Origin of the sequence: Blastochloris sulfoviridis (assembly GCF_008630065.1) — a bacterium.
Classification (GTDB): domain Bacteria; phylum Pseudomonadota; class Alphaproteobacteria; order Rhizobiales; family Xanthobacteraceae; genus Blastochloris; species Blastochloris sulfoviridis.
This window is the reverse complement of record NZ_VWPL01000002.1, coordinates 169,299-218,770: the sequence shown is the minus strand read 5'-3', so window position 1 is coordinate 218,770 and position 49,472 is coordinate 169,299. Positions and strand designations below refer to the sequence as shown.

46 protein-coding genes and 1 other RNA gene are annotated in these 49,472 nt (G+C 68.5%); 13 read left to right on the top strand and 34 right to left on the bottom strand.

The genetic code is table 11. The features are described from left to right. The first annotated feature begins 211 nt into the window (after positions 1-211). A complete protein-coding gene (locus F1193_RS02050; RefSeq protein WP_150095997.1) occupies positions 212-1,285 on the top strand; it encodes a quinone-dependent dihydroorotate dehydrogenase in 1,074 nt (357 codons plus the stop codon). Between the two features lie 7 nt (positions 1,286-1,292). Here the strand turns inward: F1193_RS02050 and F1193_RS02045 are convergent, their stop codons facing one another. Then, entirely contained in the window at positions 1,293-1,637 is a 345-nt protein-coding gene (locus tag F1193_RS02045; protein WP_246164067.1) for a DUF6460 domain-containing protein, read from the bottom strand. 846 nt (positions 1,638-2,483) lie between these two features. On the opposite strand from F1193_RS02045, the gene F1193_RS02040 reads away from it, so the two are divergent. After that, positions 2,484-3,404, top strand: coding sequence for a class I SAM-dependent DNA methyltransferase (locus F1193_RS02040; RefSeq protein ID WP_150095996.1), 921 nt, complete (start codon positions 2,484-2,486; stop codon positions 3,402-3,404). Between the two features lie 263 nt (positions 3,405-3,667). Here F1193_RS02040 and F1193_RS02035 read toward each other — a convergent pair whose 3' ends face one another. From F1193_RS02035 to F1193_RS02025, 3 genes are all read right to left on the bottom strand, one after another. Continuing rightward, positions 3,668-4,462, bottom strand: a complete 795-nt coding sequence (locus F1193_RS02035; RefSeq protein ID WP_150095995.1) for a TIGR02186 family protein — start codon at positions 4,460-4,462, stop codon at positions 3,668-3,670. Beyond that, a complete protein-coding gene (locus F1193_RS02030) occupies positions 4,459-5,385 on the bottom strand; it encodes a sulfite exporter TauE/SafE family protein (protein WP_246164066.1) in 927 nt (308 codons plus the stop codon). The genes F1193_RS02035 and F1193_RS02030 overlap by 4 nt, the downstream gene beginning before the upstream one ends. A 325-nt stretch (positions 5,386-5,710) precedes the next feature. Continuing rightward, positions 5,711-8,797 carry an SEL1-like repeat protein gene (locus F1193_RS02025; protein ID WP_150095994.1) on the bottom strand — a complete coding sequence of 1,029 codons (3,087 nt, stop codon included), beginning with the start codon at positions 8,795-8,797 and terminating at the stop codon, positions 5,711-5,713. Positions 8,798-9,310: 513 nt separating this feature from the next. On the opposite strand from F1193_RS02025, the gene F1193_RS02020 reads away from it, so the two are divergent. Beyond that, positions 9,311-9,766, top strand: a complete 456-nt coding sequence (locus F1193_RS02020; RefSeq protein WP_246164065.1) for a MerR family transcriptional regulator — start codon at positions 9,311-9,313, stop codon at positions 9,764-9,766. Between the two features lie 240 nt (positions 9,767-10,006). Here the strand turns inward: F1193_RS02020 and def are convergent, their stop codons facing one another. Next, positions 10,007-10,522 (bottom strand): peptide deformylase, encoded by a 516-nt coding sequence (def, locus tag F1193_RS02015; RefSeq protein WP_150095993.1) that lies wholly within the window; start codon positions 10,520-10,522, stop codon positions 10,007-10,009. Between the two features lie 663 nt (positions 10,523-11,185). Between def and F1193_RS02010 the strand changes: the two genes are divergently transcribed. Further along, positions 11,186-12,535 (top strand): AmpG family muropeptide MFS transporter, encoded by a 1,350-nt coding sequence (locus tag F1193_RS02010; protein WP_150095992.1) that lies wholly within the window; start codon positions 11,186-11,188, stop codon positions 12,533-12,535. Positions 12,536-12,674: 139 nt separating this feature from the next. Here F1193_RS02010 and recR read toward each other — a convergent pair whose 3' ends face one another. The 5 genes from recR to F1193_RS01985 all read right to left on the bottom strand — a co-directional run bounded on the left by recR (position 12,675) and on the right by F1193_RS01985 (position 16,688). Continuing rightward, positions 12,675-13,277, bottom strand: coding sequence for a recombination mediator RecR (recR, locus tag F1193_RS02005; protein ID WP_150095991.1), 603 nt, complete (start codon positions 13,275-13,277; stop codon positions 12,675-12,677). A 327-nt stretch (positions 13,278-13,604) separates the two neighbouring features. Then, positions 13,605-13,922 (bottom strand): YbaB/EbfC family nucleoid-associated protein, encoded by a 318-nt coding sequence (locus F1193_RS02000; protein ID WP_150095990.1) that lies wholly within the window; start codon positions 13,920-13,922, stop codon positions 13,605-13,607. Positions 13,923-13,959: 37 nt separating this feature from the next. Further along, the gene (locus tag F1193_RS01995; RefSeq protein ID WP_150095989.1) at positions 13,960-15,837 is read right to left on the bottom strand and encodes a DNA polymerase III subunit gamma/tau; all 1,878 of its coding nucleotides are present in this window, start codon (positions 15,835-15,837) and stop codon (positions 13,960-13,962) included. A gap of 122 nt (positions 15,838-15,959) precedes the next feature. Next, positions 15,960-16,056, bottom strand: an RNA gene (gene ffs, locus F1193_RS01990) — signal recognition particle sRNA small type. Between the two features lie 101 nt (positions 16,057-16,157). After that, the gene (locus F1193_RS01985) at positions 16,158-16,688 is read right to left on the bottom strand and encodes a hypothetical protein (protein ID WP_150095988.1); all 531 of its coding nucleotides are present in this window, start codon (positions 16,686-16,688) and stop codon (positions 16,158-16,160) included. Between the two features lie 138 nt (positions 16,689-16,826). Between F1193_RS01985 and F1193_RS01980 the strand changes: the two genes are divergently transcribed. Beyond that, positions 16,827-17,240 (top strand): HIT domain-containing protein, encoded by a 414-nt coding sequence (locus F1193_RS01980; protein WP_150095987.1) that lies wholly within the window; start codon positions 16,827-16,829, stop codon positions 17,238-17,240. A 61-nt stretch (positions 17,241-17,301) separates the two neighbouring features. On the opposite strand, the gene F1193_RS01975 is transcribed toward F1193_RS01980, so the two are convergent. The 7 genes from F1193_RS01975 to F1193_RS01945 all read right to left on the bottom strand — a co-directional run bounded on the left by F1193_RS01975 (position 17,302) and on the right by F1193_RS01945 (position 26,004). Next, positions 17,302-18,930: an ABC transporter ATP-binding protein gene (locus tag F1193_RS01975; RefSeq protein WP_150095986.1), complete on the bottom strand. Its 1,629-nt coding sequence runs from the start codon at positions 18,928-18,930 to the stop codon at positions 17,302-17,304. Then, positions 18,927-19,370, bottom strand: coding sequence for a type II toxin-antitoxin system VapC family toxin (locus F1193_RS01970; protein ID WP_150095985.1), 444 nt, complete (start codon positions 19,368-19,370; stop codon positions 18,927-18,929). Before F1193_RS01970 ends, F1193_RS01975 begins: the two co-directional genes overlap by 4 nt. Next, the gene (locus F1193_RS01965) at positions 19,371-19,592 is read right to left on the bottom strand and encodes a hypothetical protein (RefSeq protein ID WP_150095984.1); all 222 of its coding nucleotides are present in this window, start codon (positions 19,590-19,592) and stop codon (positions 19,371-19,373) included. It abuts the gene before it with no gap. Positions 19,593-19,656: 64 nt separating this feature from the next. After that, positions 19,657-20,826, bottom strand: coding sequence for an ABC transporter permease (locus F1193_RS01960; RefSeq protein WP_150095983.1), 1,170 nt, complete (start codon positions 20,824-20,826; stop codon positions 19,657-19,659). After that, a complete protein-coding gene (locus tag F1193_RS01955) occupies positions 20,826-21,941 on the bottom strand; it encodes a microcin C ABC transporter permease YejB (RefSeq protein WP_150095982.1) in 1,116 nt (371 codons plus the stop codon). Before F1193_RS01955 ends, F1193_RS01960 begins: the two co-directional genes overlap by 1 nt. 185 nt (positions 21,942-22,126) lie before the next feature. Continuing rightward, positions 22,127-24,046 carry an extracellular solute-binding protein gene (locus tag F1193_RS01950; protein ID WP_150095981.1) on the bottom strand — a complete coding sequence of 640 codons (1,920 nt, stop codon included), beginning with the start codon at positions 24,044-24,046 and terminating at the stop codon, positions 22,127-22,129. A gap of 35 nt (positions 24,047-24,081) precedes the next feature. Next, positions 24,082-26,004: an extracellular solute-binding protein gene (locus F1193_RS01945; protein ID WP_425457192.1), complete on the bottom strand. Its 1,923-nt coding sequence runs from the start codon at positions 26,002-26,004 to the stop codon at positions 24,082-24,084. Positions 26,005-26,403: 399 nt separating this feature from the next. Here F1193_RS01945 and F1193_RS01940 point away from each other — a divergent pair, with 399 nt between their 5' ends. Together F1193_RS01940 and F1193_RS01935 are read left to right on the top strand one after the other, a co-directional pair. Continuing rightward, positions 26,404-27,174, top strand: coding sequence for a 3-deoxy-manno-octulosonate cytidylyltransferase (locus F1193_RS01940; protein WP_150095980.1), 771 nt, complete (start codon positions 26,404-26,406; stop codon positions 27,172-27,174). Continuing rightward, entirely contained in the window at positions 27,174-28,031 is an 858-nt protein-coding gene (locus F1193_RS01935) for a prephenate dehydratase (RefSeq protein WP_150095979.1), read from the top strand. The genes F1193_RS01940 and F1193_RS01935 overlap by 1 nt, the downstream gene beginning before the upstream one ends. Before the next feature lie 108 nt (positions 28,032-28,139). Here the strand turns inward: F1193_RS01935 and F1193_RS01930 are convergent, their stop codons facing one another. The 3 genes from F1193_RS01930 to F1193_RS01920 are packed head-to-tail and all read right to left on the bottom strand — an operon-like array spanning position 28,140 to position 29,745. After that, complete coding sequence (locus F1193_RS01930; protein ID WP_150095978.1) at positions 28,140-28,481, bottom strand: HVO_A0114 family putative DNA-binding protein; 342 nt, start codon at positions 28,479-28,481, stop codon at positions 28,140-28,142. Between the two features lie 47 nt (positions 28,482-28,528). After that, positions 28,529-29,398 (bottom strand): C40 family peptidase, encoded by an 870-nt coding sequence (locus F1193_RS01925; protein ID WP_150095977.1) that lies wholly within the window; start codon positions 29,396-29,398, stop codon positions 28,529-28,531. Next, positions 29,395-29,745, bottom strand: a complete 351-nt coding sequence (locus tag F1193_RS01920) for a MarR family winged helix-turn-helix transcriptional regulator (protein WP_150095976.1) — start codon at positions 29,743-29,745, stop codon at positions 29,395-29,397. The genes F1193_RS01925 and F1193_RS01920 overlap by 4 nt, the downstream gene beginning before the upstream one ends. Positions 29,746-29,904: 159 nt before the next feature. On the opposite strand from F1193_RS01920, the gene F1193_RS01915 reads away from it, so the two are divergent. Then, positions 29,905-30,330, top strand: coding sequence for a HEPN domain-containing protein (locus F1193_RS01915; protein ID WP_150095975.1), 426 nt, complete (start codon positions 29,905-29,907; stop codon positions 30,328-30,330). Further along, entirely contained in the window at positions 30,309-30,683 is a 375-nt protein-coding gene (locus F1193_RS01910) for a hypothetical protein (RefSeq protein ID WP_150095974.1), read from the top strand. Before F1193_RS01915 ends, F1193_RS01910 begins: the two co-directional genes overlap by 22 nt. On the opposite strand, the gene F1193_RS01905 is transcribed toward F1193_RS01910, so the two are convergent. Next, positions 30,667-32,067: a leucyl aminopeptidase family protein gene (locus tag F1193_RS01905; protein ID WP_150095973.1), complete on the bottom strand. Its 1,401-nt coding sequence runs from the start codon at positions 32,065-32,067 to the stop codon at positions 30,667-30,669. The genes F1193_RS01910 and F1193_RS01905 overlap by 17 nt on opposite strands. Before the next feature lie 150 nt (positions 32,068-32,217). On the opposite strand from F1193_RS01905, the gene F1193_RS01900 reads away from it, so the two are divergent. Beyond that, the gene (locus F1193_RS01900; protein ID WP_246164064.1) at positions 32,218-33,144 is read left to right on the top strand and encodes a tetratricopeptide repeat protein; all 927 of its coding nucleotides are present in this window, start codon (positions 32,218-32,220) and stop codon (positions 33,142-33,144) included. Positions 33,145-33,328: 184 nt separating this feature from the next. Here F1193_RS01900 and F1193_RS01895 read toward each other — a convergent pair whose 3' ends face one another. From F1193_RS01895 to F1193_RS17625, 10 genes are all read right to left on the bottom strand, one after another. Then, positions 33,329-34,306 carry a type II secretion system F family protein gene (locus tag F1193_RS01895; RefSeq protein ID WP_150095972.1) on the bottom strand — a complete coding sequence of 326 codons (978 nt, stop codon included), beginning with the start codon at positions 34,304-34,306 and terminating at the stop codon, positions 33,329-33,331. Positions 34,307-34,578: 272 nt separating this feature from the next. Further along, positions 34,579-35,562 (bottom strand): type II secretion system F family protein, encoded by a 984-nt coding sequence (locus F1193_RS01890; protein WP_150095971.1) that lies wholly within the window; start codon positions 35,560-35,562, stop codon positions 34,579-34,581. A 3-nt stretch (positions 35,563-35,565) separates the two neighbouring features. After that, entirely contained in the window at positions 35,566-37,041 is a 1,476-nt protein-coding gene (locus F1193_RS01885) for a TadA family conjugal transfer-associated ATPase (RefSeq protein ID WP_150095970.1), read from the bottom strand. A 7-nt stretch (positions 37,042-37,048) separates the two neighbouring features. Continuing rightward, positions 37,049-38,326, bottom strand: coding sequence for a CpaE/TadZ family protein (locus F1193_RS01880; protein WP_150095969.1), 1,278 nt, complete (start codon positions 38,324-38,326; stop codon positions 37,049-37,051). Further along, entirely contained in the window at positions 38,323-39,039 is a 717-nt protein-coding gene (locus F1193_RS01875; RefSeq protein WP_150095968.1) for a CpaD family pilus assembly protein, read from the bottom strand. The genes F1193_RS01880 and F1193_RS01875 overlap by 4 nt, the downstream gene beginning before the upstream one ends. A gap of 17 nt (positions 39,040-39,056) precedes the next feature. Continuing rightward, positions 39,057-40,598 (bottom strand): type II and III secretion system protein family protein, encoded by a 1,542-nt coding sequence (locus F1193_RS01870; protein ID WP_150095967.1) that lies wholly within the window; start codon positions 40,596-40,598, stop codon positions 39,057-39,059. Between the two features lie 17 nt (positions 40,599-40,615). Then, on the bottom strand, positions 40,616-41,368 hold the full coding sequence (gene cpaB / locus F1193_RS01865; protein ID WP_150095966.1) for a Flp pilus assembly protein CpaB: 753 nt from the start codon (positions 41,366-41,368) through the stop codon (positions 40,616-40,618). A 236-nt stretch (positions 41,369-41,604) separates the two neighbouring features. Continuing rightward, complete coding sequence (locus F1193_RS01860; protein ID WP_210247277.1) at positions 41,605-42,111, bottom strand: A24 family peptidase; 507 nt, start codon at positions 42,109-42,111, stop codon at positions 41,605-41,607. Positions 42,112-42,318: 207 nt separating this feature from the next. Then, positions 42,319-42,489 carry a Flp family type IVb pilin gene (locus F1193_RS01855; protein ID WP_150095965.1) on the bottom strand — a complete coding sequence of 57 codons (171 nt, stop codon included), beginning with the start codon at positions 42,487-42,489 and terminating at the stop codon, positions 42,319-42,321. A 226-nt stretch (positions 42,490-42,715) separates the two neighbouring features. Continuing rightward, complete coding sequence (locus F1193_RS17625) at positions 42,716-42,850, bottom strand: Flp family type IVb pilin (protein ID WP_281287225.1); 135 nt, start codon at positions 42,848-42,850, stop codon at positions 42,716-42,718. A 287-nt stretch (positions 42,851-43,137) separates the two neighbouring features. Between F1193_RS17625 and F1193_RS01850 the strand changes: the two genes are divergently transcribed. From F1193_RS01850 to F1193_RS01840, 3 genes are all read left to right on the top strand, one after another. Then, positions 43,138-43,623: a pilus assembly protein N-terminal domain-containing protein gene (locus tag F1193_RS01850; RefSeq protein ID WP_170263269.1), complete on the top strand. Its 486-nt coding sequence runs from the start codon at positions 43,138-43,140 to the stop codon at positions 43,621-43,623. Positions 43,624-43,792: 169 nt separating this feature from the next. After that, positions 43,793-44,401: a TadE/TadG family type IV pilus assembly protein gene (locus tag F1193_RS01845; protein ID WP_150095963.1), complete on the top strand. Its 609-nt coding sequence runs from the start codon at positions 43,793-43,795 to the stop codon at positions 44,399-44,401. After that, the gene (locus F1193_RS01840) at positions 44,401-44,997 is read left to right on the top strand and encodes a TadE/TadG family type IV pilus assembly protein (protein ID WP_150095962.1); all 597 of its coding nucleotides are present in this window, start codon (positions 44,401-44,403) and stop codon (positions 44,995-44,997) included. Before F1193_RS01845 ends, F1193_RS01840 begins: the two co-directional genes overlap by 1 nt. 220 nt (positions 44,998-45,217) lie before the next feature. On the opposite strand, the gene F1193_RS01835 is transcribed toward F1193_RS01840, so the two are convergent. The 3 genes from F1193_RS01835 to F1193_RS01825 all read right to left on the bottom strand — a co-directional run bounded on the left by F1193_RS01835 (position 45,218) and on the right by F1193_RS01825 (position 49,346). Beyond that, complete coding sequence (locus tag F1193_RS01835) at positions 45,218-46,717, bottom strand: phosphomannomutase/phosphoglucomutase (protein WP_150095961.1); 1,500 nt, start codon at positions 46,715-46,717, stop codon at positions 45,218-45,220. A 339-nt stretch (positions 46,718-47,056) separates the two neighbouring features. Further along, complete coding sequence (gene pgm / locus F1193_RS01830; protein ID WP_150095960.1) at positions 47,057-48,703, bottom strand: phosphoglucomutase (alpha-D-glucose-1,6-bisphosphate-dependent); 1,647 nt, start codon at positions 48,701-48,703, stop codon at positions 47,057-47,059. 112 nt (positions 48,704-48,815) lie between these two features. Further along, entirely contained in the window at positions 48,816-49,346 is a 531-nt protein-coding gene (locus F1193_RS01825) for a retropepsin-like aspartic protease family protein (RefSeq protein WP_150095959.1), read from the bottom strand. Positions 49,347-49,472: the final 126 nt, after the last annotated feature.

Sequence of the window (49,472 nt, the reverse complement as noted above, 5' to 3'; positions counted from 1 at the left end):
GCGGACGCTCCAAGTTCTTGGTTTGTCGCATTCTCTTGCGCAAAACCGGTTCCCACTTTTGCGGAGAATGCTCTCGCGTGCGCCGATCCGGTTGAACCGGGCGGACGCTCCAAGTTCTTGGTTTGTCGCACTCTCTTGCGCAAAACCGGTTCCCACTTTTGCGGAGAATGCTCTAGCGTGCGCCGCCCCCGCGCCCACGGAAACCGCACCGATGATCCGCTTTCTCGACCGCCTGTCCCGCCCGCTCCTGCTCGCCATGGATCCGGAGCAGGTCCACGCGCTGTTTCTGGCCGGGCTCAGGCTGGCGCCGCTGCCCAGGCCGCAGGCCGACGATCCGCGGCTGGCCGTTTCGGCGTTCGGGCTCAGCTTTTCCAATCCGCTCGGCGCCGCCGCCGGCATGGACAAGAACGCCGAGGTGCCGGACGCGCTGCTCCGGCTCGGCTTCGGCTTCGTCGAGGCCGGCGCCGTGACGCCGCGCCCGCAGCCCGGCAATCCGCGCCCGCGCGCCTTCCGCCTCCTGGCCGACCAGGCGCTGATCAACCGCTTCGGCTTCAACAATGACGGGATGGAGCGCGTGCGGGCGCGCCTCGCCGCCCGCGCCGGCCGCGGCGGGGTGGTCGGGCTCAATCTCGGCGCCAACAAGGATGCGGCCGACCGCGCCGCCGACTATGTGCGGCTGATTTCGGCGTTCGCGCCGGTGGCCGACTATTTCACGCTCAACGTCTCCTCGCCCAACACGCCGGGCCTGCGCGACCTGCAGGAGGCGGCGGCGCTGGACGACCTCGTCGCCCGCTGCGTCGAGGCGCGCGAGGCCGCCGCCCGGCGCCGGCCGCTGCTGCTCAAGATCGCCCCCGACATCGACCTCGCGGCGCTCGATGCCATGGTGGCGGTGGTGAAGCGGCGCGGGCTCGACGGCATGGTGGTGTCCAACACCACCATCGCCCGCCCGGCGACGCTGACCGACCCGCAGGCGAAGGAGGCCGGCGGCCTGTCCGGCCGGCCGCTGTTTGCGCCCTCGACGCGCCTGCTCGCCGAAACCTACCGGCGGGCCGAGGGCGCCTTCGCGCTGATCGGCGTCGGCGGCGTCGATTCGGGCGAGGCCGCCTGGGCCAAGATCGAGGCCGGCGCGACGCTGGTGCAGATCTATTCCGGCATGGTGTTCAAGGGCCTCGGCCTGATCGGCGACATCAAGTCGGTGCTGCTGGCCAAGCTCGCCGCGGGCGGCTTCGCGCAAATCGCCGACGCGGTCGGCTCGGGCGCCGACCGCTGGGCCAGAGCACAGTGAGCCGAAATCAGCGCTCGCTGACCTTGAACAGCCGCACCAGCAGCCAGATCGGCACCACCACCGCCGCGCCCAGCAGCACGTAGCGGATGATCCGCTCGACCGCCTCGAAGCCGAGGTGGAAGAAATCCTCGAACCGCCGCACCACCCAGCGCACGAAATCGCCCAACGACTGGATGATGTTGAGCGGGTCGAGGCCGATCACCGACAGGATGACGCCAACCACCAGCGACAGCATCAGAAGCCGCAGCGCCACCCACACCGGCGGGCCGCCGAAGAACCTGTCGACTGCAGACGGCGCGGTGCGCGGGCCACGCTCGAACGGAGGCGGGGATGCGGGATCGGGATAGGTCATGAAAGTCTCCGGCGCGGCAAAGCACCCGCATAATACGGTTTCCGGCTGATCAAGCCGGAGAACTGTATTCCGATCGCCGAAAAATCCTGTTCGGATCAAGGATTTTTCGGCGAGACCGTTTCCGGCATCCCGAAGGGATCAGCCGGAAACCGCATAATTGGATGACGGACGCCGCCATTCAAGGCCGACGCGGCCGCGACACCCCCGGCAACCCGCGATTCGGACGCGGTTCGTTCGGCGCCCGTTCGAGAATGACGGACCGGGCAGGACATCGCCTGTCGCAGATCGGGACACCCGAGCGGCCCCGCCCGGCGCTAACCTTTCAGCAACCCGACTCGCCCGGCCGGCCACGATCCGCGATTCGGACATGGTCCGTTCCGTCACCGTTCGAAAATGACGGACCGGACGAGACATCACCTGTCGCAGATCGGGACGGCCCGCCGCGGCGCAAGCGCCGGCAATCCTTTGGTAACCCGACTCGATCGGCCAACGGCTGCCCGCGATTCGGACACGGTCCGTTCGGGCACCGTTCGAAAACCGCGCGGCGGGCGAAACCCCGCCTGTCGCAGATCGGGACGGCCCGAACACCTCCGGCGACCACGGCCCGCCGCGGCGCAAGCGCCGGCAATCCTTTGGTAACCCGACTCGACCGGCCAACGGCGGCCCGCGATTCGGACATGGTCCGTTCCGGCGCCGTTCGAAGACGACGGGCCGCACAGGACTCCGCCTGTCGCAGATCGGGACGGACGATCCGCGCCAAGCCCCCCTCCGGACGTCAAAAATGCGCCCCACAGCGGCTCCTGCCTCTTGCGAAACGCCGCGGCCCGGCCGAGGAAGGCCATCCGCATGCGTTCTCCCGTCTTCCGCTCATCCGGCGACCCGATCGCCGACCGCCGCTACGACCTCGCGCTGGCCTATCGGCGCGACGGCGATCTCGCCGCCGCCGCCGACCTGCTGGCGCAGGCGGTCGAGCTCGCGCCGGACTGGGCAGCCGCCTGGTTCGCGCTGGGCGAGGCGCGCGACGCCCTGGGCGCGCGCCGGGAGGCAGCCGATGCCTTCCGCCGCGCCCGCGACATCGATCCGGACGACGAGCTCGGCGCCGCGCTGCGGCTGGCGCGGCTCGGCGACGGCCAGGCCGCCGATGCGATGGCCGCCGGCTACGTGCAGTCGCTGTTCGACCAGTACGCCGCCGATTTCGACGCGGCCCTGGTCGACCGGCTCGGCTATGTCGGGCCGCAACTGCTGAAGGACGCGCTCGCGGCGCTGCGCGGACCCCACTGGCGGGCCGGCCGATGCCTCGACCTCGGCTGCGGCACCGGCCTCGCCGGCGCCCTGCTGCGCCCGCATTGCGCAACGCTCGTCGGCATCGACCTGTCGGCCGGCATGCTGGCCCAGGCCCGCCGCAAGGGCTGCTACGACGAGCTGGTGCAGGCCGACCTGCTGGCCGCGCTAACCGCCGAGCCGGCCGCCTCGGCCGAGCTGATCGTCGCCGCCGACGCGCTGGTCTATGTCGGCGAGCTCGGACCGGTGTTCGCGCAGGCCGCACGGGTGCTGGCGCCGGGCGGGCTGTTTGCCGCCACCTTCGAGCGCACCGAGACCGGCATCGAGCTGCACGCCAGCCTGCGCTATCGCCACGGCGCCGACCATGTGCGCGGCCGCGCCGCGGCGGCCGGCCTGGAGGTGCTGCGCCTTGCCGCCGCCTCCGCCCGCTTCGATGCCGGCGCGCCGGTGCCGGGCTGGCTGGCGGTGCTGGCGAAACCGGCCTGATCGGCCGGATTTCGCATCATACGGTTTCCGGCTGATCCCTTCGGGATGCCGGAAACAGTCTCGCCGAAAACCCCTTGTTCAGAAACGGGATTTTCGGCAATCGGCATGCGAAGCTCCGGCCTGATCGGCCGGACTTCGCATCATACGGTTTCCGGCTGATCCCTTCGGGATGCCGGAAACAGTCTCGCCGAAAACCCTTGTTCGGAAACGGGATTTTCGGCAATCGGCATGCGAAGCTCCGGCCTGATCGGCCGGACTTCGCGTCAATCCCGCCGGAAGATCACACTCGCCAGCCAGCCGGTGCCGAGCGCCATCAACGCCACGGCGAGGCCGTAGAGCAGCGCGTGGTCGCGGGCATAGACCGCGACGAAGTGCTCGAACCCCACCTTGCTGATCGTCAGCGCCGCCCGGTCGCGCGCCACAAGCTGGCCGGCGGCGAACACCTTGACGTCGACGTCGAACCGGCCGGTCGGCACGTTCGGCGGCAGCGGCACGGTGGCGCGGAACACCGTGCCGGTGAGGAACGACACGTCGGCATCGCTCTCGATATAGAGGCCCTCGCCGCTGCGGATGCGCACGAACGCCTGGCGGAACACGTCGTCGGCCACGGTGTCGGCATAGTCGGGGCCGATGCGCTGCAGGAGCCGCACATTGGCGATGCCGAGCCGCTCGCGCCGCTGCACGTCGCCATCGGCGATGTCGGCCAGCGGCCGGTTGGACAGCACCGCCAGATAGGCCGGCGCCTCCACGAACTCGCGCGAATCGACATTGACCCACAGCCCGAGCACCCGCTCCTTGCGGCGGGTGGTGAAGGACTGGCGCGGCCCCTGCACCGTCACCGCGACGTCGTAGGCGATCCCCTCGGTGAGATAGGCCGGCAGGTCGATGCTGCCGAACACCGCAATGTCGTCCCCGGTGAAGTTGGAGGCGATCTGCACCCGGTCGGTGGAGAGCGAGATCACCAGGCGCTCGGCCGACGCCGGGGCGGACAGCGCCAGAAACGTCAATTGCGCCAGGACCGCCGCGACGGCGAGGCGGACCGGGGCTGGCGCCCTCATCGCACCCGCTCCGTCTGCAGCACGGTGAACATCTCCCCCGGCGGCAGCGCCAGGTCGATCAGGAAGCGCAGCCCCACCGCCAGAACCAGGAGCCCGAGCAGCAGGCGAAGCTGCTCGCCGCGCATGGCCTGGCCGGCGCGGGCGCCGAACTGCGCGCCCATCACCCCGCCGACCATCAGGATCAGCGCGAGCACGACGTCGAGCGACAGGCTGGACAGCGCGTGCATCAGCACCGCCGCCGCCATGGTGGCAAGCGTCAGCACCAGCGAGGTGCCGAGCACCACGCCGGTCGGCACCCGCAGCAGGTAGATCAGCGCCGGCACCAGCATGAAGCCGCCGCTGATGCCCATCACCGCGCCGAGAAAGCCGATGCCGCCGCCGATCGCCAGCACCGGCAGCACCGAGACGTCGAGGTTCGAGCGCCGGAAATGCATGCGGAACGGCAGGCCGGCGAACCACCGGGGCTTGCCGGCCAGCCGCGGCGGCTGCGCGGTCTTGCGGCGGCTGCGCAGGATGGCCTGCACGCTCTCGCCGATCATCAGGCTGCCGATGATGCCGAGCAGCAGCACGTAGGAGATACCGATCGCCAGATCGAGCTGGCCGAAGCGGCGCAGGATGGTGAACACCCACACGCCGAGCCCGGTGCCCACCATGCCGCCGAGCAGCAGCACCCCGGCCAGGCCGAAATCGATCGCCCCCTTGCGCCAGTAGGCGATCGCCCCGGAGGCGGACGAGGCCGCCATGTGGGCGGTGACGGTGACCACCGACACCGCCGGCGGAATGCCGACGAAGATCAGCAGCGGCGTCATCAGGAACCCGCCGCCGACGCCGAACATGCCGGAGATGAACCCGACCGCGATCCCCATTCCGAGAATGAGGAACACGTTCACGGGCAGTTCCGCGATCGGGAGATAGATCTGCACGGGGTTCGGCCTTGCAACGCAGCCGAAGGCCCGGGTTCGCCCGAAGCGCACGCCGGACCTTCCGCAACCGCTTCATACGGGATCCGGACGGTCGCGTCGTGATCCACCGGCCACACGAGGCAAAAATCGTTCCCGTTTCCGCGATCCCGAAGGGATCGTCCGGAAACCCCATCATGCCCATTCCGCGCCGGTCGCCGGAGGCCACTCCAACGGCGAGGGGGCTGCGGACGAACGAGAACGGGGCGCCGACGTTTCCCACCGGCACCCCGTTCGTCGTTCAATGCCTGTCGCGGCCTTCGCTTCGGCCGCGGCCCCCCGGCGGCGATCAGGAGCGGCCGGCCGCCTTCTTGCCCTGGGCACCGGCGGCGCGGTCCCAGTCAGCCGAGGAACGAACGTCATTGGCTTCCGGATCGAGCGGCTGCGCCGCCCAGGTCTGCACCGCCAGCCGGGCGGCGAGCAGGGTCTGGGCATCGAGCCGGTTGGCGACGTCGTCGCGCTTCTTCTGCGCTTCGGTATCGCCCTGGCTCGCCGCCAGCGCGAACCATTTGAAGGACTCGGCCATGTTCTGCTCAACGCCCAGGCCGCGGGCATAGAGGATGCCGAGATTGTACTGGCTGTCGCGCAGGCCGTGGTCGGCGGCGCGGCGGAAGAACTGGCCGGCCTGCCGATAGTCCGGCTTGCCGTCGATCCCCTCGGCATACAGCACCGCGAGATTGTGGATGGCCTTGGCGTTGCCGGCCTCGGCGGCGCGCGTGTAGTAGCTGCGCGCCTTCACCAGGTCGCGGGTCACGCCCTGGCCCTTTTCGTAGAGGCTGCCGAGGCGGTAGGCCGCCGGGATCGATCCCTGCTGCGCGGCGCGATCATACCAGCGCAGGGCTTCGGACAGGCTCTGCGGCACGCCGCGCCCTTCGGCATAGCGGGTGGCGACCTCGAACTGGGCCGCCGCGTCTCCCGCCAGCGCCGCCTCGCGCAGCGCCTGCGGGCCGATCGCCGCCGGCAGCGGCTCCGGCTTGGTGGGGGCGAGCGTGGCGGCGGCCGGCTGCGTCGAGCTGGTGATGTCGGGATCGCTGCTTCCCAGCAGCCCGGCGGAGAAGGCCGGCATGGACGAGGCGGAGATGGCCGGCTGCACCACGCCCGACGACGGCGCCAGGGCGATGACCGGATCGCGCGGCATGGACGATTGCGGACCAGGGGCTGCGGGCGGCGCCTCGGCCGGAACGTCCGCCGGCTCGCCCGGCGGTGCGGCCGGAACGGTCGCCGGCGCCTCGATTGCCGGCGCCTCGGCCTTCGGCGCCTTCGACAGCTTGCCCAGCATCGGCGGCAGGATGATCGGCGCGGCGGCGGCCACCAGCAGCAGCACGACGCCGGCCAGGATCAGCGTCCGGTGGCGCGCCAACGCCGCGCGCACGCCGCTTTGCGCGGGGGCATCGTCGGAGGCGGCGGCGGGCGCGGACCCTTCGGCGGTCGCCTGCTGGGCGGCGCGGCGGGCGGCGGCGATGAAGCTCGCCTTGGAGGTCGCATCCGACAGCGGCTTGCCGCCGAGACCCGGCGCGGTCGCGCCCGCGGCGGACCCCATGGCGCCGGTGGCGACCGTTCCGCTCCGCAGCAGCGGCATGCGCGAGCCCGGCTCAAGCGGCAGATCGGGCGGCAGATCGGACGCCAGATCCGGCGACTGATCGGCGGGCAGGTCGCGCACGAGGTCGGAGGCGGCCTCGGGCGCCGGCTCGCAATTCGACACCAGCGGCGCCTTGGGCGGCGGGCTGGCGGCGGGACGTTCGGCCCGCTCCGCGGATGGCCCGTCGCCGCGGCGTGCAATGTCCTCTTCCAGCATGGCCAGCCGGTCGACCACCCGCTCCAGGGTGCCGTGGACGGTCTCCAGCGTGCCGTGGGTGCGCACCTCGGTTTCGCGCTGGGCCGTGCGCAGGTCCGACAGGTCGCGCATCAGATCGTTGACCGGCGTCACGCCGAGGTCGCGCACCGCGGCACGCGCGGCGTCGATGGCGCTGCAGCGCGATTCCTCGATCTGCGCGAACAGGTCGTTCAGGCCGCGCTCGATGGCGTCGAGCTGGCCGAGGCGGCTGTCGGACTGGTCGAGCCGCTCGACGATCTGGTCGAGGCGCGAATCGATCGAGCCGAGGTCCGGGCCGTTGGCGATCAGGGCCTGGAGGCGATCGAGCTTGTCGACCAGGAGCAGCATCGAGCGCTCGACGGCGATCGGCGCGTTGCGGACGGTGTTTTCGAGCGCGACCTGCAGGCGGTCGAGGCGCTCGCGGATCTCCTCGAGCGCGTCGTCCTCGGCGCTGCCGGCCGAGGTCGCGGCCAGGGTCTCCGCCAGCGCGTCGAGCTTGCGGTCGAGCCCTTCCATGGTCTCCAGCGCGGCGGCGGCGTCCTCCAGCACGCTGCCGATGCGCTCGGCCTTGGCGGCCAGTTGCTGCAGCTCGCCGGTGAAGCCGTCGGCGGCGGTGAGGGCCGGAAACTGTTCGAGCGTGGCGCGCAGCTCGCTGATCTGGCCGGTGAGGCGATCGACCGCCCCCGGCTCCAGCCGCGATTCGTCGAGCGCGTCGAAGCGCTGGTACAGCCCCTTCAGCTCCTCGCCGAGCGCGGTGACGCCGGCTTCGGCCTGGATCTCGCGCACGCCCTCGCGCACCTCGATCAGCATGCGCGTCATGTCGTTGAGCTGGTCGATGTCGATCGGCGGCTGGGCGGTCGCCTCTACCTGCGCGTGCAGCGCCCGCACCGAGGCGTCGAGCGCTTCGAGCGAACGGCACGGCGACAGGTAGCTGACGGTGCGCGACAGGTCGGAAACGTCGCGGCGCAGCGAGGCCACCTCGTCATAATCGGAGCGGTAGCCGCGCAGGCCCGCCCGTTCGTCGAGCAGGCGCTGGCGGGCATTGATCTCGGCCACAGCCGCGTCGAACAGCGGCCGCCGGCCCGCCCGCGCTTCGGCCGCGCCGTGCAGGCGCTCGTTCATGGCCTCGATATTGCCGGCAAGCTCGTTGAGCCGGCGGTGGAGGTCGAGCTGCGGCGATTCCAGGCCGCTGCGCCGCTCCGCACCGGCGCGGCCGGCCGGCCGGCCCAGGCCGTCGCGCGGATGCGTCGCGCCGGCGCGCGGCGGCGCCCCCGCGACCTCGCCAAGCAGGGCATTGAGCCGTCGCGATACCTCGCCCAGCGCCGCCGCGACGCCCTCGGTGCCGGGCTCGGCCGGCTCGGGCTCGCGCACCGGCGGCTCGCACCGGGCGTCCGGCCCTTCGGGACGCTCGATGGTGGCGGGCCGCCGCGGCGGGCTGCGCTCGCCCGCCTCGCCGGTCCCGGCCTGGAGGACGCGCTCAAGCCAGCGCTCCAGGGAAACCCCTTCCCGTTCCGCCGCCGCCCGTGCGGCATCCAGCGCGTCGGCAGCAAGATCCGCGGCCACGTCGGGAGCGGTGCTGCGTCTGTTCCACGATCCACGTTGCGTCATGGTCAAACCCGTCGGGCGTTCGCCGGCACCGCTGGATGGGCCGCCGGAACCGGAATTGCCGACGGCACGCGGGCGCTGTGCTTCCCACGGCACTTTTTCCTGCCACGGTAAATGTACGGTTAACGACGGTGCAACTTCGGCGGCACCACTGCGTTGAGGCGACGTGTGTCGTTTCGGCCGCAATCCGCCGAAGGCCGGACGGTGCGGCCGTGCGCTCTCTTCAACCCGGGCGAATTTTGAATTAGTCTAATTAATCATTCCGTTCGGACAGGAGGGGTGCTCTTTCCTGTTGCGTCTGGGACGAGGAAATTGCGTATGTGAAGGATGAGACACTTTTGGAGGTAATTTCCTACAGAACGGTAGTTGCGGGGACTGCAGCCTAGATGACCGTCTTGTCACAAGTGACCGTCTTTCCGACAGTCCGCGGACGGTGAGGGCTTCCTACAATAAAGATAAACAAGAGTTGGGATGATGATGAAAGAACACGAATTCGCCGCAAGCGGCGTCGACGGACGCACAGGATACGGCGAAACCAAAATCGCGAACCGCTCCGACTATTTCACGATCGGCGATCTTGCCCGGGAGTTCGGGGTAACTTTAAGAGCGTTAAGATTTTACGAGGACAAGGGGCTGCTCAGCCCCAAGCGCGAAGGCCTCACCCGCCTCTACAGCGCCACCGACCGCAACCGGCTGGTCCTCATTCTCAAGGGCAAGCGCTACGGATTCACGCTGTCCGAGATCAAGGCGATGATCGCCCTGCACGAGGGCCGCGACGATGCCGCCAACCTGGCGCTGTCGCAGGAGACGATCCTGCAGCAGATCGCCGTGCTGGAAAAGCAGCGCCAGGAGATCGAGGAAGCGATCGCCGAGTTGCGCAGCAGCCTTCAGCCCTGCAGCAGCGGCCGCCTCGCCAAGACGGACTGAAGCGAAAAGACGGACTGACGCGCGAAGACCGACTGATACGAGAAGACGGACTGATGGGAAATCCGGCCCCAAAGGCCGGAATTCCGTATCGCGCAACGGCGCGGCGCGCCTGCACCTTCGTATGGTTTGCGGTTGATCCCTTCGGGAAACCGGAAACGGTCTCGCCGAAAACCCTTGTTCGAAAAAGGGATTTCGGGCGACCGGAACACGAAAACCCGGCTTGACCAGCCGGATTTCGCATCACTCGGCGGCGCGGCGCGCCTGTTTGGTGAACTTCTTCATCACCCGCTCGCGCTTGAGGCGCGAGATGTAGTCGATGAACAGGCCGCCATTGAGGTGGTCGATCTCGTGCTGGATGCAGGTGGAGAGGATGCCGCCGAACTCCTGCTCCTGCGGCGCGCCGGTCCGGTCGAGGAAGCGCACCCGCACCCGGTCCGGCCGCTCGACCGTCTCGTAATAGTCGGGGATCGACAGGCAGCCCTCCTCGTGGGTGCGCTTCTCCTCCGAGGACCACACCACCTCCGGATTGATCAGCACCAGCGGGCGCTTTTCCTCGCCCTTGCGGGCGGGGTCGATGGTGACGATGCGGCGCGGCTCGCCGATCTGGATCGCCGCCAGCCCGATGCCGGGCGCGTCGTACATGGTCTCGAACATGTCGTCGACGAGACGCCGCACGCCGTCGTCCACCGCCTCGACGGTCGCCGAGGTCAGCCTGAGCCGGGGATCGGGCAGAACAAGAATGTCGCGAATGGCCATAGGGGCGAAATAGGCGATGGAACCTAGCGGGTCAACGAAGGGGCAGAATCCTTTTGCCGCTGTCAAGCCCGCCCGCTCGCATGACGTGTAGGGGTTAGACCGTAGCGGTTGTCTGATTCAGGTCAATGTGCACCGCACTCTCGCATGGTCATATCCGCCCGCCTGGTTGACACGATGACGGGCGGACGCTGCCGGTTCGAGATCGCGTCTTGTTCGTCTGTCGTCGAGTTGCACCGTGGTCTTCCCGAGACTCAAAGGCCGGTACGGGTCTTCGCTATCCGATGACACCGTACCGGCCTCTCTTTTTGCCGAAAATGTTCCCGTTTTGTTCGGTCTCCGGCAGAGGTACCCCGTTGTTTTCCGGGCGCCGCGACGGGGCCGGCCGGGCGGGACGAAATGCCGCCGCATCGTGCGCCGCCGCAAAGCCTTTGGTTGCGTTCGCGACCGGTTTGTCCCCGCCCGGACGTGATGGAACGGCCAGCTTTCGCGGCCGTTCGTATGATACCTCGCGCGCCCAGCGCTCCGGGCGGCCCGCCCGCCCGCCCGTCATGGGCGGCGGCGCGCGCCCCACCCGCCGAAACACCTTTGCGCAGGCGGCGCGAATCGCCAGACTGCCGGCTCCTTCCACCCGCCGCGCCCTGCGGCGCACCAGCGATCCGCCGCATGACCGCCCCCCCGTCCCGCGCCGACTGGTCGGACACGCTCGCCGTCTATCTGCGGCCGCGCGTGCTCATCGTGCTGTTCCTCGGCTTCGCCTCCGGCCTGCCGCTGGCGCTGTCGGGCTCGACGCTCCTGGTGTGGATGCGCGAGGCCAATGTCGATCTCGGCACCATCGGCCTGTTCGCGCTGGTCGGCACGCCCTACACGATCAAGTTCCTGTGGGCGCCGGTGGTGGATGCGCTCAGCGTGCCGATCCTGTCGCGCCTGCTCGGCCGGCGGCGCGGCTGGCTGGTGTTCTCCCAGCTCCTGCTGGTCGCCGCCATCGTGCTGCTCGCCACCCGCGATCCCGCCGTCTCGCCCTGGGCGGTGGCGTTCGGCGCGCTCATGGTCGCCACCGCCTCGGCCACCCAGGACATCGTCATCGACGCCTTCCGCGTCGAGAGCCTGGACGAGCGCGAGCAGGCCGCCGGCATGGCGAGCTATGTCGCCGCTTACCGGCTGGGCATGCTGGCCTCGACCGCCGGCGCCCTGTTCCTGGTCACCGGCTTCGAGCGCTATGGCTTCGAGCGCTCAGGCGCCTGGACCGCCGGCTATCTCGCCATGGCGGCGCTGGTGGTGGTGGGCCTCGTCACCACGCTGATCGCCACCGAGCCGGAGCGCTCGGCCGAGGCAACCCGCCAACAGGCCGGGGCCGGCGCGCTGGCGCGGGTCGCCAGGGCCGCGTCCGGCGCCTTCTCCGAGTTCCTGACCCGCGATCTGGCGATCGCCGTGCTGGCCTTCGTGGTGCTGTTCAAGTTCTGCGATGCCTTCGCCGGCACCATGACCGCGCCCTTCGTCATCGACCTCGGCTTCACGCGCGACGAATACGCGGCCATCGTCAAGGGCGTGGGGCTGGCGGCGACCCTGGTCGGCGGCTTTGCCGGCGGCTTCATCGCCCGCGCAACGCCGCTCGCGAGTGCGCTGTGGATCGGCGCCCTGCTGCAGATGGTCTCGAACCTGGTGTTCGTGGGGCTCGCCTTTGCCGGCACCAATCTGTGGGCGCTGTCGGCGGCGATCATCGCCGAGAACTTCGCCGGCGCCATCGGCACGGTGATCTTCGTCGCCTACCTCTCGGCGCTGTGCTCAAGCCCGGCCCACACCGCCACCCAGTACGCGCTCCTGACCGCGCTCGCCGCGGTCGGGCGGACGTACCTGTCGGCCGGCGCCGGCTATGTGGCGCAAGCGGCCGGCTGGCCGCTGTTCTTCGCGCTGTCGTCGCTGGTCGCGGTGCCGGGCCTCGTGCTGCTGGCCATCCTGCAGGCGCGCGGCCATTTCGCCGGGCTCGATCAGGCCGACCGGGCCAAGGCGAGATAGATGGACGCGATCACGCCAACGGCAGCGAAAGCTGGCCGTTGGCTCCAGTCGCAGATTTTCGCGAAATCTTTGATTTCCGAGAAGAAAATCCGCGATGGTCAACGGCCCCACGCGTCAGCGTCTGGGGCTGTTGGTCTCATTAGGCCGGCGTGCGGGCGCGCAGCGCCTGGGCCAGCGTGCCCTCGTCGAGATAATCGAGCTCGCCGCCCACCGGCACGCCGTGGGCGAGGCGCGAGATCTTGACGCCGGTGGGGCGCAGCAGGTCGGTGACGTAGTGGGCGGTAGTCTGGCCGTCGACGGTGGCGTCGAGCGCCAAGATCACCTCGCGCACCTCGCTCCCCGTCACCCGCCCGACGAGGCCGGCAAGGTTGAGGTCGTCCGGACCGACGCCGTCGAGCGGCGACAGCGTGCCGCCGAGCACATGGTAGCGCGCCTGGATCACCGAGGCGCGCTCCAGCGCCCACAGGTCGGCGACGTCCTCGACCACCACCATCAGGCTCGGATCGCGGCGCGGGTCGGCGCACACGCTGCACGGATTGACCGAGTCGATATTGCCGCAGATGCGGCAGACCGAGACCTTGGCCAGCGCGTCGTCGAGCGCGGTGGCCAGCGGCGCCATCAGCTGCTCGCGCTTCTTGATCAGGTGCAGCACGGCGCGCCGCGCCGAGCGCGGCCCCAGCCCCGGCAGGCGGGCCAGGAGCTGGACCAGGCGTTCGATCTCGGGACCGGCGGCAGCGGGCATCGGGGGATCAAACGCTCTACGGTTTCCGACGGATCGGCTCGGCTTCTTTCTTCCCTCTCCCCTTGCGGGAGAGGGTGGCGCGACCGAGCGAAGCGAGGTCGAGCCGGGTGAGGGGTGCATTCGGCTGATGCTGAAAGGTTTACCCCTCACCCGCCTCGCGATCTTCGATCGCTCGGCACCCTCTCCCGCAAGGGGAGAGGGAAGAAGGAGCGCGGTTCCCGATCGGCCGAGACTTGGGACGGTCTCTAAGAACCTCTCTTCGGCAAACGGTCCCGGGTCGCGCGGCTGACGCCGCTTGCCCGGGACGACGATTTGCGGCGAAACCGCTCAGAACAGCTTCATGCCGGGCGGCAGCGGCAGGCCGCCGGCGAGACCGGACATCTTCTCGGCCATCACCGCCTCGGCCTTGCGGCGGGCGTCGGCGAGCGCCGCCATCACCAGATCCTCGACGACTTCCTTCTCCTCGGGCTTGAGCAGGCTGGCATCGATCGACAGCGCCCGCATCTCGCCCTTGGCGGTGGCGCGGCAGGTGACCAGACCGCCGCCGGCCTCGCCGTCGACCTCGGTGCGGTCCATCTCGGCCTGCAGTTCCTCAAGCTTGGCCTGAAGCTGCTTGGCCTTGCCCATCATTCCCATGATATCCATGTCGTCCCCTCTTGGTGCTCGTTAACCTTGGTGTGGGTCAGAACGCGTCGTCCTCGTCGGAATCGAGGAAGGGGCCGTCGAGACCCACGTCGTCGAGACCCCCATCGTCGAGATCCCTGCCGTCTGACCCGTCGTCGGCGGCAGGCGGCGACTCGGGGGCCAGCCGCCGCACCTCGACGATCTCCGTGCCGGGGAAGCGCTCCATCACCGCGCGCACCGCCGGATGGGCGCAGATATCGTGGCGCATCCGCGCGCTCTCGGCCTCGCGCTTCTCCGCGAGCGTCTGGCCGCCGCCCTCGCGCGACAGGGTCACCACCCAGCGCCGGCCGGTCCAGGCCTTCAGCTTCTCGCCGAGTTCGGCAACGATCGACGGCGAGGCGCCGGCCAGCGCAATCTCCAGCCGCCCGTCCTGGAAGGCGACCAGCCGCACCCCGGTCTCCAGCGCCGTCTTGAGCAGGATGTCGCGGCGGCTTCCCGCCAGCGCCACCAGCTCCTCGAACGTTTCGAGGCACACCCCGGCCTCGGCCTGCGCCACCGGCCGCGCCAGCGCGCTCGCCATCGGACTGCCAACCGAACCGCCGACCGGCGCCACAAGCTGGGCGCGCGCGCCGCCAGTGGGCCCCGGCGGAAGGGACGGCGCCGCTCCGCCAGCGGCAAGCTCGGCGAGCTTGCGCAACGCCTCGTCCGGCGTCGGCAGGTCGGCGGCATAGGCGATGCGCACCAGCACCATCTCGGCCGCCTGCACCGGCCGGGCCGCGGCATTGACCTCGGCGATGCCCTTCGACAGCATCTGCCACGCCCGCCCCAAAACCCGCATCGACAGCGTCCCCGCCAGGTCGCGGGCATGGCTGCGCTCGGCCTCGACCAGCGCCGGATCGTCGGCCACCGCCGGCACGATCTTCACGCGGGTGACGAGGTGGGTGAAGTCGGCGAGATCGACCAGGATCGACACCGGGTCGGCGCCGGCATCGTACTGGGCGCGGAATTCGCCCAAGGCGCCTGCCATGTCGCCGCGCAACAGCGCCTCGTAGAGGTCGATGATGCGGGCGCGGTCGGCGAGCCCCAGCATGGTGCGCACGGCTTCCGCCTCGACGCGGCCGGCGCCGTGGGCGATCGCCTGGTCGAGCAGCGACAGCGCGTCGCGCACCGACCCTTCGGCGGCCCGCGCGATCACCGCCAGCGCCTCGGGCTCGGCGGCAACGCCCTCGCTGTCGCAGATGCCGGCGAGGTGGCGCACCAGCACGCCGCCCTCGATGCGGCGCAGGTCGAAGCGCTGGCAGCGCGACAGCACCGTCACCGGCACCTTGCGGATCTCGGTGGTGGCGAAGATGAATTTCACGTGCTCGGGCGGCTCTTCCAGCGTCTTGAGCAGCGCGTTGAAGGCCGCCGTCGAGAGCATGTGCACCTCGTCGACGATATAGACCTTCATGCGCGCCGAAACCGGCCGGTAGCGCGAATTGTCGGTGAGCTCGCGGATGTCGGCGACGCCGTTGTGCGAGGCGGCGTCGATCTCGATCACATCGACGTGCCGGCTCTCCATGATGGCGCGGCAGTGCACGCCCTCGGCGGCAAGCTCGATGGTCGGGCCGGCGACGCCCGGCGCCTCATAGTTCAGGGCGCGGGCGAGGATGCGCGCGGTGGTGGTCTTGCCGACGCCGCGCACCCCGGTGAGAATCCACGCCTGGGGAATGCGGCCGGTGGCGAACGCATTGCCGATGGTGCGGACCATCGCCTCCTGGCCGATCAGATCCTCGAAGCGCTGCGGGCGGTATTTGCGCGCCAGCACCCGGTAGCCGGCGCCGGCGGGAGCCGGCTGCGACGGGCTCGCCTGCGGCGGAGTCGCCAGCAACGCCGTCTCCGGCCCGGCGGGGGCCTGGCCGTGCGCCGGGAGGGGAAGCGGGGTCGCGTCGGTCATCGCGGGGAAGCGGCCTCGTCGGCGCTCGCGGCCTCACGGGAACGAACCGGCACTGGCGAGCGGCAGGTCTAGCAGGACATGTCCGGAGCGACAGGTCGCACGTCTCAGGCGACTGGTCGAAAGTGGGAGGTTGGACAAGCGACCCGGCCCGGTCTCGTTAGGGCTGCTTCCTTCCGGACCTGACCCGGTTGGCGAGTGGTCCGTCCACCGCCAACCTCCCGGCCCCTATATCGTCTGCCGGCACCGCGATGGCAAGCCGGCAGATCATCGGGATCGCCCGAATATCCCCGGCTGCGGACGACGACCCGCCGCGCCCCGGTTCAGCTCGCCACCCGAGAGCCCTGTTCGGCGATGCGGCGGAAGTCCTCGCCCTCGTCATAGATGATATTGACGATGGCCCAGCCGCTGTCGGCCGGCGCGAGGTGGACGTAGACCTGCCGCGGCTCGCTGCCCACCGTGAACTCGACCGCGACGATGCGCTCCTTCGGCAGGCCCGGAATATTGGTGACGCGCTTCACCGCAAGGTCGCGACCGCCGCCGGCACCGGGGCCGAACACCGCCGCCCGCAGGCGCTCGGCCTCGGCGAGGCCGACCGGCTTGGCCCGCGCCTGCCACAGCCGCCGCAGGTCGGCGCTGAGCAGCGCCAGGAAATCCCGCTCGGGCAGGCCATTCGTCCCGGCCGCCGCCTTCGTGTAGACGGTCCGCACCAGCGACACCGGGTCGTCGGGCGCGGCGGCCTGGGCGGGCGTCAGCGCCCCCGGCCAGAAGCCGGCCAGCACCACGCCAGCCAGCACCGCCCCGGCCAGAAGCCGGCGCCGATCAACCCGCTGCCGATCCCTGTCATGTATCATCGGAGGTTCACCGTGGCGCATGAATGAGCTTTCCTGTCCCTCAACGGTCACAGACCGGGCTGGTTTCATGCGTCTTAGTCACAAAATCTAACTACAAGGTTCGAAGCCAAGGTTCGGAGGCAAGGTTCGGAGGATGCCATGACGCTTCCTTTCGCGATGGACGCCCGCCTTGAGCAGGGCAGCGTGCCGCTGGCCGACCTGCCGCTGTCCGTGGTGCGGCTGGTCGACGATGCCCGTTTCCCCTGGCTATTGCTGATTCCGCGCCTCGCCGGCGTCGTCGATCTGATCGACATCGCGCCCGCCGACCGGGCGGTGCTGATCGAGGAGATCGCCGCCGCCGCATCCGCCCTCAAGGAAGCCACCGGCTGCACCAAGCTCAATGTGGCGACGCTGGGCAACCAGGTGCCGCAGCTTCACATCCACGTCATCGCCCGTTTTCGGGGCGACGCGGCTTGGCCGGACCCGGTGTGGGGCAAGGGCGTGCGCGTGCCCTACGCCGCCCCGGCCCGCGAGGCGCTGGTGAAATCCCTGCGGGCAAGCCTCGCGGTCTGATCCCGAGGGTAGCGAGCGCCGGCCGTTGGTGCCCCCTCCCCCAGCCGGGCAGATCGGGGACTCACTGGCTCGCGGCGTCGTCCCCGGCGGCCTCCAGCGCGAAGGCGGCGGCGAACAGCGCCCGCGTGTAGGGGCTCTCGGGCGCCCGGAACAGCCGCTCGGCCGGCCCCTCCTCCACCACCTTGCCCGCCCGCATCACCAGCAGGCGGCTGGCCAGTGCCGCCACCACCTTGAGGTCGTGCGAGATGAACAGGAAGGTGAGGTCGCGCCGCCGCTGCAGATCGCGCAGCAGGTCGACGATCTGCGCCTGCACCAGCATGTCGAGCGCGCTGGTCGGCTCGTCGAGCACCACGAAGGACGGCTCCAGCACCATGGCGCGCGCCACGGCGATGCGCTGGCGCTGGCCGCCGGAGAATTCATGCGGGTAGCGGAACCGCGTCTCCGGATCGAGCCCGACATCCTCAAGCGCCGCCACCACCCGCACCGCCCGCTCCGCCTCGGTGAGCCGGGGCTGATGGACGAGCAGCCCCTCGGCGATGATGTCCTCGACCGACATGCGCGGGCTCAGCGAGCCGTAGGGATCCTGGAACACGATCTGCATGTTGCGCCGGTGCGGCCGCATCTCCTTGAAGCCGAGGCCCTGCACCGGCGCGCCCATGAACACGATCGGGCCGTCGGAGGAGATCAGCCGCAGGATGGCGAGGCCGAGCGTCGTCTTGCCCGAGCCCGATTCGCCGACCACGCCCAGCGTCTCGCCCTTGCGGATGGCGAGCGACACGCCGTCCACCGCCTTGATGTGGCCGATTGTGCGCCGCAGCACGCCGCGCTTGATCGGAAACCAGACCTTGAGATCCGTCGTCTCCACCACCACCGGCGCCTCGGGCTGGGGCGGCGCCGGCTCGCCCTTGGGCTCGGCGGCCATCAGCGCCTTCGTATAGGGGTGCTCGGGGGCCTCGAAGATGCGCGAAACCGCCCCCTCCTCGACGATCTTGCCCCCGTTCATCACGCACACCCGGTCGGCGATCTTCTTCACGATGCCGAGGTCGTGGGTGATGAACAGGATCGCCATGCCGAGCCGGCCCTGCAGCTCCTTGAGCAGCGTCAGGATCTGGGCCTGCACCGTGACGTCGAGCGCAGTGGTCGGCTCGTCGGCAATCAGGAGGTCGGGCTCGTTGGCGAGCGCCATGGCGATCATCACCCGCTGGCGCTGGCCGCCGGAGAGCTGGTGCGGATAGCTGCCGAGCCGCGCCGCGGGATCGGGAATGCCGACCTGGGTCAGGAGCTCGATGGTGCGCGCCCGCACCGCCGCGCCGCGCAAGGGGCGATGCAGCTCGATGATCTCGCCGATCTGCTTCTCGATGGTGTGGAGCGGGTTGAGCGAACTCATCGGCTCCTGGAACACCATGGTGATGTCGTCGCCGCGCACCCGCCGGATGTCGCGCTCGGCAAGGCCGAGCAGATCCTCGCCCTTGAAGCGCACCCGGCCCGAGGGGTGAAAGGCGGACGGGTAGGGCAGGAGCTTGAGGATCGACAGCGCCGACACCGACTTGCCGGAGCCCGATTCGCCGACCAGGGCCAAGGTCTCGCCCTTGTTGACGGTGAACGAGATGCGATCGACCGCCAGCGTTTCGCGCTTGCCCTGGCGAAAGGCGACGGAGAGGTCTTCGACGGTGAGGAGGGGGTGAGTCATGGGAGCCGATCCAGCAACAAATCAAGATCCGTGGCCGGGTCGCAGCGAGGGACGCTGAAATCGGCCGGGAGACGCTTATCGGCGCTGACAATGACGGCGCAGCCGGCGAGCTCTGCGGTCGCCAAGTAAAGGGCGTCGGGCAACTTGACGGTTCGCCACTTCGCCCGGATGGCGGCGGCCTGACGGATCACCCGATCGTCGATGTCGCGCAGGTCGACATATCGCGACAGGTCTTGTCCATAGAACTTGAGCAACGCTTCGTTCCTGTCGGCAATCGGCACCACCAACACCTCACCGAGAACCAGGTGCGAACTGACCAGGATCAGACGGCCATCGAGCCCAAGATCGAGCATTCGGCCTAGGGCCTCAATTCCGTCGCCCGTTCCCTCGGCAAGGCCGATGACGGCGTTGGCGTCCAGATAAAGGCGCTGGACCGGCACCTAGAACGCCTCGCCTTCGCGGATCTTCCGCACCCGTTCGACGGCATCCGCAAGCGAGAGGCGACCCCGCCCCAACTTCTGCCGCAGTTCGGCAAAGCGCTGCGGCGCGCCCCTGGTCTCGGCAACGACGGTCACGGTGACGCTCGCGCCCGGCTCGATGTCGCCCCGCAAATCCTCCGGCAACTTCGAGACCGGGTAGTTCTCGCGGACGATCCTGTTCATCTGGCAACTCCGTCCCTTGGTTGCATCCTACCGCACCTTCACCCGCGGGTCTTGACCGATCGTCTCACCCGAACGTCTTTCGCGGGTCGAAGGCGTCGCGCACCGCCTCGCCGATGAAGATCAAGAGCGACAGCATGATCGCCACGGTGAAGAAGCCGGTGAGCCCGAGCCACGGCGCCTGGACGTTGGCCTTGCCCTGGGCCAAGAGCTCGCCCAGCGACGGCGAGCCCGGCGGCAGGCCGAAGCCGAGAAAGTCGAGCGCGGTCAGCGTCATCACCGAGCTCGACAGGATGAAGGGCAAAAAGGTCAGCGTCGCCACCATGGCGTTGGGCAGAAGGTGGCGGAACATGATCGAGCGGTTCGACACGCCGAGCGCGCGCGCCGCCTGCACGTACTCGAAATTGCGCCCGCGCAGGAACTCCGCCCGCACGAGGCCAACCAGCGACACCCAGGAGAACAGCAGCAGAATCCCCAGCAGCACGAAGAAGCCCGGCACCAGCACCGAGGAGATGATCAAGAGCAGGTAGAGCGAGGGGATCGCCGTCCAGATCTCGATGACCCGCTGGAACAGGAGGTCGGTCCAGCCGCCGAAATAGCCCTGCACGGCACCGGCGGCGACGCCGATGGCCGAGGAGATGATGGTCAGCGTCAGGCCGAACAGCACCGACAGCCGGAAGCCATAGATCAGCCGCGCCACCACGTCGCGGCCCTGATCATCGGTGCCGAGCCAGTTCACCTCCAGGTCGGCGCAGCCGGAAACGCCCTTCTTCTCCGCCACCGCCTTGCACTGCGCCTCGGTGAGCATCCAGGTCGGCGGCGAGGGCGCCGGTGTCGGCAGATCGAGATTGTGGGTGTCGTAGTGGTAGCGGATCGGCGGCCAGATCATCCAGCCGCCCGTCTTGGCGATCTGCTTGACGAGATAGGGATCGCGATAGTCGGCCTTGGTCTCGAAATCGCCGCCGAACGTGGTCTCCGGGTAGTCGGCCAGCACCGGCACGTAATAGTGCCCCTCATACTTCACCAGGAACGGCCGGTCGTTGGCGACGAACTCGGCGAACAGCGAGACGACGAACAGCACCGAGAACACCCAGAATGCCCAGTAGCCGCGCCGGTTGGCGCGGAAATTGGCGAGCCGCCGCCGGTTGAGCGGCGACAGCGAGAACCGGCCGCGGCGCGGCAGCGGCGCGTTCGCCGCCGGCTGAAGCTCAAGCGTCGTGTCAGGGGTTGCGTCCATCACACCTCGCGCGCCTCGAAGTCGATGCGTGGATCGACCCAGGTGTAGGTGAGGTCGGAGATCAGGTTCACCAGAAGCCCGACCAGCGAATAGATGTAGAGCGTGGCGAACACCACGGCATAGTCGCGGTTCAGCACGCTCTCGAAGCCGAGAAGACCCAGCCCGTCGAGCGAGAAGATGGTCTCGATCAACAGCGAGCCGGTGAAGAAGGCGCTGACGAAGGCGCCGGGGAAGCCGGCGATGACGATCAGCATGGCGTTGCGGAAGATGTGGCCGTAGAGCACCCGCGTCTCGCCGCAGCCCTTCATGCGCGCCGTCAGCACGTACTGCTTCCTGATCTCGTCGAGGAACGAGTTCTTGGTGAGCAGCGTCATGGTGGCGAACGACGACAGCACCATCGACACCAGCGGCAGCGTGAGATGCCAGAAATAGTCGGCGACCTTGGCGCCGAGCGACAGATCGTGCCAGTTGTCGGACACCAGCCCGCGCAGCGGAAACCACGAGAAGAACGAGCCGCCGGCGAACAGGATGATGAGCAGGATGGCGAACAGGAAGCCCGGCACGGCATAGCCGACGACGACCACCGCCGAGCTCCAGACGTCGAAGTTCGAGCCGTCGCGGATCGCCTTCCTGATGCCGAGCGGAATCGAGATCAGATAGGTCAGCAGCGTCATCCAGATGCCGAGCGAGATCGACACCGGCAGCTTCTCCTTGATCAGGTCGACCACCCTGATGTCGCGGAAATAGCTCTTGCCGAAATCGAACCGGATGTAGTTCGACAGCATGATCAGGAAGCGCTCGTGCGCCGGCTTGTCGAAGCCGAACTGCGCTTCGAGCTGCTTGATGAATTCGGGGTCGAGGCCCTGGGCGCCGCGATATTTCGACATGGTGACGTCGGCGCCGCCGGCGCCTTCGCGCCGCAGGCCCGCGCCGAAATCGCCCGACCCCTGGCCGGTGAAGCGCGCGGTGGCGGACACGTCGGTGCCCGACACCTGGGCGATGATGCGCTCGATCGGCCCGCCGGGCGCGAACTGCACCACCAGGAACGACACCAGCATGATGCCGAGCAGCGTGGGAACCATCAGCAGCAGGCGGCGGATGATGTAGGCCGTCATGTCATCTCTTTCCTGCGGGCGCCCTTCCCCCTCCCCTTACGGGAGAGGATGTCGGACGGTCGAAGATCGCAAGGCGGGCGATACGAAGTCCGGCCGGTCAGGCTAAAGAACCGTATCACATCGTTCATGCTTCGCGACGGAAGGTCCAGGGCGCCCGGTTCGCCCCGTCAGTGGAAGAGCCGCCCTCAACGCCCGATCTTTGCGGATTTAGCGGCGTCACGCCACCAGGTTTCCGGCGCGCCCCGGCCATAATGCGGCTTGGTCGCTGGCCGGCCGAACACGTCCCAATAGGCCAGCCAGTGGCTCGCCTTGTACCAGTGCGGCACCCAGTAGCGGCCGGCGCGCAGCACGCGGTCGAGCGCCCGGCAGGCGGCGACGAGGTCGGCGCGGGTCGGCGCGGCCAGCGCCGCCTCGATCAGCCGGTCCACCGCAGGATCGGCGATGCCGGCGAGGTTGTCGGACCCCTTCAGCCCCGCCGCCGACGACGAGAACAGCGAGCGCAGCACCTCGCTCGGTGTCGGACCGAGATTGAAGCGCTGGACGATGACGTCGAAGTCGAAGTCGGCGCGGCGCGCCTGATACTGCACCGGATCGACGAGGCGCATGGTTCCCTCGACGCCGATCAGCTTGAGGTTCTTGATGAGGGCGGCGTGGTGCGGCTCGAAGCTGCGCTCGAACATCAGGAACTCGATGGCGAGCGGCTCGCCGCGGGCATTGACGCGCTTGCCGCCCTGGACGCGCCAGCCCGCCTCGTCGAGGAGCTGCACCGCCCGCCGCAGAAGCGAACGGTCCTGGCCCGAGCCGTCGCTCACCGGCGGCATCGCCGCGGCGCCGAACACGTCCGGATCCAGCCTGTCGCGCAGAGGCTCCAACAGCGCCAGCTCGTCCGCGTCGGGGGCGCCGTGCGCTTCGAGATTGGAGTTCTGGAAGAACGAATAGGCGCGGAAGTAGGAGCCGAACATCACGTTCTGGTTGACCCACTCGAAATCAAACGCGAACTGCAGCGCCTCGCGCACCCGCCGGTCCTTGAAGACCTCGCGCCTTGTGTTGAGGAACCAGCCCTGGGTGCCGGACGGCGTGTTGTCGGGCGTCTCGTCGCGCACCACCCGGCGGTCCTTGAGCGCCGGAAAGTCGTAGCCGCGCGCCCATACCCGCGAGGTGAACTCCTCGCGGAACAGATACTCGCCGGCCTTGAACGCCTCGAAGCCGACGTCGCGGTCGCGGAAGTATTCGTAGCGCACCACGTCGAAATTGTTGCTGCCGCGCATCGCCGGCAGGTCGGCACCCCACCAGTCCGCGACGCGCACATACTCGATAAAGCGGCCGGGCTCCATGCGCCCGACGCGGTAGGGGCCGGAGCCGAGCGGCGGCTCCAGCGTCGCGGCGTCGAACGCCTTGCCGGCATAATAGGCCTTGGACAGGATCGGCAGGCCGGCGACGAACAGCGGCGCGTCGCGCGCCCGGTCGGGCGCAAACCGCACCGCCACCACGTCGCCATCCGCGCGCGTGCTCTCCAGACGGCTCAGCGCCTGGGTGATGCGCGGGTGGCCCTCCCGCTTGAGGGTGTCGAGCGAGAACACCACGTCCTCGGGCGTGATCGGCGTGCCGTCGTGGAAGGTGATGCCCGGGCGCAGGCGGAAGCGCACCTCGAGTCCTTCGGGATCGATCGCCACCGCCTGCGCGGCGAGGCCGTACATCGCATCCGGCTCGTCCAGCGCCCGCGCCATCAGCGACGCAAACGTCAGCTCCAGCCCCTGCGCGCCGTCGCCGCGCAGCACGAACATGTTCATCGTGTTGAAGGTGTTGGGGTTCTGGTTGTAGGCGAAGGTCGGGCCGATCTGCGAGAACGAGCCGCCCTTGGGCGCCTTGGGGTCGACATAGTCGAAATGCGAAAACCCGGCCGGGTACTTCAGGTCGCCGAAGGCGGACATGCCGTGGACTTCGGGCACCGGCGCGGCCGCGGGGGATGCGGCCGCATCCGCGCGGGCCGCGAACGGACCTTCGGCGAACGGACCTGCTGCAAAAGGACTTGCTGCAAAAGGACTTGCCGCGGCCCCGGCAAAGACGGCGAGCGTGCCGCGACGGGTCAGGCGAAGCACGGTCATGGACGAGCCTTCGGGCTGGAGGAGGGTGGCGGCGCTCAGGGCCGCGCGGGCTGGCGGGTCCTGTCCGCCCTCTCGGCATCCCACCACCAGATGGTCGGGAACGCCGCGGCGCCATAGGCCGGCATGCGCTCCGGGCGGCCGAAGCGGTCCCAGCGCGCGGTGCGCTGCTTGCCGTAGGTCCATTGCGGCACGACGTAGTGGTTCCACAGCAGCACGCGGTCGAGCGCACGGGTGGCCGCCACCAGCTCCTCGCGGGTCTTTGCGAAGATCACCCGCTCGATCAGCGCGTCGACCGCCGGGTTCCGGATGCCGCCGACATTGCCGGTGCCGGGAACGTCGGCCGCCTCCGAGCCCCAGAAATAGCGCTGCTCGTTGCCGGGCGACAGCGACTGGCCCCAGGAGTTTACGACGAAGTCGAAATCGAACTGGCGCAGCCGGTTCTGGTACTGGGTCTCGTCGACGGTGCGCACCGACACGACGATGCCGAGCCGCTCCAGCGCCGGCTTGTAGCGCAGCACCACCCGCTCGAACGTCGGCTGCGCGATCAGGAACTCGACCATGAACGGCTCGCCGGTCTTCACATTGACCAGCCGGCGGTCCTTCACCTCCCAGCCGGCCTCGTTGAGAAGCTTCAGCGCCTCGCGCAGGTTGGCGCGGGTCGCCTCGGGGCTGCCGCCCGTGGGCGTCGGATAGGGCTCGGTGAACAGCGCGGGCGGCACCTTGTCGCGCACGCTCTCCAGCATCTCCAGCTCCTGGCCCGCGGGCACGCCGGAGGCGGCAAGCTCGGTGCCGTCGAAATAGCTGCCGATGCGCCGGTACTGGCCGTAGAACAGCGCCTGGTTCAGGTCCTCGAAGTCGAAGGCGAGGTCGAAGGCGCGGCGCACCCGCCAGTCGGAGAACTTGTCGCGGCGCAGGTTGAACGCGAACGCCTGCATGATGCCGATATTGCGGATCGGGAACTCCTCCAGCACCACCCGCTTCTCGGTCACCGCCGGGAAGTCGTAGGCCGTGGCCCAGTCCTTGGCGAGCGACTCGGTGCGCCAGTCGAGCTGGTCGGCCTTGAACGCCTCCAGCGCCACCGTGGTGTCGCGGAAATACTCGAAGCGGATCCCGTCGAAATTGTTGATGCCGACATTGACCGGCAGCTTGTCGCCCCAATAGTCCGCCACCCGCTCATAGACGATGGTGCGGCCGGGCTCGGCCGACTTGATGCGGTAGGCGCCGCCGCCCAGCGGAACCTCCAGCGTGGTGGCGGTGACGTCGCGCGGCTTGCCGGACGGATCGGTGCCCTCCCACCAGTGCCTGGGCAGCACCTGGAACTCGCCGACGATCTGCGGCAATTCCCGGTTGCCGGGCTCGTCGAAGGTGAAGGTCACCTCGTGCGGGCCGGTCTTCTCCACGGTTTTGACGTGCCGGTAATAGCGCTGATGGGTCGGCGAGTTCTTGCGCCAGACCTCGAACGACCAGATCACGTCCTCGACCGTGACCGGCTTGCCGTCGTGCCAGCGCGCCTGCGGCCGCAGCCGGTAGCTGACCGAGGAGAAGTCGGGCGGGAACGACACCGCCTCGGCCAGGAGGCCGTAGGCCGTGCCGACCTCGTCGGAGGACGGGGTCATCAGCGTATCAAAGATCAGGTCGAGGCCCATGGCGATGTTGCCGCGGACATTGGCGACCACCGGATTGAGATTGTCGAACGTGCCCATGGCGGCGAGCCGCACCATGCCGCCCTTGGGCGCCGCCGGATTGACGTAGCCGAAATGGGCGAAGTCCGGCTTCTCCTTGGGCTCGCCGAGCAGCGACAGGCCATGCCGCCAGACCTTGTCCGAGGCGGCGGTCTTGGCATCGCCCTTGGCCGCATCCTGGGCATCGGCGGGAGTCGCGGCGAGGGCGGCGGCAAGGAAGGCCGCCGCGACGGCGGCAACGGGCAAGCGAACAGCACGGAATTCGAGCCAGGCCACGCGAAATGCTCCAAATGTGAGGGGCCGGCGGAAACCGGCGGTCGCGTCTGATGCGAAAGCCGGCTGATCAAGCCGGAGTTCCAGAGTCCGGTTGCCGAAGATCCCGTTTCCGAACAAAGGGTTTCGGCGAGATTGTTTGCAAAATCCCAAAAGGTTCTCCCGGAAACCGTGTGATGCGACGATTATGGCGCGTTTTTATGTCTTCGCCACACGGTGAGCGCCAGCAGCCCGATCGCGCGCCCGGCTTGCCCCTGACAGAGCCAACCACATTGCGCAGGCCGGGCCAGCCCTTATAAGCGGCGCCAACCGGCCCACCAGGGCCGCGACAGGGGGCCAGCAAATCCTTTGTCGTCTCAATCTGCCCTGCCTGTGAAGTCCTTGATCTCCACCGAGACCGCCATGCCTGCCCTGTCCGCCGACCGCGTCGTCCTGATGATCCCGGCCCGCTTCGCCTCGACCCGCCTGCCCGGCAAGCCGCTGGCCGACATCGGCGGCCGGCCGATGATCGCCCATGTGGTCGAGCGCGCCCGCGCGGCCGACCTCGGCGAGGTGGTGGTGGCGACCGATGCCGCGGCGATCGCGCAAGCCGCGGAAGCCGCCGGCGCCCGGGCGGTGATGACCCGGGCGGACCACGCCTCGGGCTCCGACCGCATCTTCGAGGCGCTCTCCACCATCGACCCGCAGGGCGCCATCGATCTCGTGGTCAACGTCCAGGGCGACCTGCCGACCATCTCGGCCGATGCCATCCGCGCCGCGCTGGCGCCGCTCGCCGACCCCGCCGTCGACATCGCCACGCTGGCGGCCGAGATCGTGCGCGAGGAGGAGAGGGACGACCCCAACGTGGTCAAGGTGGTGGGCTCGCAGGTCGCGCCCGGCCGGCTGCGTGCGCTCTATTTCACCCGCGCCACCGCGCCCACCGGGCCGGGGCCGCTCTATCACCATATCGGGCTCTATGCCTACCGGCGGGCGGCGCTCGCCCGCTTCGTTGCGCTTCCGCCCTCGCCGCTGGAGCGGCGCGAGCGGCTGGAGCAGCTCCGCGCCCTGGAGGCCGGGATGCGCATCGACGTCGCCCTCGTCGACACCGTGCCGCTTGGCGTCGACATGCCTGCCGACCTCGCCCGCGCCCAGTCTCTCCTTCAGGGTGCGCCATCCAACCGACGAGACGCGTGATGTCCCAGAAAACGATCGTGTTCCAGGGCGAACCTGGAGCCAACTCGCATATCGCCTGCCAGGAGGCCTTCCCCGAGTTCAAGGCGCTGCCGGCGCCGACCTTCGAGGACGCGCTGGCCGCGGTGAAGGACGGCTCGGCGGCGCTGGGCATGATCCCGATCGAGAACTCGGTGGCCGGCCGCGTCGCCGACATCCACCATCTGATGCCGACCTCCGGCCTGCACATCATCGCCGAGCATTTCCTGCCGGTGCGCCACCAGCTGATGGCGATCCCGGGCGCCACGCTCGCCACCATCAAAACGGTCGAGAGCCACGTGCAGGCGCTCGGCCAGTGCCGGCGCACCATCCGCAAGCTCGGCCTCAAGGCGGTCATCGCCGCCGACACCGCCGGCTCGGCGCGCCACGTCGCCGAGGCGCACGATCCCACCCGCGCCGCCATCGCCTCGCGCCTCGCCGCCAAGATCTACGCCCTCGCCATCCTGGCCGAGGACATCGAGGACGAGTCGCACAACACCACGCGCTTCGTGGTGCTGGCGCGCGAGCCGAACTGGGCAGCCGCCGGCAATGGGCCGACCATGACCACCTTCATGTTCCGGGTGCGCAACGTGCCCGCCGCGCTCTACAAGGCGCTGGGCGGCTTCGCCACCAACTCGGTCAACATGACCAAACTGGAAAGCTACATGATCGAGGGCAGCTTCTCGGCGACCCAGTTCTACGCCGACATCGAGGGCCACCCCGACGACCGGCCTGTGAAGCTGGCGCTGGAGGAGCTGGAGTTCTTCTGCGAGGAGCTGAAGATCCTCGGCGTCTACCCGGCCGACCCGTTCCGCAAGACGCTGAACGGCAAGGCGGAGTAGAGCGGCGCCGTCGGGCGGGACGCCGCGATGGGGTGGACTGGCGAGTGTCTATTCCACCCTGATTGGTACCGCCCGGCGCACTTTGGCGCGATACGCTTCGCGATTGCGCTACGCCGCCTGCAGCGTGAACGCGACGCGAACCGCATCGAAGGGAAACGCCACCCGGCCGTCGTCGGTGCGATCAAGCAGCCCGGCGTCGAGCAGGGCGTGGATGTCGCCGTGCACCGCCTTGACGTCACGGCCGGCCCGGCGGGCGGCGGCGCGGATGGTCAGGGGGCCGGCGCCGGCCATGGCCTTGAGCAGCTCCCACCGCTTGGCGGTCAGCACCTTCCACAGGAGTTCCGGCGAGGCGAAGCTGATCCGCGCACCTTGATCCGCGCCGGCAAGCGCCGCGAGCGCACGCCGGCTGACCTCGGCGGGGGAGGCCACATCAAGCGTCACCGTCGTCATGCTCGATCCTCCAGTCTGCCGCCCGCAGCGCCTCGACCTCGGCCGCCTCACCCGCCCAGCGACGGCATCCGGCACACCGAGGTCACCACCAGCCCGCTCTTGACGATGCGGGCCAAGGCCTGCGCCAGGGGCTCGATCGCCACCATCATGTGGAAGGCGTTGGCGTGGACCAGCGTCTGCGGATCGCTGACGATGGCGACATGCCCGGGCCAGAACACCAGATCGCCGCGCTGGACATTGGTGAAATCGACACCCGGATCGACCGGCCGGCCGAGCGCCGCCTCCTGCAGGTCGCTGTCGCGCGGCGCCCGGATGCCGGCGGCGTCCAGCGCCACCTGCACCAGGCCCGAGCAGTCGAAGCCGAGCGGCGTCTTGCCGCCCCACAGATAGGGCACGCCGAGCAGCCGCTCGGCGACGGTGACGAAGTCGCGCTCCAGCGGCCCGGCGATCGGGCGGACGTGGTGGGCGGGGATGAAGCCGCCGGCGGTGGTGACGGCAAATCGGCCCTCGGTGCCGGCGATGGCGATGCGCGCGCCGAGCGGCGGTGCCGTCAGCGGCGGCAGCTTGATGTCCGGCCCGGGGAAGATGAACGTGCGCGGCACCCGCACGCAGTGGGTCGGCTCCGGACCCGGCGGCGCCAGCATGGCGCTCGGCAGCCAGCCGACATAGCCGTCGGCTTCGAGCTGGCCCCAGGCCCAGCCCTCGGGCGTCGCCTCGTAGATGGTGGCCCGCTCGCCGAACAGCGCCTCGGTGACCATCGGCTGGTCGGGGACCGGTTCGCGCCGCATCGGTGCGGCGGGCACCGCCACCTCGCAGATCGTGCCGGCGACATAGCGCGCCGCGGGCACCTTGCCTTCGAGATGGAGGGCGGCGAGATCCGGGCGGGCCGGCGTAATACGCGGATCGTAACCGGTCATACGGGAAGCTCCCTGGCGCGCGCCGCCACGAGGTCGCCGAGCCGCTCGACAAAGAGCGAGCCCCGGACGGTGCGCTGGATGATGACATTGCGGCGGTCGGTTTCGTCGCGGCGGCGGGTGACCAGGCCGAGCTTGCCCATCGTGTCGAGGGCGCGGGTGATGACCGGCTTGGTGACGCCGAGCTTGGCGGCAAGACCACGAACGGTGTGCGGGGGCACTTCCAGATACACCGTCAGCAGAATGGCGAGCTGCCGCTGAGTCAAATCGGGCTCGCTGTCGCGGACCTGGTCCAAGGCGAGGTCGTGCAACAGTTTGAGCGCCTGGGAGGTGCGGAGTTCGACGGCCATCGGCTGCGGGATCGTTACGCCCGCGTATTATTCTCTCCCGCCTGCCGTGCGCAAGGCGTATGTGATGAATCCACGGTAGCCTAAAGCGACTTTGCGACTCACAGCGATTCTTTTCCACGGCCTTCTGGGAAAAATCCGAGCAACTGTAGGGAATATTGGATGGCCTATGGCTTGAGGCGATCCGATCTTCGAGCGATGGAACAAGCGAAGATTCAGGGCGCAATACTTCTCCTTGAGAATGGACGCTACTCAAATGCGTATTATCTTGCGGGATACGCGGTCGAAATCGGCTTGAAGGCGTGCATCGCAACCCAAGTCATCGCCGAAACCATTCCTTCTCCGGAATTCCTTAAAAATGTACTCAACCACGATTTCCCAAAGCTGGTTGGGCTTGCCGGCCTTGCCACCGAACTCAAAGAGCAGAAGGACAAGGATTCCGAGTTTGCGGCAAATTGGGCAATTGTATCGGAATGGTCGGTCGAGACACGATATGAAACACGTGACCCGATGTCGGCACAGATCATGATTCAAGCAGTCTGTGATCCGAAGTCAGGAGTTCTCGAATGGACCAAGAAATTCTGGTAAGCGGCGGCCATGCTTTGGTCAAGGCCATGGACGATTCTGGACTGACGCCAAGACTTGCCATGTGGGTCCACAACACCGATACGGACACGTGGAAGCTTTGGCTCGCCCCCCCTCCAGGACTGACCGACAAGCACAATTTCTATCGTAAGCTGTCGGAAATCGTATCAAAGAACAGAAACCAACTATCCGGTCTCGAATCCAGCGATACGGAGATGATTTCGGACAGCCATCCTGCCGTAAAGGGCCTGAAGACCTTCATAAACGCACCAGGACTGTCGAATATTGCCTTCAAAGGCAATATGTTCAACGGCTTCTACCTACCGGACGGCATCATCATCAGATCCGATCTTTGAATCTCTCATTAAGCAGCGAATCGAGCGCCCGCACCGCGCTGGCCTCGCCGCCCTCCGGCCGGCCGGGCCTGGGCTTGGGCGTCCAGCCATAGATGTCGAGGTGCAGCCAGCTCCGCGTCCGCTCGACGAAGCGCGACAGGAACAGCGCCGCCACGATCGACCCGGCGAAGCCGCCCGCCGCCACGCTGGCGGTGTCGGCGATCTTGGAATCGAGCCCCGCCGCATAGGGCGGCCACAGCGGCAGCCGCCACAGCGGATCGGCGGTGGCGGCGGCATGCCGGGCGAGCGCCGCGGCAAGCTCCTCGTCCTCGGTGAAGACGGGCGCGATGTCCGGCCCGAGCGCGACGCGGGCGGCGCCGGTCAGCGTCGCGAAGTCGATCAACAGATCCGGCGCCTCGGTGTCGGCCAGCGCCAGGGCGTCGGCCAGCACCAGCCGGCCCTCGGCGTCGGTGTCGCTGACCTCCACGGTGAGCCCCTTGTGGCTGGGATAGACGTCGCCGGGGCGGAAGGCGGCACCGGAGACCGCGTTCTCCACCGCCGGCACCAGCACCCGCAGCCGCACCGGCAGGCGCCGCTCCATCACCAGCTTCGCCAGTGCCAGAGCCGCCGCGGCGCCGCCCATGTCCTTCTTCATCAGCAGCATGGCGGACGCCGGCTTGATGTCGAGCCCGCCCGAATCGAAGCACACGCCCTTGCCGACCAGCGTCAGTTTCGGTGCGCCCGGATCGCCCCACACGAGGTCGATCAGCCGCGGCGCCCGCACCGAGCCCTTGCCCACGGCGTGGATCAGCGGAAAGCCGTGGGCGAGCAGATCGTCGCCGACGATGGAGGAGACCGCGGCGCCGTGCGCCCCGCCCAGCATCCGAACCGCCTGTTCCAGCTCGGCCGGGCCGAGATCGTTTGCCGGCGTATTGACCAGGTCGCGGGCGAAGGTGACGGCATCCGCCAGCCGCGACACCTCCTCCCCGTCCACCCCCGCCGGCACCACCAGCCGGAACCTGGGCGGCTTGGCGGCGCGGTAGCGCTGGAACCGGTAGGCGCCGAGCAGGATGGCCAGCACCGCCAACGCCGGCTCCGGTGGCGGCGTGGCGAAGCGCCAGGAGCTTGCCGAGCTGCCGCCGGCCGGCAGCACCTCGGCGAGCCGGCCGGCGAGGAGCCGGTCGCGCTTCGGCCCAGCCTCGCCGAGGCCGAACAGCATGCCAGCGACACCGCCCTCCTCGGCCGGCAGCAGCAGATGGCGGCCGGCCTCGGGCGCGAATCCCGCGGCCTCCGCGAAGGCCGCCGCCCCGGCGCCGAGCGTCGCGCGCACCGAAGGCCAGTCCGCGGGCGTGGCCAGCCAGATCGGAAGCGCGGCGGAATCGTCTGCGATCAGAATGGGATGCATCGGGCCATTTCCAGCGGGGGAGCCCCGCCGATAGCACGCGCAAGACCGGCGGGGAAGCGCGCGCCGCGCCGAGTTTAACCGGGCGTTAGGGTTAAGCGTTTATTGCTTCGGTCCAAAGCGGGCCATCGAAGCCCCGCGTCGGAGTCGCTCATGTCCGGTTGCAGGCACATTTCGCTCGGCGCGCACCGCGCACGCTTTTCCGTGCTGGCGCTGGCCGCGGGCCTCGGGCTGATGCTCGGCGGCTGCGCCGCCACGGGCGACATCACCGGGTCGCTGGGAACCAGCACCAACGCCGCCCAGAGCCAGGGCGACTGGCGCCAGCGCGCCGACAGCCTGGCCGAGCGCTATCGCCGCGACCCGGCCAATCCCGATGTGGCCATCGAATATTCGAAGGCGCTGCGCGCCTCCGGCCAGCGCGCCCAGGCCGCCGCCGTGCTGCAGCAGTCGGCGCTGCGCAACCCGAAGAATCCGAAAGTGGCCGGCGCCTATGGCCGGGCGCTGGCCGACAATGGCCAGTTCGGCGAGGCGCTCGAGGCGCTGTCGCGGGCGCATTCGCCCGACCAGCCGGACTGGCGCATCCTCAATGTGCAGGGCGCCGTGCTCGACCAGATGGGTCGCAGCGCCGAAGCCAAGGGCCTCTACCAGCAGGCGCTGGCCATCAATCCCGAGGAGCCGAGCGTGCTGTCCAATCTCGGCCTGTCCTACATGCTGTCCAAGGACCTGGCGCAGGCCGAGAGCGTGCTGCGTCGCGCCTCCGCCCAGGCGCGCGCCGACGCCCGCGTGCGCCAGAACCTGGCGCTGGTGGTCGGCCTGCAGGGCCACTTCGAGGAGGCCGAGCGGATCGTCTCCAAGGATCTGCCGCCGGCCGAGGCCCACGCCAACGTCGCCTACTTGCGCGAAATGCTGTCGCAGCCGAACAATTGGAAGCAGATCGGCAGCACGGCCACTTCGGCGGCACCGAAGCCGAGCGCCACCGCCCGCCGCGCGCCGGCGCGGCAGGGGACCCGCAGCCTCACCGCCGAACTGCGCGGAACGGCCGACCTGTCGACGACCGCGTCAGCCCAACCGGCGCACTGAAGCCGGATCGTCCCGGCGGCGCACGCCCGTGGTTTCCTGATGACGGTCCCAGGTCGCGCACCTTCGGTGCTTGCCCGGGACGACAGGAAGCTTCTGTCGCCATCCCGGCCAGGCGGCGAAGCCGAGAGCGGGTATCGTCCTTTGGAAAAGGCGGCTGTTCCAGCCGGTCAGGCCGGAAACCGCATCACTTCATGTTGGCGATCTGGATGCCGGCCGGGCCGAGAATGACCACGAACAGCACCGGCAGGAAGAACAGGATCATCGGCACCGTCAGCTTGGGCGGCAGCGCGGCGGCCATCTTCTCGGCTTCCATCATCCGCATGTCGCGGTTTTCCTGCGCCATCACCCGCAGCGTCTGGCCGAGCGGCGTGCCGTAGCGCTCCGACTGGATCAGCGCCATGCACACCGCCTTGACGCCTTCGAGATCGACGCGCTTGGCGAGGTTCTCGTAGGCGGAGCGGCGATCCTGCAGATAGGACAGCTCCGCCGTCGTCAGGGTGAGTTCCTCGGCCAGCGGGATCGAGCCGGTGCCGACCTCCTCGGACACCTTGCGGAACGCCGCCTCGATCGACATGCCCGATTCGACGCAGATCAACAGCAGGTCGAGCGCATCCGGAAACGCGCGCTTGATCGACTCCTGGCGCTTCTGGATCTGGTTGCTGAGGAAGAGATCGGGCGCCTTGAGGCCCAAATAGGCCGCGCCAAGGCAGATCAGCACCTTCACCGCCATCGCAGCCTGCAGCGGCACGATCACGAACACATAGAGCGCCGCGAGCACGAACAGCACGACCGGCGCCACGAGGCGAAAGAACAGATAGACGGTGTAGGGGGCGTGGCCGCGATAGCCGGCCTTGCGCAGCATTTCGCGGATGTGGTCCTCGCCCAGCCATTTGCGCAGGTTGAGGCGCTCGACCGTAACCCGCATGTATTCCTTCGGGCTCTGCCCGCGCAGGCCCACCCGCTCGCCGCCCGCAAGCCGTTCGCGCTCGCGCGAGCGGATGGCCGCGCGCTCGACAGCCACCGCCTTCATGCGCTTGTCGAGCTCGTCGGCGGGGAACAGGCTGCTGATCAGCGTCCACGCCGTCGCCGCCACCGCGATCGCGGTGAACAGCCCCACCAGGAAGGTCGTGTCGTGCAGCTTTGAAACGACGAGGTCGAGCATGCTGGCGCTCCTGGAACATCTTGCGCACGCGAAGATCGCGGACCTATGAAGGGCGAACCTATGAAGGGCAGACCTGCGAAGGCCAGACCTGCGAAGGCCAGACCTGCGAAGGAACCTCCGCAAACCCGCAAACCTGGATCATCCGCTCCAATTCGTCCGGATCGGATGCTCTCGAGCGTCCGCCGATCCGACTGAACCGAGCGGGCGCACCTAGTCTTTGAGCCGTCGCATTCTCGTTCGCAAAACCGGTATCCGCTTTTGCGGCGAATGCTCTAGAAATCGAAATTGATCATCCGCTTCATGACCAGCACGCCCATCCCCATCCACATGGCGCAGCCGGCGAGCATCATCCGGCCGACCGGCGTGATCCACAGAAGCTCGATGTATTTCGGGCTGGTGAGATAGACCAGGATGCCGACGATGATGGGCAGCGAGCCGATGATGGCGGCCGACGCCTTGGCCTCCATCGACATGGCGTTGATCTTGGCCTTCATCTTCTTCCGGTCGCGCAGCACCCGCGACAGGTTTCCCAGAACCTCCGAGAGGTTGCCGCCCGAGCGCTGCTGGATCGACACCACGATGGCGAAGAAGTTCGCCTCGGGCAACGGCACGCGCTCATAGAGCTTTCCCACCGCCTCGTGCAGCGGCACGCCCATCGCCTGGGTCTCGACGATGAGGCGGAACTCGCTCCTGACCGGCTCCTGCGCTTCCTTGGCGATGATGCCGATGCAGTCGGCGAGCGGCAGGCCGGCCTTGACGCCGCGCACGATGACGTCGACCGCCGACGGGAATTCGAGATTGAAGCGCTTCTCGCGGCTCTTCTTGAGGTGGCTCAGCAGCCAGCGCGGCACGCCGAAGCCGCCGGCGAAGCCGGCGCCGACCGCGACCACGATGTGCTGCTGCGACAGCAGCGCCAGCAGCATGAAGCCCAGCCCGATGGCGACGCTGAGCATGTAGAACTGCTTCTTCGACCAGCTCACGCCGGCCTGGCCCAGGCGCATCGCCAGCGGCGGGTTCTTGGCGTTCTTCTGGCGCTCTTCGAGCGCCTTCAGCGATTCCTCGACCTGCTGGCGGCGGTTCGCCGACGGATCGTCGCGGCGCGCCCGCCGCACGGTGGCGACCGACTGGGCCGACACCTGCGTCATGCGCTTCTCGGCCTGCCGTTCGCCCGACAGCAGCGGATAGAGGAACACCCACGCCGCGCCGCCAGCGGCGACGACGGCGAGCATGACAACGGCGAGGGTTTCGAATTCCATCGCTCAACCCCGCAGCGGCGCTTCGTCGACCTCGGCGGCGTCGATCGCCGCCGCAAGGCGCTTCTCCTCGCCGAAATAGCGTGCACGCTCCCAGAATTTGGGCCGGCCGATGCCGGTCGAGCGGTGGCGCCCGATGATCCGGCCGTTGGCGTCCTCGCCCAGGATTTCGTAGAGGAACAGATCCTGGGTGATGATGACGTCGCCCTCCATGCCGAGAACCTCGGTGATGTGGGTGATGCGGCGCGAGCCGTCGCGCAGGCGCGCCGCCTGCACGATCACGTCGATGGACGACACCATCATCTCGCGGATGGTCTTGGACGGCAGCGAGTAGCCGCCCATGGTGATCATCGATTCGATACGCGACAGGCACTCGCGCGGCGAGTTGGCGTGCAGCGTGCCCATCGAGCCGTCATGGCCGGTGTTCATCGCCTGCAGCAGGTCGAACGCCTCGGGTCCGCGCACCTCGCCGACGATGATGCGTTCGGGGCGCATACGCAGGCAGTTCTTGACCAGATCGCGCATCGTCACCTGACCCTCGCCTTCGAGGTTGGGCGGACGCGTCTCCAGGCGCACCACGTGCGGCTGCTGCAGCTGCAGCTCGGCGGCGTCCTCGCAGGTGATGACGCGCTCGTCGTGGTCGATATAGTTGGTGAGGCAGTTGAGCAGCGTGGTCTTGCCCGAACCGGTGCCGCCCGAGATGACGGTGTTGCAGCGGACGCGACCGATGATCTTGAGGATCTCGGCACCCTCGGGGCTGATCGAGCCGAAGCGGACGAGCTGGTCGAGGGTGAGCTTGTCCTTCTTGAATTTGCGGATGGTGAGCGCCGGCCCGTCGATCGCCAGCGGCGGCGCGATGACGTTGACGCGCGAGCCGTCCGGCAGGCGCGCGTCGCAGATCGGGCTGGAATCGTCGACGCGACGGCCGACCTGGCTGACGATCCGCTGGCAGATGTTCATCAGCTGCTGATTGTCGCGGAAGCGGATCGCGGTTCGCTGAATCTTACCCTGCGTCTCGATGTAGACGGTGCTTGCGCCGTTGACCATGATGTCGGCGATATCGTCGCGCGCCAGCAGCGGCTCCAGCGGGCCGTAGCCCAGCACATCGTTGCAGATGTCGGTGAGCAGATATTCCTGCTCGGCGATCGACATCACGATGTTCTTGATCGTGATGATCTCGGCGACGATGTCGCGGATCTCTTCGCGGGCGCTCTCGGGCTCCAGCTTGGCAAGCTGGGTCAGGTCGATCGCCTCGATCAGGGCGCCGAAGATCTGGCTCTTGACCTCGTAGAAGCGTTCGGAGCGGCGCTGGTCCGGCGGCGGTGCCGGGGGGGCGCGCACCGGCTCGATCGGCCGGCTTGCCTCGGGGCTGCGCTCGGACACCAGGGGCGGCGCCGGCACGGCCGGCATCGCCGGCTTCAGGGCAACCCCGGTGCCGCCGTCGTTCTGGTTCGCTCCGACGCCTCCGCGCTTGCCGAACATGGCGACCTCAGCTCTTTGCCAGCTTGGCGCGCATCTTTTCCAGAAGCGGCGTCAGCAGCGAGGATCCCCGCGACTTGCGGGAATCGGTCTTTCCCGTGATGGTCTGGGCAAGCTGGCGGAAGATCTCGGTGACGCGGTGCTTGGCGTCGACCTCGGCGATCATCTGGCCGTTGTTGGCGGCGGCGCCGAACAGCTGCGGCTCGAACGGCATCGACACCACCGGCGCCGTCTCCAGCGCCTTGGCGAAGTCGGCCGCCCGGATCTCGGGCCGTTTCGGCACCCCGACCTGGTTCAGCATGTAGTAGGGCGGGCGATCGTTGGGGCGGGCGGCGCGGATCAGGTCGATCAGATTCTTGGCGTTGCGCAGCGATGCCAGATCCGGCGTGGCGACGATCAGGATGTGGTCGGCCGAGATCAGCGCCCGCTTGGCCCAGCCGGTCCACAGATGCGGGATGTCGAGCACGATCCACGGCACGCTCGTGCGCAGCACGTCGAGCATCGGATCGGGCGCCTCGGCGTCGATGTCGTAGGTGCGCTCCAGCGTGGCCGGCGCCGCCAGCACCGACAGATGATCGGCGCACTTGGACAGCAGGCGGTCGACGAAGGCGGAATCGACGCGCTCGGGCGCGAAGATGGCGTCGGCGACGCCCTGCGGCGGATCCTGGTTGTAGTCGAGGCCGGCGGTGCCGAACGGCAGGTCGAGATCGACCACCACCGTGTCGATGACGATGTCGCGGGCGATCGCCCAGGCGATATTGTGGGCCACGGTGGAGGATCCGACGCCCCCCTTGGCGCCGACCACCGCCAGCGTGCGGCCGACCGGCTCGGCATCGGGCGCGGCGAACACGCCGGAGACCGCGCGCACGACGTCGAGACTGCCGACCGGCGCGATCAGATAGTCCGACACGCCGCGGCGGGTGAGCTCGCGATAGAGCTGAACGTCGTTCAGCCGGCCGACGACGACGAGCTTGGTGCCGAGGTCGCAGCATTCGGCGAGCCGGTCGAGCCCGTCGAGCAGCTCCGTACGCGACCCCGAATGCTCGATGATGATGACGTTGGGCGTCGGCGCGCCGCGATAGGCCTCGAGCGCGGCGGCGATGCCGCCGGCCTGCACCTTGAGATGCGCCTTGGCCATGCGCCGGTCTTCGGCGGCGGCGGCAACGGCGGCGCCCACCTCGTGGCCTTCGCAGAACGCCTGGATCGACACCCGCGGCACCGGCGCGATGTGGTCGTCGGCCGGCTCGACGGCCGGCATGTCGACGGCGATGGCCGAATGTCTGGTCATTGATCGACCTCGTCGCTCAGCTTGTTCGACTGCGACTTGTTCACCTTCGTCGCGGTGTCTTCGCCCTTGATGTATTTCTCGACGACCGTCTGGCGGCGGGCGGCGCTGGCTGCCTGCTCGCGGCGGGGCTGGACGAGGTCGGCCGGATTGTCGACCATCGCCGCCAGCGCCTTCTGGTTGGCGCAGCCGAAGTTCCAGTACTGGCGGTTCTCCGCCTGATGGAACATGTCCTGCACGCCGAGATCGTCGGGCCAGACGCCGCACGGCCCGGCCTCGGCCTTGACGACCGGATAGACCACCCGGAGCGGCGCCAGCGTGTCTTCCGGGAAGGGCTGGTAGGGCTGCAGCGAGATGCCGTTGCCGGGAATGCCGGTGGCGACAAGCAGGGAGCGCACCTCGCGCGAGGCGATCCGGGCCGCCTGTTCATTGTCGGTGCCGGCCGGCACCTCGATGAACACCGGCCCGGTGCCACGGCGGCGCCAGTTGCCGGCAAAGGCCGTGAGCTCGGCACGCTGCACCGCCGTCAGCGTTCCGCGGCCGGTGCCGATCAGCACCTCGTGGACGGCGCGCCCTTCGACGATGCGGATCGGATGGCGGTCGGGAACGGTCACCGGATAGCCGCTGTCCACCACCTGGTTGGCATGGCAGCCGGCGAGAAGGGTTGCGAGAGCGGCACCGGCGACGGCGCGGGCGATCAGTCGGGAACTCGGCATGGTGATCTCCGGTCCGCTCAATCGATGATGAAGCCGTAGGTGCCGTGATAGGGCCGGGCCGGATCGATCCGGCCCGCGAGGCCGTAGACGCGGTTGATCCGGCCGAGGAGGACGGCGGCGGGGTCGGAGGCCGGGACGAAGCCGTCCTCGGGCGTCTGGAGCTGCTGGCGCGCGACCGGGTTCACGACATAGGGCGTGACGATGATCATCAGCTCGGTCTCGCCGTTCTGGAAGTCGCGCGAACGGAACAGGGCGCCGAGGACCGGCACGCTCTGCAGGCCGGGCAGGCCGGTCATCACCGATTTGGTTTCTTCCTTGATCAGGCCGGCCAGCACCAGCGAGCCGCCGGAGGGCAGTTCGAGGGTCGAGGAGGCGCGGCGCACCTTGATGCCGGGGATGGTCAGCGACTCCATCTTGACGCCGTTGTCGTAGTCGAGCTCCGACACCTCGGTCGACATGCGCAGGCTGATGCGGCCTTCCGACAGCACCACCGGGGTGAAGTCGAGCATCACGCCGAATTTCTTCCAGTCGATCTGGTAGCCGCTGATGAGGGTGTAGCCGGCGATGATCGGGAACTCGCCGCCGGCGGTGAACTTGGCCGACTCGCCGGAGATCGCGGTCAGCGTCGGCTCGGCCAGGGTGCGGATCACGCCGGCCTGCTCCAGCGCGCGCAGCTTGAAGTCGACGTTGCTCTTGCCGCTGTTGAACGTGGTCTGGGTGTTGATGTAGGTGCCTTCGGCCAGCCACTTGCCGGCGACACCGGGCACGTTGACGGTGGCGAAGTCGACGATCGTGCCGGCATCGATCTGGCCCTTGAGATCGACGCCGAACTGCTTGGCCACGGCGCGCTGCACCTCCGCCACCACAACCTTGAGCATGATCTGCTCTTTGGCCTTGATGGCGAGGCGATTGATGATCCGGCCGTTGCTGTCCGAGGAGTCGGAGCCCTTCGACCCGGACGAGAGGGTTGTGATCGAATTGAACGTAGTGGCGCCCTTCGAATCGGCCGCGTTCGCGCCTTGCGCGTCGACCGACGTTGCGCTGTTCGCGGAGCCCAGCGACTCGCCAACGAATGCCGAGGCGATCTTGACCGCCTGCGCCGCATCGGCGGCATTGGCGACCGTGCCCGAAAGCACGATCGAGCTGCCCGCCAGGTCGACATGGATGTCCCCGTTCGGGATGAGGCGGCGCAGCGTGTTCGTCAGGGCACTGACGTCGGCGCCGATCAGGATGTCGAACGCCGCGATCTGGCGGCCCTCGTCGTCGAAGAACACGACATTGGTCTGGCCGTAGTCGATGCCGATCAGGAAAGCGCGCCGTGCCGAGCGCACCACGGCGTTGGCCACCGCGGGATTGGCCACCAGCACGTCCCTGGCGTCGCGCGGCAGCTCCACCACCACCGACTTGCCGCGGCCGAGCGTGATGGTGCGCGCCTTCTGCTCCGCGCTGTTGATTCGAATGACCGCCTCGCCGGCGCCGGCCGGCAGCGGCACGGACGCCGGCAGCAGGAGAGCCGCGGCCATGACCGCCAGCGTCGTCCGGTGGATCCACCCTGTCATGACCCGCCCCTCGATCTTCAACGCGGCGCTGTGGATGCGGCGCCGAAGCGGACGATCGTCACGCCGGTGCGCACCGGTTCCTGATCGTTGGCATCGGCAAGCGAGCGCAGCGCCAGGGAGAGATGTCCGCTCTGGCGCGCCTGGGCCAGGATCTCGGTCTGCCTACCGCTGAGCTCCAGCGTCGCCGTCTTGCCGACCACGACCTTCTCGCCGTTCTTCTCTTCGATGGTCTGGTCGATGGCGAGCACCCGCACATTGGTCAGGACGGTCTCGGCTTGGCTCTCGTTCCTGTCGCCGCCGCCCTTCTTGGTGAGGATCACATCGACGCGGTCGTTCGGCAGGATGAAGCCGGCGGCGCCGGTCTCCGGCGAAATCTCCACCGAGATGGCGCGCATGCCGGCCGGCAGCATCGCCGCCATGAAGCCCGACCCATCGGCCTTGATCAGCTTGGATTCGCGAATGGGCTCGCCCTTCAGGAAGGGCGTGCGGGCGATCGCCCCGGCCAGCACCTCGGGCGCGTTGGGCTTCTGGGCGCGGGTGATGAAATGTGCCCCGGCGGCGGCGGCCGGCCAGGCTTCCCAGGCGATGTCGGCCGGCTTGACGACATTGCCGGTACCGATGTCGGCGTGCGCGATCAGCACCTCGACCGTGTCGATCGTCTTGACCGGCGCGGCAACCGGAGCCGGGGCCTTGGATCTGGTGGCCAGCAGCGCGGCCACGCCCCCCGCTCCGAGCGCGATGAGCAGAACCACGACTCGAGCGCTTTTCATGACGTCTTCCCTGATCGACCCGGCCAGACGGCTGGATCGATGGCGGATTTGATCAGGGAATGGTCAATTTATGGTTAACCGTCGTTCACCACCTGAGAAAGCCGATTAACAAATCGCAACGATTATTCAGAAATATCTCTTTGAGTTGTCGGATCGTCTGAATGCGTGCTTTGGTTGCGGGGCCCGAGGCGCGGCGCATCTTGAAACTTATGCGAGAAATATTTTAATAGCGCTCTTTATGGTTGCAGAGCCGTCATCCACGCCGTGTTGGGATAGACGAGAAGCCCGGCGGCGGCGAGCGCAATGCCATAGGGAATGCCGGTCTTGGCGCAATGCAGCCGCGCCACCCAGTCCTGCCGCATCAGCATCGCCGGCAGCGGCACCGCCCGCGCCGACAGCAGCACGAGCGTCAGCAGCCCCCCGAGCAGCGACGCGCTGACCGCGTAGTCGAGAACGTGGCTCCAGCCCAGCCACAGCGCGGTGGCCGAGGCGAGCTTGGCATCGCCGCCGCCCATCCAGCCGGCGGCAAAGAAGCCGAAGCACACCGCGAACACCAAAGCGGCGGCCGCGAGGTGCCAGCCGATCGCCGCCAGCGGCAGGCCGGCGCCCAGCGCGGCCAGCGCGAAACCGGCGACCAAGGCCAGCGACACCTTGTTGGAGATGCGCATGGTGAGAAGATCGCTCGCGGCCGCGAACGCCATCGCCAGCGGGAACACCAACTGCACCACCATCATCGCGCTCATGCCCACCTCCTCGCCGCAGGCCGCGGCCGCATCTGCAAGACGTCCGGACCAAGTCAGCGGCAGCGCGCGGCCCCGCCGCTGTGCTCGCGGCGAACGATCCATGGCCGTCTATATATGCAACCGGCCTAAACGCTCCGTTGCCGCCACCCCCAACGCAAGAGGCCCCGGACGATGCCGGGGCCCCATCTGCAAACTCGTTGCGAAGCGTCAGCCCTGCGGAGCGACGGCGGCCGCAATACGCTGCCAAGTCAGCAGCAGGTTGTCACCGGCCAACTGCACGGCGGCGATGATGACGACCGCGATGCCCGCGGCGATCAGGCCGTATTCGATGGCGGTGGCGCCCGACTCGTCCTTCACAAAACGCGCGAAAGTCTTCATGGTCACTATCCTTTGGTCCACAGGTGTCTGTCTGCGCACGACCCGATAACCGTTGTCATTCCGGTCTCTCGGGATCGGGTTGGACCTTAAGCCACCGCCTCTTTCTATCCGGTTAAACTGATCGGTGAACCCACCCGCAACAGTCGTTGGCCACCTCAGGGTTAACCGATGCTGATCCAGATCTCTCGAATCTTGGGAATTGCCGAAGCACAGCTTCCGCTGCGTCTCACCACAGCGGCGCCGCCCGCTCGATCCGGGCCGCGATGGCCAGGGCGGCGACGAGTGTCGCCACCGACAGCCCGGCGGCGACCCAACCGTATTCGGCCGCCACCACCGCCCGCTCGTCCCGCCAAAAACGCACGATGAGACTCCTCACGACACGCTCCACACGTAATTGTTCTTCGCGGCGCCATGGCGCCGCGTGCGCGAATGCTAGTCGTCGGCCGTTTCACGGCGGATTAACTCAAATTGTCGCCATCGGTTCGCCCGCGGCAAATGCGTGGCGTGGTTAAGGCAAGCTTTCCGGCGGCGCGACAGCCTGCCGGTAGCCGCCGGCCGTGGTCGCCGTTCGGACTTTCTTCACCATTTTCGGCTCAATCTCGCCGCACGTGCGGGTCTCGCCCGCGCGGTTCGATCGGGAGGGCCGCCATGCGCCGTATCCATGCTCTCGCCTGGGCCATCATGGCGACCGGCCTGGCGGCCGCTGCGCCGCTGGCCGTCTCAGGCACGGCGCAGGCTACCGAGACGATGACCGTGGTGCTGGACCAGGCGCGCGTGCTGCCGCTGCCGGCGGACGTCTCCACCATCGTGGTCGGCAACCCGGCGATCGCCGACGCCACCACCCAGAACGGCTCGCTGATGGTGGTGACCGGCAAGGGCTACGGCCTGACCAATCTCATGATGCTCGACGCCAAGGGCAGGACCGTCGCGGAGCATCTGGTCAACGTGGTGGCGCCGCGCAACAGCACCGTGACCGTGTTTCGCGGCGGCAAGGCGATGGACCGCCTGACCTATGCCTGCGCCCCGCGCTGCGAAGGCACCATCGTGCTCGGCGACTCCAAGGACTATTTCGACAACATGAAGAAGCAGGCCGAGGACCGCAACAAGCTGGCCGGCGGCGGCACGGCGCAGTGATGCGGTTTCCGGACGGTCCCTTCGCGATCCCCGAACCCGGATACGTCCCGCGCCGGCATGCTTGACGAAGTCTTGACCGCACCCCCGGCATTTGCGGCCTGCCCCTAACCCGATATCAACGGCCCTGCGATAGCGTCCGGCAACGTCCAATTGAGGCGGAGCGGAAAAGATGACGTTGGCAGACAGGCCGGGCTGGCGACAATCCTTCGCATACGCCGCGGCGCGGATCTGCGGCTGGCGAACCGTTCGCCGGCTGACGGCGAGCGAGCAGGGCGCGACCGCCGTCGAGTTTGGGCTGATCGGGCCGCTGTTTCTCGGCCTGATGCTTGCGATCCTGGAAACCGGGCTGGTGCAGCTCGCCAGCATGCAGCTCGACACCGCCACCACCGAAGCGGGACGGCTGATCCTGACCGGGCAGGCGCAGACGCAGGGCCTCAGCAGGGAGCAGTTCAAGAAGGCTCTCTGCGCGAACGTGGTCGCCCTGATCGACTGCGACAACGGCGTGCTGATCGACGTGAAATCCTCGACCAGCGGCGTGCCCGACCTGCCGAAACCAACCGACGGCGCCGGCAATGTCACCGCCACCGGCAACGACTGGGATCCCGGCAGCGCCGGCAGCGTCGTGATTGTGCGCGCGCTCTACCAGTACCCCATACTGGCCCGCTTCCTCTTTCCTGGTCTCCGTTTCGACCTCGCCGACCTCGCCAACGGCAAGCGCCTTCTGGTTTCGACGTTGGTGTTCACCAACGAGCCCTATGCCGCACCGGGTACGCCCTGATGAGCACCACCCGCAAAGCTCCTCTCCTGCGGCGCCTTCGCCGGTTCGGCCGGACGCGCCGCGCCGTGGCCATCATCGAATTCACCCTGATCGCGCCCTTCATGCTGTCGCTGTTCTTCGGCGCCGTCGAAGTGGGCCAGCTCCTCACCATCGACCGCAAGACCTCGCAGACGGCCCGCGCGATCGCGGACCTCTCGTCCCAGTTGCGCACACCGCAGCCGAGCGACGCCACCAAGACCGTGCCCGGATGCTGGAACACCGCCGCGCCGACGCCCGAGGAAGCGAAGATCGCCGGCCTGCTCGACGTCACGGATGCGGTGATATCGCCCTACTCGGCCGCCGAACTGAAGGTGGTTGTGAGCTGCCTCGCCGTCGACAAGACCGGCATCGCCACGGTGAAATGGAGCCGCGCCCGGCGCGGCTCGGAGCGCGCACCCGGCAGCACGGTCGCCGTGCCGACGGGCCTCGCCGACACCACCAAGACGACCTACTGGCTGATGGGCGAGACCACCTATGTCTACACGCCGACCATCGGCTACGTTCTGACCGGATCGTTCAACCTGGAAGACAAGGTCTATATGCGCTCGCGCAGCTAAGAAGGCCGCCAGTGCGCAGGGCCTCGCGTCGTTCGTCATCCCGGGCGAACGGCGAAGCCGTGAGACCCGGGATCGTCATCCGGAAGGGTCACCTTCCTGCAAACGGTCCCGGCTCGCGCTTCGCTTGGCCGGGCCGACGAAACGCGCGGCCAGCGTTCAGAGTCTTTGAGCTGTCGCATTCTCGTTCGCAGAACCGGCACCCATTTCTTGCGGAGAATGCTCAGATCGTCTGATTGTAGGCGCCGACGTCGGGGTGGTCGCGCAGCACGCCATCCAGCGCGGCGAACATCTCGCGCATGCGCGGCTCCGAAACTGGGCTTTCCACCACCACCACCAGCTCGGGCTTGTTGGAGGAGGCGCGCACCAGGCCCCAGGTGCCGTCCTCGACCGTGACCCGCACGCCATTGACGGTGTTGAGGTCGCGGATCGGCTGGCCGGCAACGGGCTCGCCATTCGCCTTCGCCGAGGCAAAATGCGCCACCACCGCCTCGACCACGCGATACTTCACCTCGTCGTCGCAGTGCGGCGACATGGTCGGCGACGACCACGTCTTGGGCAGCGCGGTCTTGAGCGCCGACAGCGAGCGGCCGGGATTGCGGTCGAGCATGTCGAGAACCGCGATCGCCGACACCAGGCCGTCATCATAGCCGCGGCCGACCGGCGCACCGAAGAAGAAATGCCCGCTCTTCTCGAAACCGGCGAGCGCCTTGAGCTCGGAAACGCGACGCTTGATGTAGGAGTGGCCGGTCTTCCAGTAGTCGGCCTTGACGCCATTGGCCTTCAGCACCGGGTCGGTGGCGTAGAGGCCGGTCGATTTGACGTCGACCACGAAGGTCGCGCCCTGGTGGATCGCCGAGAGGTCGCGCGCCAGCATGACGCCGACCTTGTCGGCGAAGATCTCCTCGCCCCGGTCGTCGACCACGCCGCAGCGGTCGCCATCGCCGTCGAAGCCGAGCCCGACATCGGCGCCCGACGCCCGCACCGTATCGGCGATGGCGTGCAGCATCTTCATGTCTTCGGGATTGGGATTGTAGCGCGGAAAGGTGTGGTCGAGCTCGACATCGAGCGGCACCACCTCGCAGCCCAATCCCTCCAGCACCCGCGGCGCGAAGGCGCCGGCCGTGCCGTTGCCGCAGGCGCACACCACCTTGAGCCGGCGGGTGAGCTTCGGGCGCTCCAGCAGGTCGGCGATGTAGTGCTCGGCGAAGTCGGGCACGAACACATAGCCGCCGGACGGCGCAAGGTCGAAATCGGCGGCCAGCACGATGTCGCGCAGCCGCGCCATCTCGTCGGGGCCGAAGGTCAGCGGCCGCTCCATCCCCATCTTCACGCCGGTCCAGCCATTGTCGTTGTGCGAGGCGGTGACCATCGCCACGCACGGCACGTCGAGCGCGAACTGGGCGAAATAGGCCATCGGCGACAGCGCAAGCCCGATGTCGTGCACCTTCATCCCCGCCGCCATCAGGCCGGAGATGAGCGCATACTTGATCGACGACGAGTAGCTGCGGAAATCGTGGCCGACCACGATCTCGGGGCGCACGCCGCTGCGGCGGATGAAGGTGCCGAGGCCCAAGCCCAGCGCCTGCACGCCCATCAGGTTGATCTCTTTCTCGAACAGCCAGCGCGCGTCGTATTCGCGAAAGCCGGTGGGCTTCACCAGCGGACGCGACTCATAGGCGAGGCTGTTGGGCGTGAGAGCGGGCTGAGGAATGGGATACATCGGGACCCTGCATGACCGGAGGCTGCGCTTTGGCCCGTATACACCGCCGTTTCGGACGGATCGATGGCAGCGCAAACCTGCGCAGTGTCATCCCGGGCGGCGCGTAGCGACGACCCGGGATCGTCTGCAGAACAAGGCACCCCTTCCGGAAGACGGTCCCGGCTCCTCGCTTCGCTCGGTCCGGGACGACAAAAACCGCAGCCTCGTCATCCCGGCCGAGCGCCAGCGAGAGTCGGGATCGTGTGCAGAAAGGGAGCTCTATCCTGCCAACGGTCCCGGCTCGGCGCTGCGCGCCGTCCGGGACGACATCCTCTCTCCTCCGTCATGCGGAAGGAGAGATCACGCCCCCGCCAGCGCCGCGCCGACGATGGCCTTCGCCTCCGACACGATGGCGTCGAGATGGCTCTGGTCGCGGAAGCTCTCGGCGTAGATCTTGTAGATGTTCTCGGTGCCCGAGGGCCGCGCCGCGAACCAGCCGGCGTCGGTCGTGACTTTCAGGCCGCCGATCGCCGCGCCGTTGCCCGGCGCGTTGGTGAGCTTGGCGGTGATGGCATCGCCCGCCAGCGCCGACGCGGTCACCGCGGCCGGCGACAGCTTTCCGAGCCGCGCCTTCTCGTCCGGGGTCGCCGGGGCGTCGATGCGGGTGTAGAGCGGCGCGCCGAACTCCGCCGTCAGTTCCTGGTAGTGCACGCCGGGATCCTTGCCGGTCACCGCGGTGATCTCGGCGGCGAGCAGGTCCATGATCAGCCCGTCCTTGTCGGTGGTCCACACCGTGCCGTCGCGGCGCAGGAAGCTCGCGCCCGCGCTCTCCTCGCCGCCGAAGGCGAACGAGCCGTCGATCAGGCCCGCCACGAACCATTTGAAGCCGACCGGCACCTCGGCCAGCCTGCGCCCGAGCTTCGCCACCACCCGGTCGATCATGCTGGAGGACACCAGCGTCTTGCCGATCGCGGCCCCGGCCGGCCAATCGGGGCGGTGGGTGAGCAGGTAGCGGATCGCCACGGCCAGATAATGGTTCGGGTTCATCAGCCCGGCCGAGGGGGTGACGATGCCGTGGCGGTCGGCGTCGGTGTCGTTGGCGAACGCCACCTGGTAGGAATCCTTCAGCCGCACCAGGCCGGCCATGGCGTAGGGGCTGGAGCAATCCATGCGGATCTTGCCGTCATGGTCGACGCTCATGAAGGCGAAGCGGCCGTCGACCGTGGTGTTGACGACGTCGATGTCGAGGCCGAAGCGGGCGTTGATCGGCTCCCAATAGGGCAAGGCGGCGCCGCCCAGCGGATCGGCGGCGAGCTTGAGGCCGGCCGCGCGGATCGCCGCCATGTCGAGCACGCTGCCGAGATCGTCGACATAGGGCATGACGAAATCGAACTGATGCGTGGTTTCGGCCTTCAGCGCGCGCTCGTAGGAAACCCGCTTCACGCCGCGATTGGCCTCGCGCAGCAGCGCATTGGCGCGCGCCTCGATCCATTTGGTGGCGTCGGTGTCGGCCGGGCCGCCGTGCGGCGGGTTGTACTTGAAGCCGCCGTCCTCGGGCGGATTGTGCGAAGGCGTGATGACGATGCCGTCGGCCAAGTGATCCGTGCGGCCGCGATTGTGCACCAGGATGGCGCGCGAGACCGCCGGCGTGGGGGTGATGCCGTGGCCGGGCTGGATCGCCACGCTCACGCCATTGGCGGCCAGCACCTCCAGCGCGGTGCGCTCGGCCGGCGCCGAAAGCGCGTGGGTGTCCTTGCCGAGATAGAGCGGCCCATCGATGCCCTGGCCCGCGCGATAGTCGCAGATCGCCTGGGCGATCGCCAGGATGTGCGCCTCGTTGAACGAGCCTGAGAGCGAGCTGCCGCGGTGGCCGCTGGTGCCGAAGGCGACCCGCTGGGCGGGATCGTCCATGTCGGGCCCGCGGTCGTAATAGGCGCGCTCCAGGCGGGCGAGGTCGACCAGGAGATCGGCAGGCGCGGGCTTGCCGGCGAGGGGCGAAATCGTCATCGGAGATCCTTGCGCTCGAACAAATGAGGCGGGGGAGCGGCACGGGCGTGAATGCCCGCAGCTTTGCTGCGGAATGCGGCCGAAGTCCAGCCGTGCCGCCATCCCGACACGCTCACTGGCTGATGACGACGCGGCCCTGGCCGACCTCGACCTTGCGCATCTTGCGCAGGAAGTTCATCCCCAGCAGGCTGCCCTTCAGCGCGCCACGCGGCATCACCGCCACGTCGAGCGTATAGACGCACAGATGGCCGAGCCGGACATTGAGCAGCCGGTCGAGCTCGGCCATCACCACACCATTGGCGGTCTGGAACCGCGCCTGCTTGCGCCTAGGATCTTGCGCCGCGAGGCCGAGCCTGCGGGCGTCCTCGGCGGACAGCGAGGTCATCGAGGCGCCGGTGTCGACGACGACGCGGATCTCGCCGTCCTTGGTCTGAAGCGTGCCCCAGGCATGGCCGCTGCCATCCATGCGCAGCGACAGCGGCTCGGGCTTGGGGTCCTCGCAGCCGGCCGCCGTCTCGCGGGCGGGCCGGTCCGGCTGACCGGGCGACGCGCTCGACCCGAGCTGGCCCGGATCGATGGCCTGGACCACGAACACTGCCGCCGCGCCGACCGCGAACGCGGTCATGATCGCCCATTTGAACATGCCGGTGTCTCCCCAGGGCGGCCCCACTCTAACCCACACACGTTAAGACCCCGCCAAAGCAAAGCCCGCCGGACGGGGGGATCCGGCGGGCTCGCGGATTGGCCTTGCGGCCAGGATCAGGGGACA

Coding starts and splice junctions, on each gene's coding strand:
- F1193_RS02050 (WP_150095997.1), top strand. CDS start 212: ATGATCCGCTTTCTCGACCGCCTGTCCCGCCCGCTCCTGCTCGCCATG.
- F1193_RS02045 (WP_246164067.1), bottom strand. CDS start 1,637: ATGACCTATCCCGATCCCGCATCCCCGCCTCCGTTCGAGCGTGGCCCG.
- F1193_RS02040 (WP_150095996.1), top strand. CDS start 2,484: ATGCGTTCTCCCGTCTTCCGCTCATCCGGCGACCCGATCGCCGACCGC.
- F1193_RS02035 (WP_150095995.1), bottom strand. CDS start 4,462: ATGAGGGCGCCAGCCCCGGTCCGCCTCGCCGTCGCGGCGGTCCTGGCG.
- F1193_RS02020 (WP_246164065.1), top strand. CDS start 9,311: ATGATGATGAAAGAACACGAATTCGCCGCAAGCGGCGTCGACGGACGC.
- def (WP_150095993.1), bottom strand. CDS start 10,522: ATGGCCATTCGCGACATTCTTGTTCTGCCCGATCCCCGGCTCAGGCTG.
- F1193_RS02010 (WP_150095992.1), top strand. CDS start 11,186: ATGACCGCCCCCCCGTCCCGCGCCGACTGGTCGGACACGCTCGCCGTC.
- recR (WP_150095991.1), bottom strand. CDS start 13,277: ATGCCCGCTGCCGCCGGTCCCGAGATCGAACGCCTGGTCCAGCTCCTG.
- F1193_RS02000 (WP_150095990.1), bottom strand. CDS start 13,922: ATGGATATCATGGGAATGATGGGCAAGGCCAAGCAGCTTCAGGCCAAG.
- F1193_RS01995 (WP_150095989.1), bottom strand. CDS start 15,837: ATGACCGACGCGACCCCGCTTCCCCTCCCGGCGCACGGCCAGGCCCCC.
- F1193_RS01985 (WP_150095988.1), bottom strand. CDS start 16,688: ATGATACATGACAGGGATCGGCAGCGGGTTGATCGGCGCCGGCTTCTG.
- F1193_RS01980 (WP_150095987.1), top strand. CDS start 16,827: ATGACGCTTCCTTTCGCGATGGACGCCCGCCTTGAGCAGGGCAGCGTG.
- F1193_RS01975 (WP_150095986.1), bottom strand. CDS start 18,930: ATGACTCACCCCCTCCTCACCGTCGAAGACCTCTCCGTCGCCTTTCGC.
- F1193_RS01965 (WP_150095984.1), bottom strand. CDS start 19,592: ATGAACAGGATCGTCCGCGAGAACTACCCGGTCTCGAAGTTGCCGGAG.
- F1193_RS01960 (WP_150095983.1), bottom strand. CDS start 20,826: ATGGACGCAACCCCTGACACGACGCTTGAGCTTCAGCCGGCGGCGAAC.
- F1193_RS01955 (WP_150095982.1), bottom strand. CDS start 21,941: ATGACGGCCTACATCATCCGCCGCCTGCTGCTGATGGTTCCCACGCTG.
- F1193_RS01950 (WP_150095981.1), bottom strand. CDS start 24,046: ATGACCGTGCTTCGCCTGACCCGTCGCGGCACGCTCGCCGTCTTTGCC.
- F1193_RS01940 (WP_150095980.1), top strand. CDS start 26,404: ATGCCTGCCCTGTCCGCCGACCGCGTCGTCCTGATGATCCCGGCCCGC.
- F1193_RS01935 (WP_150095979.1), top strand. CDS start 27,174: ATGTCCCAGAAAACGATCGTGTTCCAGGGCGAACCTGGAGCCAACTCG.
- F1193_RS01930 (WP_150095978.1), bottom strand. CDS start 28,481: ATGACGACGGTGACGCTTGATGTGGCCTCCCCCGCCGAGGTCAGCCGG.
- F1193_RS01925 (WP_150095977.1), bottom strand. CDS start 29,398: ATGACCGGTTACGATCCGCGTATTACGCCGGCCCGCCCGGATCTCGCC.
- F1193_RS01920 (WP_150095976.1), bottom strand. CDS start 29,745: ATGGCCGTCGAACTCCGCACCTCCCAGGCGCTCAAACTGTTGCACGAC.
- F1193_RS01915 (WP_150095975.1), top strand. CDS start 29,905: ATGGCCTATGGCTTGAGGCGATCCGATCTTCGAGCGATGGAACAAGCG.
- F1193_RS01910 (WP_150095974.1), top strand. CDS start 30,309: ATGGACCAAGAAATTCTGGTAAGCGGCGGCCATGCTTTGGTCAAGGCC.
- F1193_RS01905 (WP_150095973.1), bottom strand. CDS start 32,067: ATGCATCCCATTCTGATCGCAGACGATTCCGCCGCGCTTCCGATCTGG.
- F1193_RS01900 (WP_246164064.1), top strand. CDS start 32,218: ATGTCCGGTTGCAGGCACATTTCGCTCGGCGCGCACCGCGCACGCTTT.
- F1193_RS01895 (WP_150095972.1), bottom strand. CDS start 34,306: ATGCTCGACCTCGTCGTTTCAAAGCTGCACGACACGACCTTCCTGGTG.
- F1193_RS01890 (WP_150095971.1), bottom strand. CDS start 35,562: ATGGAATTCGAAACCCTCGCCGTTGTCATGCTCGCCGTCGTCGCCGCT.
- F1193_RS01885 (WP_150095970.1), bottom strand. CDS start 37,041: ATGTTCGGCAAGCGCGGAGGCGTCGGAGCGAACCAGAACGACGGCGGC.
- F1193_RS01880 (WP_150095969.1), bottom strand. CDS start 38,326: ATGACCAGACATTCGGCCATCGCCGTCGACATGCCGGCCGTCGAGCCG.
- F1193_RS01875 (WP_150095968.1), bottom strand. CDS start 39,039: ATGCCGAGTTCCCGACTGATCGCCCGCGCCGTCGCCGGTGCCGCTCTC.
- F1193_RS01870 (WP_150095967.1), bottom strand. CDS start 40,598: ATGACAGGGTGGATCCACCGGACGACGCTGGCGGTCATGGCCGCGGCT.
- cpaB (WP_150095966.1), bottom strand. CDS start 41,368: ATGAAAAGCGCTCGAGTCGTGGTTCTGCTCATCGCGCTCGGAGCGGGG.
- F1193_RS01860 (WP_210247277.1), bottom strand. CDS start 42,111: ATGAGCGCGATGATGGTGGTGCAGTTGGTGTTCCCGCTGGCGATGGCG.
- F1193_RS01855 (WP_150095965.1), bottom strand. CDS start 42,489: ATGAAGACTTTCGCGCGTTTTGTGAAGGACGAGTCGGGCGCCACCGCC.
- F1193_RS01850 (WP_170263269.1), top strand. CDS start 43,138: ATGCGCCGTATCCATGCTCTCGCCTGGGCCATCATGGCGACCGGCCTG.
- F1193_RS01845 (WP_150095963.1), top strand. CDS start 43,793: ATGACGTTGGCAGACAGGCCGGGCTGGCGACAATCCTTCGCATACGCC.
- F1193_RS01840 (WP_150095962.1), top strand. CDS start 44,401: ATGAGCACCACCCGCAAAGCTCCTCTCCTGCGGCGCCTTCGCCGGTTC.
- F1193_RS01835 (WP_150095961.1), bottom strand. CDS start 46,717: ATGTATCCCATTCCTCAGCCCGCTCTCACGCCCAACAGCCTCGCCTAT.
- pgm (WP_150095960.1), bottom strand. CDS start 48,703: ATGACGATTTCGCCCCTCGCCGGCAAGCCCGCGCCTGCCGATCTCCTG.
- F1193_RS01825 (WP_150095959.1), bottom strand. CDS start 49,346: ATGTTCAAATGGGCGATCATGACCGCGTTCGCGGTCGGCGCGGCGGCA.